The 57,671-nt window shown below is 52.8% G+C and carries 50 protein-coding genes and 1 pseudogene (1 of these 51 running past the window's edge); 15 read left to right on the forward strand and 36 right to left on the reverse strand.

Annotated features, from left to right (window positions below):
• Positions 1–524 precede the first annotated feature (524 nt).
• The 5 genes from CVU60_15655 (at position 525) to CVU60_15675 (ending at position 5,157) form a co-directional block, all read left to right on the forward strand.
• On the forward strand, positions 525–989 hold the full coding sequence (locus CVU60_15655; GenBank protein PKN40426.1) for an NUDIX hydrolase: 465 nt from the start codon (positions 525–527) through the stop codon (positions 987–989).
• Positions 986–2,467 carry a glycogen synthase GlgA gene (locus CVU60_15660; GenBank protein PKN40427.1) on the forward strand — a complete coding sequence of 494 codons (1,482 nt, stop codon included), beginning with the start codon at positions 986–988 and terminating at the stop codon, positions 2,465–2,467. Before CVU60_15655 ends, CVU60_15660 begins: the two co-directional genes overlap by 4 nt.
• A complete protein-coding gene (locus CVU60_15665; GenBank protein ID PKN40428.1) occupies positions 2,464–2,772 on the forward strand; it encodes a glycoside hydrolase in 309 nt (102 codons plus the stop codon). The genes CVU60_15660 and CVU60_15665 overlap by 4 nt, the downstream gene beginning before the upstream one ends.
• 110 nt (positions 2,773–2,882) lie before the next feature.
• Positions 2,883–3,443: a DNA-binding protein gene (locus CVU60_15670; protein ID PKN40429.1), complete on the forward strand. Its 561-nt coding sequence runs from the start codon at positions 2,883–2,885 to the stop codon at positions 3,441–3,443.
• A 73-nt stretch (positions 3,444–3,516) separates the two neighbouring features.
• The gene (locus CVU60_15675) at positions 3,517–5,157 is read left to right on the forward strand and encodes an acyl-CoA synthetase (GenBank protein PKN40430.1); all 1,641 of its coding nucleotides are present in this window, start codon (positions 3,517–3,519) and stop codon (positions 5,155–5,157) included.
• 188 nt (positions 5,158–5,345) lie between these two features.
• Here the strand turns inward: CVU60_15675 and CVU60_15680 are convergent, their stop codons facing one another.
• Positions 5,346–6,584 (reverse strand): glycosyltransferase family 2 protein, encoded by a 1,239-nt coding sequence (locus tag CVU60_15680; protein PKN40431.1) that lies wholly within the window; start codon positions 6,582–6,584, stop codon positions 5,346–5,348.
• A gap of 424 nt (positions 6,585–7,008) precedes the next feature.
• Between CVU60_15680 and CVU60_15685 the strand changes: the two genes are divergently transcribed.
• From CVU60_15685 to CVU60_15700, 4 genes are read left to right on the forward strand one after another with little or no spacing between them, the layout of a single operon-like run.
• Complete coding sequence (locus CVU60_15685; GenBank protein PKN40486.1) at positions 7,009–7,926, forward strand: glycosyltransferase; 918 nt, start codon at positions 7,009–7,011, stop codon at positions 7,924–7,926.
• Positions 7,923–8,651, forward strand: a complete 729-nt coding sequence (locus tag CVU60_15690) for a hypothetical protein (protein ID PKN40432.1) — start codon at positions 7,923–7,925, stop codon at positions 8,649–8,651. The genes CVU60_15685 and CVU60_15690 overlap by 4 nt, the downstream gene beginning before the upstream one ends.
• A 1-nt stretch (position 8,652) precedes the next feature.
• On the forward strand, positions 8,653–10,302 hold the full coding sequence (locus tag CVU60_15695) for a glycosyltransferase family 2 protein (protein PKN40433.1): 1,650 nt from the start codon (positions 8,653–8,655) through the stop codon (positions 10,300–10,302).
• Positions 10,299–11,633, forward strand: a complete 1,335-nt coding sequence (locus CVU60_15700) for an amine oxidase (protein PKN40434.1) — start codon at positions 10,299–10,301, stop codon at positions 11,631–11,633. The genes CVU60_15695 and CVU60_15700 overlap by 4 nt, the downstream gene beginning before the upstream one ends.
• Before the next feature lie 132 nt (positions 11,634–11,765).
• Here the strand turns inward: CVU60_15700 and CVU60_15705 are convergent, their stop codons facing one another.
• The 14 genes and pseudogenes from CVU60_15705 to CVU60_15770 form a co-directional block, all read right to left on the reverse strand.
• The gene (locus tag CVU60_15705) at positions 11,766–13,349 is read right to left on the reverse strand and encodes a glycosyltransferase family 2 protein (GenBank protein PKN40435.1); all 1,584 of its coding nucleotides are present in this window, start codon (positions 13,347–13,349) and stop codon (positions 11,766–11,768) included.
• On the reverse strand, positions 13,346–14,917 hold the full coding sequence (locus tag CVU60_15710) for a glycosyl transferase family 2 (GenBank protein PKN40436.1): 1,572 nt from the start codon (positions 14,915–14,917) through the stop codon (positions 13,346–13,348). The genes CVU60_15705 and CVU60_15710 overlap by 4 nt, the downstream gene beginning before the upstream one ends.
• Before the next feature lie 211 nt (positions 14,918–15,128).
• Positions 15,129–17,879: a hypothetical protein gene (locus CVU60_15715; GenBank protein PKN40437.1), complete on the reverse strand. Its 2,751-nt coding sequence runs from the start codon at positions 17,877–17,879 to the stop codon at positions 15,129–15,131.
• Between the two features lie 1,203 nt (positions 17,880–19,082).
• Positions 19,083–21,860, reverse strand: a complete 2,778-nt coding sequence (locus CVU60_15720) for a hypothetical protein (protein PKN40438.1) — start codon at positions 21,858–21,860, stop codon at positions 19,083–19,085.
• A 30-nt stretch (positions 21,861–21,890) separates the two neighbouring features.
• A complete protein-coding gene (locus tag CVU60_15725; GenBank protein ID PKN40439.1) occupies positions 21,891–22,145 on the reverse strand; it encodes a hypothetical protein in 255 nt (84 codons plus the stop codon).
• A 102-nt stretch (positions 22,146–22,247) separates the two neighbouring features.
• Positions 22,248–22,712 carry a hypothetical protein gene (locus CVU60_15730; protein ID PKN40440.1) on the reverse strand — a complete coding sequence of 155 codons (465 nt, stop codon included), beginning with the start codon at positions 22,710–22,712 and terminating at the stop codon, positions 22,248–22,250.
• Positions 22,532–27,859 (reverse strand): hypothetical protein, encoded by a 5,328-nt coding sequence (locus CVU60_15735; GenBank protein PKN40441.1) that lies wholly within the window; start codon positions 27,857–27,859, stop codon positions 22,532–22,534. The genes CVU60_15730 and CVU60_15735 overlap by 181 nt, the downstream gene beginning before the upstream one ends.
• Before the next feature lie 26 nt (positions 27,860–27,885).
• Positions 27,886–28,974, reverse strand: a complete 1,089-nt coding sequence (locus CVU60_15740; GenBank protein ID PKN40442.1) for a UDP-N-acetylglucosamine 2-epimerase (non-hydrolyzing) — start codon at positions 28,972–28,974, stop codon at positions 27,886–27,888.
• Positions 28,971–30,098 (reverse strand): transcriptional regulator, encoded by a 1,128-nt coding sequence (locus CVU60_15745; protein ID PKN40443.1) that lies wholly within the window; start codon positions 30,096–30,098, stop codon positions 28,971–28,973. Before CVU60_15745 ends, CVU60_15740 begins: the two co-directional genes overlap by 4 nt.
• Position 30,099: 1 nt before the next feature.
• Positions 30,100–30,750, reverse strand: a complete 651-nt coding sequence (locus CVU60_15750; GenBank protein ID PKN40444.1) for an N-acetyltransferase — start codon at positions 30,748–30,750, stop codon at positions 30,100–30,102.
• Positions 30,750–31,803: pseudogene (locus CVU60_15755) on the reverse strand (oxidoreductase). The gene CVU60_15750 and the pseudogene CVU60_15755 overlap by 1 nt, the downstream one beginning before the upstream one ends.
• Positions 31,804–31,858: 55 nt before the next feature.
• Entirely contained in the window at positions 31,859–32,989 is a 1,131-nt protein-coding gene (locus CVU60_15760) for a DegT/DnrJ/EryC1/StrS family aminotransferase (GenBank protein ID PKN40487.1), read from the reverse strand.
• An 11-nt stretch (positions 32,990–33,000) separates the two neighbouring features.
• The gene (locus CVU60_15765) at positions 33,001–33,951 is read right to left on the reverse strand and encodes an epimerase (GenBank protein PKN40445.1); all 951 of its coding nucleotides are present in this window, start codon (positions 33,949–33,951) and stop codon (positions 33,001–33,003) included.
• Between the two features lie 1,403 nt (positions 33,952–35,354).
• Positions 35,355–36,155, reverse strand: coding sequence for a hypothetical protein (locus CVU60_15770; GenBank protein ID PKN40446.1), 801 nt, complete (start codon positions 36,153–36,155; stop codon positions 35,355–35,357).
• Positions 36,156–36,282: 127 nt separating this feature from the next.
• On the opposite strand from CVU60_15770, the gene CVU60_15775 reads away from it, so the two are divergent.
• On the forward strand, positions 36,283–36,465 hold the full coding sequence (locus tag CVU60_15775) for a hypothetical protein (protein ID PKN40447.1): 183 nt from the start codon (positions 36,283–36,285) through the stop codon (positions 36,463–36,465).
• A 423-nt stretch (positions 36,466–36,888) separates the two neighbouring features.
• Here CVU60_15775 and CVU60_15780 read toward each other — a convergent pair whose 3' ends face one another.
• The 15 genes from CVU60_15780 to CVU60_15850 form a co-directional block, all read right to left on the reverse strand.
• Positions 36,889–38,055: a hypothetical protein gene (locus CVU60_15780; GenBank protein ID PKN40448.1), complete on the reverse strand. Its 1,167-nt coding sequence runs from the start codon at positions 38,053–38,055 to the stop codon at positions 36,889–36,891.
• A 13-nt stretch (positions 38,056–38,068) separates the two neighbouring features.
• Positions 38,069–39,394: a hypothetical protein gene (locus CVU60_15785; protein ID PKN40449.1), complete on the reverse strand. Its 1,326-nt coding sequence runs from the start codon at positions 39,392–39,394 to the stop codon at positions 38,069–38,071.
• Positions 39,391–40,494, reverse strand: a complete 1,104-nt coding sequence (locus CVU60_15790; GenBank protein PKN40450.1) for a carbamoyl phosphate synthase — start codon at positions 40,492–40,494, stop codon at positions 39,391–39,393. Before CVU60_15790 ends, CVU60_15785 begins: the two co-directional genes overlap by 4 nt.
• Positions 40,491–41,198, reverse strand: coding sequence for a hypothetical protein (locus CVU60_15795; GenBank protein PKN40451.1), 708 nt, complete (start codon positions 41,196–41,198; stop codon positions 40,491–40,493). The genes CVU60_15790 and CVU60_15795 overlap by 4 nt, the downstream gene beginning before the upstream one ends.
• 104 nt (positions 41,199–41,302) lie before the next feature.
• Positions 41,303–42,268 carry a UDP-glucose 4-epimerase GalE gene (galE, locus tag CVU60_15800; GenBank protein PKN40452.1) on the reverse strand — a complete coding sequence of 322 codons (966 nt, stop codon included), beginning with the start codon at positions 42,266–42,268 and terminating at the stop codon, positions 41,303–41,305.
• A gap of 4 nt (positions 42,269–42,272) precedes the next feature.
• The gene (locus tag CVU60_15805; GenBank protein PKN40453.1) at positions 42,273–43,238 is read right to left on the reverse strand and encodes an NAD-dependent dehydratase; all 966 of its coding nucleotides are present in this window, start codon (positions 43,236–43,238) and stop codon (positions 42,273–42,275) included.
• Positions 43,239–43,537: 299 nt separating this feature from the next.
• Entirely contained in the window at positions 43,538–44,287 is a 750-nt protein-coding gene (locus CVU60_15810; GenBank protein PKN40454.1) for a hypothetical protein, read from the reverse strand.
• Between the two features lie 140 nt (positions 44,288–44,427).
• Positions 44,428–44,853, reverse strand: coding sequence for a hypothetical protein (locus CVU60_15815; GenBank protein ID PKN40455.1), 426 nt, complete (start codon positions 44,851–44,853; stop codon positions 44,428–44,430).
• A complete protein-coding gene (locus CVU60_15820) occupies positions 44,826–45,164 on the reverse strand; it encodes a nucleotidyltransferase domain-containing protein (protein PKN40456.1) in 339 nt (112 codons plus the stop codon). The genes CVU60_15815 and CVU60_15820 overlap by 28 nt, the downstream gene beginning before the upstream one ends.
• Positions 45,165–45,173: 9 nt before the next feature.
• The gene (locus tag CVU60_15825) at positions 45,174–45,977 is read right to left on the reverse strand and encodes a hypothetical protein (protein PKN40457.1); all 804 of its coding nucleotides are present in this window, start codon (positions 45,975–45,977) and stop codon (positions 45,174–45,176) included.
• Positions 45,978–46,012: 35 nt separating this feature from the next.
• Positions 46,013–47,149: a carbamoyl phosphate synthase small subunit gene (locus CVU60_15830; protein PKN40458.1), complete on the reverse strand. Its 1,137-nt coding sequence runs from the start codon at positions 47,147–47,149 to the stop codon at positions 46,013–46,015.
• Positions 47,146–47,883 carry a 3-deoxy-manno-octulosonate cytidylyltransferase gene (gene kdsB, locus CVU60_15835; GenBank protein PKN40459.1) on the reverse strand — a complete coding sequence of 246 codons (738 nt, stop codon included), beginning with the start codon at positions 47,881–47,883 and terminating at the stop codon, positions 47,146–47,148. Before kdsB ends, CVU60_15830 begins: the two co-directional genes overlap by 4 nt.
• Entirely contained in the window at positions 47,876–49,126 is a 1,251-nt protein-coding gene (locus CVU60_15840) for a 3-deoxy-D-manno-octulosonic acid transferase (protein ID PKN40460.1), read from the reverse strand. The genes kdsB and CVU60_15840 overlap by 8 nt, the downstream gene beginning before the upstream one ends.
• Positions 49,126–50,034, reverse strand: coding sequence for a D-alanine--D-alanine ligase (locus CVU60_15845; protein ID PKN40461.1), 909 nt, complete (start codon positions 50,032–50,034; stop codon positions 49,126–49,128). The genes CVU60_15840 and CVU60_15845 overlap by 1 nt, the downstream gene beginning before the upstream one ends.
• Positions 49,997–50,626, reverse strand: coding sequence for a phosphohydrolase (locus CVU60_15850; protein PKN40462.1), 630 nt, complete (start codon positions 50,624–50,626; stop codon positions 49,997–49,999). The genes CVU60_15845 and CVU60_15850 overlap by 38 nt, the downstream gene beginning before the upstream one ends.
• Positions 50,627–50,730: 104 nt before the next feature.
• Here CVU60_15850 and hypC point away from each other — a divergent pair, with 104 nt between their 5' ends.
• Together hypC and CVU60_15860 are read left to right on the forward strand one after the other, a co-directional pair.
• Entirely contained in the window at positions 50,731–50,958 is a 228-nt protein-coding gene (gene hypC / locus CVU60_15855) for a HypC/HybG/HupF family hydrogenase formation chaperone (protein PKN40463.1), read from the forward strand.
• Positions 50,945–52,027, forward strand: coding sequence for a hydrogenase formation protein HypD (locus CVU60_15860; protein ID PKN40464.1), 1,083 nt, complete (start codon positions 50,945–50,947; stop codon positions 52,025–52,027). Before hypC ends, CVU60_15860 begins: the two co-directional genes overlap by 14 nt.
• A 226-nt stretch (positions 52,028–52,253) precedes the next feature.
• Here CVU60_15860 and CVU60_15865 read toward each other — a convergent pair whose 3' ends face one another.
• Entirely contained in the window at positions 52,254–52,541 is a 288-nt protein-coding gene (locus CVU60_15865; GenBank protein PKN40465.1) for a hypothetical protein, read from the reverse strand.
• A 150-nt stretch (positions 52,542–52,691) separates the two neighbouring features.
• Between CVU60_15865 and hypE the strand changes: the two genes are divergently transcribed.
• Genes hypE through CVU60_15880 form a run of 3 tightly spaced genes read left to right on the forward strand, consistent with a single transcriptional unit; the run spans position 52,692 to position 54,704 of the window.
• On the forward strand, positions 52,692–53,693 hold the full coding sequence (gene hypE / locus CVU60_15870; protein PKN40466.1) for a hydrogenase expression/formation protein HypE: 1,002 nt from the start codon (positions 52,692–52,694) through the stop codon (positions 53,691–53,693).
• Between the two features lies 1 nt (position 53,694).
• Positions 53,695–54,228, forward strand: coding sequence for an exonuclease (locus CVU60_15875; GenBank protein ID PKN40467.1), 534 nt, complete (start codon positions 53,695–53,697; stop codon positions 54,226–54,228).
• Positions 54,229–54,236: 8 nt separating this feature from the next.
• Positions 54,237–54,704, forward strand: coding sequence for a hypothetical protein (locus CVU60_15880; GenBank protein ID PKN40468.1), 468 nt, complete (start codon positions 54,237–54,239; stop codon positions 54,702–54,704).
• A 330-nt stretch (positions 54,705–55,034) separates the two neighbouring features.
• Here CVU60_15880 and CVU60_15885 read toward each other — a convergent pair whose 3' ends face one another.
• The 5 genes from CVU60_15885 to CVU60_15905 all read right to left on the reverse strand — a co-directional run.
• Entirely contained in the window at positions 55,035–55,955 is a 921-nt protein-coding gene (locus CVU60_15885; protein ID PKN40469.1) for a manganese-dependent inorganic pyrophosphatase, read from the reverse strand.
• 90 nt (positions 55,956–56,045) lie between these two features.
• On the reverse strand, positions 56,046–56,570 hold the full coding sequence (locus tag CVU60_15890) for a hypothetical protein (GenBank protein ID PKN40470.1): 525 nt from the start codon (positions 56,568–56,570) through the stop codon (positions 56,046–56,048).
• Between the two features lie 180 nt (positions 56,571–56,750).
• The gene (locus tag CVU60_15895) at positions 56,751–57,215 is read right to left on the reverse strand and encodes a PTS mannose/fructose/sorbose transporter subunit IIB (GenBank protein PKN40471.1); all 465 of its coding nucleotides are present in this window, start codon (positions 57,213–57,215) and stop codon (positions 56,751–56,753) included.
• Between the two features lie 2 nt (positions 57,216–57,217).
• Entirely contained in the window at positions 57,218–57,628 is a 411-nt protein-coding gene (locus tag CVU60_15900; GenBank protein PKN40472.1) for a PTS sugar transporter subunit IIA, read from the reverse strand.
• 12 nt (positions 57,629–57,640) lie between these two features.
• On the reverse strand, positions 57,641–57,671 hold the 3' portion of the coding sequence (locus CVU60_15905) for an RNase adapter RapZ (GenBank protein ID PKN40473.1). 857 nt of this gene lie beyond the right edge of the window; only the last 31 of its 888 coding nucleotides appear in the window; the start codon falls outside the window, past its right edge — the gene reads right to left on this strand; the stop codon is at positions 57,641–57,643.

Genomic DNA, 57,671 nt, shown 5'->3' on the forward strand with positions numbered 1-57,671 from the left:
CTGTACCGGGCTTTGAAGAAATCAGGGTTGAAAAAATTGAATTTTTTGAGCGGATTTGGGAGATGTGGCATTGAAATAAAGATGTTTAATTTCAGATATTTGTTGTTTTAATAGATAAAAATTGAAGCGAAAATTGTTTTGGCCCGCCCTTTGCTAATTAGAAAATAACTTCCTCTTTTTGCCAAAATCGGCCCCCGCACCTAACGGTCCGGGGGCCGATTTTGTTTGATCTCCGGAAAATGGCCCCCAGCCTCGATGAGCGGGCGGGTTCACGCAAATTTCCCCCCATAATTTTTTGTACCGACCGTTCATGGCCAACGCGTTGGAGGCTTGAATCCTTCGCGAAAAAGGGGACTTGCGCTTTTGCGCGCTGCCCTGGTCACAAATCCGGGCAGAGGATTTTCAAGGCGTCTTGATTTCTTTTGTAACGATTCTGCGTAGCCTAGTTTCCCCGCTTCAAGTCCCGGACAAATGGTGCTAGGCAAATTTGAAGAGAATTGGCATAAGAAAGGAACGAGGATGCCATGCACAAACCCCGGTCATTCACACGCGTCTGCACACATTGCGGTTCAACGGTTGCGCAGAGGAATCCTTTCCCCACGGTGGACATTGTTCTCCACCGCGACCCACAAGGGATCCTGCTCATCGAGCGGGGCAACCCTCCATATGGATGGGCCTTGCCCGGCGGGTTCATCGATTGCGGGGAAAGCGCCGAGCAGGCTGCCGTTCGCGAGGCGCAGGAGGAAACCGGACTTGCCGTGCGCCTGACCGGATTACTTGGTGTCTATTCCGATCCTGATCGCGACCCGCGTTTTCATACCCTGAGCGCGGCCTACACGGCGGAGTGCGACGATGACGCAATTCCTTGCGCCGGAGACGACGCCAAGAATGCCCGTTTTTTCCCCCTGGATGCATTGCCGGACGATATTGCCTTTGATCACCGCAGAATCATTACTGATTTTGCCAAGAAAATAAGCAGGAGCGCATGATCACACCGCCCCACGACATTGTTTTCCTGACTTCCGAAATTTATCCGTTCTCCAAGTCCGGAGGATTGGCCGACGTCATGGGCATTTTGCCCCTGACCCTGTCCCGCATGGGAGTGAACGTGGCCGTGATCACGCCCTTCTACGGCCGGCTGTCCACGGGTCAATACCCCGTGCACCTGGTGCAGGAGAACTGCCCGGTGGGCTATCCATGGGCCGACACCACGGCAGACATCTATCTGGCCGACTATCACGGCCTGCCCGTATATTTCATCGAGCGCGGCGAATATTTCGACCGCCGTCAGTATTACTGCACGCACAAGGGCGATTATTTCGACAACTGTGAGCGGTTCATCTTTTTCTGCCGCGCAGCCCTTTCCGCCATCAGGCATCTCGACATGGGTGCTCGCATCGTCCACGCCCAGGATTGGCACGCGGGCCTCGCCATGGCCTACCTGGCCTTCTGGCGGCGCACCGATCCCTTCTGGACGGGCGTGCGCACCGTCATGTCCATCCACAATCTGGCCTATCAGGGCCGTTTTTCCTACCGACTGTTCGAGCAGTCAGGCCTGCCTCTGGAAGCCTGGAACATGGAGGGCGTGGAGTTCTACAACAGTTTCAACCTGCTCAAGGCCGGGATCGCATACGCCGACAAGATCACCACGGTCAGCCCCAGCTATGCCGCCGAGATCATGACCCCGGAATTCGGGTGCGGCCTGGAGGGCATCCTGACCCGTCGCGCTGCCGATCTGGTCGGGATTTTGAACGGTGCGGATTATTCAATCTGGAGTCCCGAGAACGATCAGGTCCTGGAGTGCACCTATTCGGCTGACAAGCCTGAGGGCAAGGAAGACTGCAAAAAGCATCTCATGGGCATGCTGGGCCTGTCTCCCGAGTTGGCCGATAGGCCTTTGCTGGGTTTCATCGGACGCCTGCGCGGCCAGAAGGGCATCGACATCGTGCTCGACATCATTCCCAAACTCATGAAGCTAAATGTGGGGCTGGTGGTTTTGGGCGAGGGAAAGGCCGAGTTCGAGGCCAAACTCATGAGCATCATGGAGGACTACCCTGGCAGAATCGTGGGTGTCATCGGGTATACGGAGGAGATGTCGCATCTCATTCAGGCCGGGGCTGACATCTTTCTCATGCCGTCACGCTACGAGCCTTGCGGACTGACGCAGATGTACAGCCTGAGCTACGGCACTCCGCCCGTGGCCACCGCGGTGGGCGGCCTCAGGGACACCATAACCCCGTACCCCAGTTCCGGGGCCAACGGGTTCATTTTCGCCGATCCCACCCCGGAAGCGCTTTTGACCACTGTGCGCAAGGCGGTGCGGGTCTGGGAAGATCGGAGCGCCTGGAAAGAGGTTCAGGTCAGCGCCATGCAGACACGCTTTTCCTGGGAGAATTCCGCACGTAAGTATATGGATGTTTATGCATCTCTGCACGGAGATCTTTTAGAAACATGGAGGAAGACATGAGTATTGATAAAAAATACCTGAAAACAAAGGATATTTGCAAGGTCACATTTCATCTGCCAGCTGATGGCACGGGTGGGACCGCGACGGCTTTTCTGGTTGGGGAGTTCAATGACTGGGCCATGCACTCGCTGCCCATGAAAAAGCTCAAGGACGGCTCCTTCAAGCTGACCGTCGATCTGCCAATCGGAAACTCGTACCAGTTTCGCTACCTGCTCGACGACGACCGCTGGGAGAATGACTGGAGCGCGGATTCCTATTGCTACAGCGAATACGGCAATTGCGAAAACTCTGTTGTTGAAGTGTAGCTGATAAGCAGAAATCCTTACTCGATTATCGCTTGCGCATTGCTTTTTGAGCGCAAAGTCCGTAATTTCTGCCCCTGTTTTCATACATTTTTCAGTACAAGGAGCAGACTATGGATGCGCAACAACCCGCCTATAAGGATATTGCGCCCCGTTTGCGGGGGCTGCGGGACGCCATGGATTTGAGCGAGGAGGATATGGCCGCGCAAGTGGGCGTGACGTCCGCTGATGTCCTCGGGTACGAGTCCGGAGAGCAGGAAATTCCGGTCAGTTATCTTTTCAACGTGGCCCAGGCCTTTCAGGTCGACCTGACCGTGCTCATGTCCGGCAAGGAAGCCCATCTGCACACCGCGTCCCTGGTCAAGAAGGGCAAGGGCATGAGCGTGGAGCGGCGCAAGGACTATGACTACAAGAGCCTGGCCTACCGCTTCGTCGGCCGCAAGATGGAGCCCTTCGTCGTCACCGTCCCTGCCAAGGACAAACACGCCCTGACCTTCAACGAGCATCCCGGACAGGAATTCATCTATGTCCTCTCCGGCAAGCTCGAAATCACCCTCGGTTCCACGGTTCATGTCATGGAGCCCGGCGACAGCCTGTATTTCACCTCGCGTACTCCTCACGCCCTGCGTGGTATGGACGGCCAACCGGCCGAGTTTCTGGATGTGATTATCTAGGGTGCGGACCCCCACTGTTCGCACCCCGCAAGCCGTCATCCCGGAAAATCAATCCAACACCATCGGAGTACCCATGCATACAAAACTGCGTCCTTCGTCTTATGAAGAGTTTCAGGCATCCTTTTCCCTGACCATCCCGGACAAGTACAATTTCGCCTTCGACATGGTCGACGCCGCCGCAGCAGCAGACCCGGCGCGTCTGGCCATGGTCCATGTGGACGACGCCGATGTGCGCTGCGAATACACTTTCGGTTATTTTTCCGAGCAGTCGAGCCGCCTGGCTGGAGCGTTAAAAAGCCTCGGCATCGGTCGCGGCGACAAGGTCATGATCATCCTGCACCGCCGTGTCGAGTTCTGGACCGTCATGCTCGCCCTGCACAAGCTCGGGGCCCTTGGAGTGCCGTCACCGGCGCTGCTGACCGCCAAAGATATCACCTACCGGGTCAATTTCGCTTCCATCAAGGGCGCCATCGTCGACACCTCCGTGCGCGCCACCGTGGAGGCGGCCAAGCCCGATTGCCCGAGCCTGACCGTGCAGGTGCTGGCGGGCATTGCGCAGGCTGAAGGCGACTGGCACAGCTTTTCGCAAATCGTCGCCGACGCGGCGCCCACATTTCCCCGCCCGGCCGACGCGGCCTGCGGCGAGGACCCGGCGACCATCTTCTTTTCTTCCGGCACCACAGGGCACCCCAAGATGGTGCTGCACAATTTCAACTACCCCTTCGGGCACATCATGACCGGTTCCTACTGGCACGACATAGAGCCCGGCAACCTGCACCTGACCCTGGCCGACACGGGCTGGGCCAAGTCCACTTGGGGCAAGTTCTACGGGCAATGGCTGGCCGGGGGCGTGGTCTTTGTCTGGGATTTTAGGGGCAAGTTCGAACCGGCGAGGCTCCTTAAGGTCATCGCCGACCACAAGGTCACCAATTTCTGCGCGCCGCCCACGGTCTACCGGTTCCTTATCCGTGAGGATCTGGAAGCTTACGATCTTTCCGCGCTGCGCCATTGCACCACGGCGGGCGAGCTCTTGAACGACAGCGTGTTCGAGACCTGGGTGGAGAAAATGGGCATGCCCATCTACGAAGGCTACGGGCAGACCGAAACCACCCTGCAGATCGCCACCTTCCCGTTCATGAAACCCAAGGCCGGCTCCATCGGCAAGCCCTGCCCCGGCTGGGACATCCGCCTCCTGGACGAGAACGACGAACCCTGCCCCCCCGGCGTGGAAGGGGAGATCTGCATCCGCATCGACCCCGAGCGGCCCGTGGGCCTCTTCTCCTGTTACCTGCAGGACGAAGCCAAGACCGCAAGCGTCATGAACGGCGGCTTCTACCGCACCGGCGACAAGGCCTGGATGGACGAGGACGGCTACTTCTGGTTCCTGGGCCGCATCGATGACCTCATCAAAAGCTCCGGCTACCGCATCGGCCCCTTCGAGGTCGAAAGCGCCCTCATCACCCATCCCGCCGTGGTCGAAGCGGCCGTGACCGGCGTGCCCGACCCAGACCGCGGCCAGGCCGTCAAGGCCTCCATCACCCTGGCTGCAGGCTACGAGCCCTCGCCGGAACTGACCAAAGAGCTGCAGAACCACGTCAAGAAAGTGACTGCTCCCTACAAATACCCGCGTATCATCGACTACGTGAAGGAACTGCCCAAAACCATCAGCGGCAAGATCAAACGCGCTGAAATCCGGGCCAAGGACGAGAAGTAGAAGGGAGAGCGGGGCGCCGCCCCGCATCCCGCAAGGGGCTCGTCCCTTACACCGGGTAGGGGGATTTATTTTGAGGCCATGCGTGATGCGTGGCCTTTTTTAAGAGTATTAATGTCGAGTAAGCTCCGATTTATTTAGATATGTGTCTTTTTTTCAGGGCTGGCGAATTCCCTGCTGTTCGCAAATTTTCAGCGCCCTGCGGCAGTCCCGTGCTGTGAAAGCCAGTCCAGGTAGAGTTTTTCCCAAAACGGTTCGCCGGAAGATTTTGCCCATTGCACGCGACGAATGGCCTTGCGGTGCAGATCCTTGGATTCCGTTGCGATCTTTTCCAGCTTTTCCAGCGCATGCTGCGCCAGTTCAGGCTTGCCTGCTTTCTGGGCCGCCTTGAGCAGCTGTATGTAGCGCACCTGGCTCGGGTGATAATGCGCCGCCAGGGTTCGGATGTGCAGGGCTTCCTGAAAAGAGCGCTGCGCATCGAGCCATCCTGCCAGAAGATCGTAACCTTTCTCCCACAGGGGTTCGCGGTCGAGCATGTCCAGCCACAGGCGTGGATTGTCGCCATTGGCCTTGGCGTCAAGCGCTGTCGCACGCTCGGGAGACAGGCAGACGGAGGCGAGCAGCCATTCGTTGAGACGGATATCGTAGCCGTCGCCAAGCGCATGATGGTGGATGTCGGGGGTCAGATTCTGCCCGTGTCTCGACAGCAGCAGCGCGGAATTGGGCTGGTCGTTGTCGAAACGTCCCACGGTCTGACTGGTATGGTGGTAGACGGTGCTTTCCGGGACGCAGCGAAACCGGTAGCCCTTGGCGCCAAGGGTCAGACAAAGGTCAATATCTTCGCAGCCGTTTTTGTAGCCTTCGAAGAAACCGCCTGCGTCCATGAAGATTTTTTTGGGCATGCACAGCGCCGCCGCGGTGATGGCTTTGGGGTGTCTTGAGGCAAAGATCAGTGGGTGTACGGCGGGAAAATATTCGTAAAGGTGCTCCACCTGCGCTCCGGGCAGAAAGGCAATGCCCAGATGCTGGACCAGATTGCTGCCCGGATAAAGGAGCAACGGGCCGACACCGCCCAGGCTTGCATCCTCGTCCAGAGCTTCAAGCAACGGCGGAAGCCAGTTGGGAGTCAACTCCGTGTCGTTGTTCAGGAATAAGAGCGTTTGGGATGCGGCCGCATTCGCGCCGAGGTTGCAGGCATGGGCAAAGCCATGATTGAGGTCGCAATGGATTGCTCGGAAAGAATCGCCCCAAAGTGATGCCCCCAATGCGTCTAGCTCTTCTCGGGTTTGATCCGTCGACGCGTTGTCGACGACGATGATTTCGATATTCTCCGCTGTGTGCCTGCGTAACGAATGCAGGCACGTCGAAGTGAATTCCCATTGATTGAACACAGGGATTATGATGGATGCTCTGCTGGGTTGTGTTGGCATTATCAAAGGTGTCCGGAATTTGTGTAAGCGGTTCTGTTAAAGACTTTTCACCCTGTCTTTAAACGGGGCACTGAATCTGATCAACGCGGTCTTTCAATCTTGAATCAGCAAGGTCCACTTTCGACTGATGTTTTGTAAGGCCAGATAGAAGCGCTTGGCAAGAGCGTCATCGCTAGGGATCGATCTCCAATTTTTAGTGATCTTAAATTTCTCGGTGGGATCAGGAGCAGAGGGACGAGGTGAGAGTCTGGTTGATTCGGAGTGATTTGATGGATCCAAAGAAATGTCGTTTTGAGCCGTGGCCTTTATTTTGCTAACCGGACAGCATGACTTCAGTTTCAGTCAAATTTCAGTCCGGGAGGCAGGGGGGGGCATGAAAGTGTGGATTTTCTATCCGCCCCTGGGGGTCATGTCCGGCGGGTGCATGGTGCTCTTACAGATCGCCCGGCAGTTGCAGAACCTGGGCCGGCTCGGGGGTATTCTGTATTGGGAAAATCCTCCTGTCGGGATTGAATGCCAGGGCCTGCCGTGGGTCAGGGCGGGCGAGGCAGGCATGAAGGAAGGGGAATCCTACGTGGTCCCCGAGGGCTGGCCCAACGCCCTGGTGCTGGGTCTGAAGCGCGGATGCAGGACCCTGGTCTACTGCCAGAATTGGTCCTATCTCTTTCATGGCCTGGAGCCGGGAGTGCACTGGCGGGATTTGCCTGTGGAGTTTATAGCAGTGTCAGGCCCCGTGGCCTGGCACATGGAACAGGTGCTGGGCGAGCGCCCGCCGATCATTCGCCCGGCCTTGGACTCCGGGCTCTTCCACCCCCCTGAATCCAAGCCCGGCGGAACGCTCCGCATCGGCTTCATGCCGCGCAAGAACAAGGCTCTGGCCGAACAGATCCGGCGTATCTTCGAGGAGCGCAACCCCAAGGCCCAGGTGCAGTGGGTGCCCATCCACGGTCTGGACCGTCCCGGCGTGGCCGAGACGCTGCGTTCCTGCCATGTTTTTCTGGTTACGGGCTTCCCCGAAGGCTGCCCGCTCCCACCCTTGGAGGCCATGGCCTGCGGCTGCCTGTGCGTGGGTTTCACCGGCTTTGGCGGCTGGGATTACATGCGTCAGATCGAGATGCACGGCTATGCGCCGCATGGGTATGCGCTGCGTGATGTGCTCTGGACTGGCAACGGCTGGTGGTCGGCGGACGGGGACGTATTGGGCGCTGCGCTTGGATTGGAGCGGGCCATGGCCGTGAAGAGGACTGGAGGATTGGTGCTATCGGCAATTGGACAGAATGCTCAGCGTACAGTCGCGGCCTATGGGCAGGCAGATCAGTTGGGGGAGTTGGTCAAGCTATGACCGTCGAGAACGCAAGACTGTTGACGGTCATTCTGCACTATGGAGCGGTGCGGACTACGGCTCGTCTGCATGCGCAGCTTCAGACGCAGTTGGGCGGGAGAGATGTCCGCGTGCTTGATAACGCCGCCCCGGAACCCTATCCGCAGGCGTGGAAGCGGGTGGCCGGGAACACATACTGGGCCGGAGCGCTGGCGCATATGCTGGAGCAGGCCGCCTCCGAAGGTTTTTCGCATTTATGGTTTTTGAACAACGATATCGTGTTTTTGCGGAGCGGTCCCGTCGTGGGTTATGCTTGGCATCGATTGCAGCAGATTGAAAAGCGCATCGGCAGGGTGGCCGTGTATTCTCCTGCAGTAAACGTCAATCCGTATCACAGGCATATGGAGTGTCTGGCCGGAGGGGATTTTCGAACCGTGGCGTATATGGACGGCATCGCGCCGCTCATTTCCCTTGCATACTGGCGCGAGGCCGGACTCGACTGGTCGGACAACCCTCTGGGCTACGGAGTGGATGTGATGTTTTCTCTGCCTGCCCCGGGTCTGGGCTGGGGCCTGGCCGTGGACCATACCCTGGTCATGCGTCATCATTATCACGAAACCGCTCGTACCATACCCGGTTTTATGGACGAGGCCGCCCGGCAGGAGCATGCTTTCTTGTCCGCCCGGCTAGGGCCGGATCATCGGCAGATTTTTAACCGACTGAGCCTTGAATATTCGGAGTACTGAAATGGATGCATTCGCTGTCACGTGGAATCTTCTGCCCGAGTCCGTAAAACGGGGGCTGCTCGTCGGCAGCGAGGGCAAGTTGCATCTGATGCATCTGGCTCAGGAACTGCTTGTCGGGGCTCAGGCCCAGTCAGGCGGCACGCAAGGAATATTTCTGGACCTGGGACTTGATCTTTTGCAGGCCGCCTGGAGCAAGGATCCGCTTGACGGGCAGATTGCGGCCCAGCTTTTGAGCCTCGATGAGAAGTGGCCCCGCGTGAACGCCAGGAACAAGGCTTTGCTGCGACACGTGGCGGAGAGATGGCGCAAGCCCGATGACTTGCGTTACTATAGCCGTCTGGCTGAGAGTCGAGATACCGAGAAGATCAGGCGATTTCTGCTGACCCAGTTCGGCAAGGACCAGGGCAATCTGTACTGGTGGCAGCAGGCTCTTACGTTGGGAATGTTTGAGCAGGATCAGGAACTCCTTGGGTTCGTGCTGCGTCAGGACTGGTCCGGACTTGAACCCTGTCGCAAGCTCCTGGCCGGAGACGTAACCTGGATTTCCGGGCAACAGGACGCCGCCTGCGGATCCTATGGCAAGGCCTTGGGCTGGGACGCGTTCTGGCGGCGGGCGGAGCGGATGTGGGCCGGGGGGCGACAGGACGAGGCGCGCGCCCTGTGGCGCGACGCCCTGTCTCAAGCGCCCTGGATGGTTGGGGAAACGCTGCGCCTTTTCGATGTCAGGGAGAATTCAGGCAGCCGCCGGGAAAGATTGGATGGCAAGGTAGCCATCGCCCTCTACTCTTTCAACAAGGCCGCGGAGTTGGATGTGACATTGGAGAGCCTGTTCGCCTCGGACATTGGCGATAATCCCGTCTGGGTACTGGACAACGGAAGCACGGATGGCACCGCCGCTGTACTTGCCGCGTGGCAGGACAAGGCGGGGGCGCGGTTGCACCGCATTTCGCTGCACGTCAACATAGGGGCCCCGGCGGCCCGGAACTGGCTCATGAGCGTGCCTGAAATCCGCGAGTGCCGGTGGATGGTCTATCTGGATGACGACGTTGAGTTGCCCGGCGATTGGCTGGGCAGGCTTGGCGTGGCAGTGCAGGCCTATCCAGAGGCCGGGGTGTGGGGCTGCAAGGTGGTCGATCATGCCCAGCCCGGCGTGCTGCAGAGCGTGGATCTGCATCTGTTGCCGCCCCTTTTCGAAGAGGCGGAGCAAGGGAATCGGCGCTTCAAAGTTTCGGATTTGCAGCATCAGACCCTGGATTTCGGGCAGTTCGATTACATGCGGCCCTGCGCCTCGGTCACGGGCTGTTGCCATCTCTTCCGCATGGACCGGTTGCAGGAGAGCGGCGGGTTCGATCTGCGCTTTTCGCCTTCCCAATTTGATGACCTGGAACATGACATCCGCCTCAACATGAACGGCAGTTATGCCGTCTATCAGGGTTTCCTGAGTATCCGGCACAAGAAGCGGACAGGCAAAAGCTCGTACACGAGTACCCCGGAGTTCGGCAATGCGTTGGGTAACATGCACAAACTGCAGATGAAATACTCCGCAGAGGAATACGGCCGGATTATGGCCTGGGAGTCCGAGGTGTTGCTTCGGGATTTCATGAAGAAGCGCGACAGGGTCATGCGCTGGCTGACCGAGGGGGACGGATGAAATACGTGATCATCGGCGCTGGTCCTACGGGGCTCGGTGCGGCGCACAGGTTGCTTGAACTCGGCGAGAGGGATTTCGTGATCCTGGAAAGGGACGGCCATGCCGGCGGGTTGGCCGCGAGCTTCAGGGACTCCGCCGGCTTCACCTGGGACATCGGCGGGCATGTGGTGTTTTCGCGCTACGAGTACTTCAACAGCCTGCTCGACGACCTGCTCGGGGGCGAACGGCTCGAACATCAGCGCATCGCCCGGGTACGCATGGCCGACACGTGGGTGCCGTACCCGTTCCAGAACAACATTCGCCATCTTCCAAGGGAGCTGGTTTGGGAGTGTGTGCAGGGACTGCTCCGGGAGCGTTCTCCGCAACTCGCTAACTTTAGCGACTGGATCGACTACGTTTTCGGGGCAGGCATCGCGCGTCTTTTCATGCGGCCTTACAATTTCAAGGTCTGGGCTACTCCGCCGGAACTCATGCAGTATTCCTGGATCGGCGAGCGGGTGTCCGTGGTCGATCTGGAAGGGGTGCTCAAGAACCTCATTCTTGGTCTCGATGACGCGGGCTGGGGGCCGAACAACACGTTCCGCTTTCCTCTACACGGCGGCACGGGTGACATCTTCAACCGTCTGGCAGCCAGCGCGGGGGGGCATCTACGGCTGAACGCCCACGTTGTGCGGGTGGACCTTGAAGGGAAGACCGTGGAACTCGCCGGCGGGGAGCGGGTGGAATGGGAATATCTTCTGAACACCGGCCCTCTGGACAGGCTCGTTCAGGACTGGATCCGGCCCGAATCCGACGAGTTGCACCGCGCCGCAGCCGACCTGGAGCATAACAGCGTTTTCGTTTCCGGTGTGGGCGTGGACGGGTTGCGCCAAGATCCGACGTGCTGGATGTATTTTCCCGAGTCGAACTGTCCGTTTTACAGGGTGACGAATTTCCACAACTATTCGCCCAATAACGTCGCCATGCCGGGCAGCCAGATGGGCTTCATGAGCGAGGTTTCTTCGTCCAGGCGCAAACCCGAGAATCTGGGAGGGATGCAGGACAAGGTCATCGACGGCCTCAAGGAGACGACCCTTGTGCGGGCGGATGACGCCATCGTCTCCACGTGGGAGATGAACGTTGATTACGGCTATCCGGTGCCGACACTGGGCCGGGACCGGGCTCTTGGCGTGTTGCAGCCTTGGCTGGAAGAACGTCGGGTCTTTTCGCGCGGACGCTTCGGCGGCTGGAAGTACGAAGTGGCCAACATGGACCACTCCGTCATGCAGGGCGTGGAGTGGGTTGAACGGATGGTGCAGGGACGGGAGGAACGGACGTACCGGATTGGGTGAAGCCCGCCGCTGCTTTCTGCAGATGCCGATAGTTTTCGATGCTTGGAAAGAATTGACTGCGCTGGAACAATCCTTCCAGGGCCAGGGCGGCGTTTGCGAGCAGCCCTTACCCGTCTTCCGAAACGCGAAGGTTCATAGATTCTCCAAGTCCCGTGTCTTGGCCAAGAGGTCGTCCCAGAGCAGTTTGCGGTTAATGCACAGCAGTTCGGCTTTTTGTTCCGGGGTGTATTTGGAATTGAGCTTGAGCAGATTGCCCTGGATGTGACCCTGCTTGGCGTCGCTGTCGGCCTGGCTCAGGCTCGACCGCTGGCAGTGCCTGATGGCCGTCCGGCCGGCGTAGAAAGCGTGCCCGCTGCCCAGCGCGTTGCGCAGGTCCAGTTCGAAGTCGTCGAATTGCGAGGGATTGAAGCGCAGGTCGAATCCGCCCAGTTCCTCCGCACGTTCGCGGTCCAGCAGATGGCAGCACCCCGTCACGGACAGGCAGGGGCGGGTGTACTCGTGCAGGCCGAGATCCAGTTCGCCGCACCCGGCGTTGGCGATCAGGAATTCCCCGTCCGGATCGGGCGCGAGCAGGTTGACGTCAGCCACCTGCACGGTACGACGCGGCGACTGGTCCATGATGCGGCATCCGACGATGGTGCCGCGCGGCGAGCGTCGGGCGTGCGCCGCGAGTTCGCCGAGCCAGTCGGGCGGCAGGAGGACGTCGTCGTCCACGAAGGCGAGTCTGCGGAAACGGCTTGTTTCTGGATGCCGGAGCAGCCAGTTTCGAGCTCCCGGAGCGCCGATGTTCACCGGCAGGCGAAAACTCTTCAGACGCTCTGCGAACAGTTGTGCGGAGGCCTGCACGACGGTCGGCGTGTGGTCCGCAGACCCGTTGTCGAGGATCAGGACGGATGCCGCACCAAAGGAGCTCTCCGCCAGGCTTTGCAGGGTTTTTTCCAGCAGGTCGGCATTGTTCCAGGAGTAGATCAGAACCGCGGTGTCGGCATTGGGCGGGGCCGGGGCGGTTTTCGGCACAAGCAGGTCGTGGAGCTTGAGGGTCAGGTTGGGGTGCCAGGGAATCTCGCGCCAGAGCTTCTGCAGCAAAACTGTGCCGGCCCGGTCACCCAGTCTGAGCAGGCACTGCGCTTCCAGAAGGCTCCGTATCCAGCGGAACTCTTCGGGCAGGTTGCGGATTGTCAGGATTGCGGATTCCGGGAGAGCGTAGCAAAACGCAAGCAACGCCTGCAGGTGGAGACACACAGGGTGATTGTCGGGAAGAGTGGTCGTTTCGAGCACCATCCTTGCGCGAGCCTCGTCACCCAGTTGCATGAAAAAAAGGCAGGTTTCTCCCAGCCACGTGGAATGCCCCGAGGTTGCGCCGTGCTTCATCCACAGTTCGGCGACAGCATCTGCCCTCCCCTCCGCGATGGCCAGGATGGCCGGGACGAAGTGCTGATTGACGTGAGATTGTTCCAGAGTCCAGGCGGGGAGGGGGGACTGGGTGGACAGCTTTGCCAAGGCCGAGGCAGTGTCGATGGTTTGCCGGTCCCATGGAAGAAACTGCCAACGCCAGAATGCCAGATTGTGTCCCAGTGCAAGGAAATCCGCAGTCTGGGGAAGACCCAGAAGGCTGCCCATGTGACGAAGCATGAGCCTTCGCCCGGCCAGGCCCGTGGGCCATTCAGGGAGGAGGTCCTTGAGTCGAGTCAGGAGATTTGAGCCTGCTTCCCTCATTGCTCGCTTTGCTCCGCCCAGAACTTACGGCAGTTGTCGGGCAGTAGGTCCCACGCCTTGGCTAAGCAGTCCTGCCAGTGTTTCTCCTCCACGGCCCGGACCTTCTCGTCGATGTCCCGCAGTTCCCTGCCCGTGAACTTGAACTCCATCTTCATGTGGTTGCCCCAGACATGCCCCCAGGCAGCTTCCGTCTTGGGCGCCGTGCGTCCTGCGTCCTGCATGTGCACCACTTCCACGCGTCCGTCGTAAAGAACTTGTCCTCCGTGTTTCCAGATCTGGATGTCGCGTTCGAGGTCGTCGACTTGCGAGGGAGTGAAGCGCACGTCGAAATCCGGAACGCCCAAACGGGCGAGTTTGCGCCTGTCAAACATATGACAGCAGCCCATGACCGACAGGCAAGGGCGACGTCCGTCGTACTGGCCGAGGTCGAGATTCATGGGTGCGTTGTTGGTGAAGCGGATCTTGCGTTCGCCGGCTTCCTCGAAATAGCGCCAGATGTACTGGATCGTGCGGAAGGGATTGGGGTTCAGACCCTTTGGCCCTACGGCGCAGACCTCGGGGTGGTCGGCCATGTCCTGCAGGTACATGCGCAACCAGGAGGAAGGAAGCAGGACGTCGTCGTCCAGAAAGGCGACATAGTCGGCCTCCTGCACCTGCGGCAGCCGATACAGCCAGTTCCTGGCGGCCGGGGCGCCGATGTTGACCGGCAGGTGGATGAGTTCGACCGCGCGGCCCTGGGCCACACTGGCCACGGCGGCAGAAAATTCCTCCGGGTCGAAGGCCGTGGAGCCGTTGTTGAGCAGCGTGATTTTGGCGGGGCCTATGTCTGAGGCCAGAAGGCTGCGCAGGGTGGCGATGGTGGTTTCGAGCTTGTTGAAGCTGTAGAAGAGGATATGCACCCGGAAATCATTCGGGTCAGGCAGCGGACGGGTCAGAAGGTCCAGCTGGGCTATGCGCTCGACGAGATGCGGCAGGCTGGGTTCGAGTTCCAAGGCTCGCTGGAGGTGAAGCAGCGCTCTGTCCCCGTCCTGTCCTGCCAAATGAGCCTTGAGTGCCTCGCCCAAGAATGACGGAGGGCCGTTTTTGATAATGGCGGCATCGTCTTGTCCCAGAGCATGGAGTCCCCAGGCCAGCAACGGCAGACCTCGGTTGTCCGGGTCGTGCCCTGCAACAGCATGAACAAGCTCGGAATAACGGTCCGCAGAATTGCATGTGGCCCAGATCGACGCCAGTGCCATGTGGGTGAGGATGGGAGGAGTGTCCGTCTTTTCAGCCATGGCTATTAAAGCCTCGGGCGGTGATGCGTCGAGGATGGGCTGGATTTGTATCAAGGTCGGGCCTTGGACTGGTGCTGTTATCCATGGGGCAGCGGCTTGGTGGGATAAAGTCTGAGCCAGTCTGCTCAGGTCTGGATCGAAGGGACAGATTTCGAGCGCCTGGAGTAGAAAAGATTGCGCCAATCGGAGGCGCGCCCTGTTAGGCGTGCCGTCTAAGAGTCGTTGGGCTGCCCAGATGGCTGGTGCGGTTTCAAGAAGACTCATGACGCGTTGGAAGAAGTGGATATCCATGTGGTGCTGTATTTTTAAAGTTGAATGGCGATGATTTTTCAAAATCAATTTGTCTAGTTTTGTATTTTATTTTTTATTTTTTTTCAAATATATGATTTGATTTATTCGTGAAAGTTTATCTAAAATAATAGATGTAATTAAATTTTAATTTTTTTTATTAAATACGAAGAATAAATGATTATGTAACAATATACTTTTAGTTAATTAATAATTACTGTTCTATGATTATTGATTCAATAAATTTCTTCCATCGAGATGCATGAAGTTTTCTTTGAAATAACTCTTTGTATCGTTTTCCAGCATTACTTCCCATGCTGTGTGCTAGTTCGGTGTTATTGGCAAGAGTAATCATGTGGAGTGCCAATTCGTTTTGATTTTCTAATGAAAAAAGGAGGCCTGTAACTCCGTGTTGTACAAGCTCTGGAATACCATTAACATTTGATGCTATACAAGGTATGTTTAAGGCCATCGCTTCTAGTATAACCAAAGGCAAAGCTTCTTCTCTTGATGGTAAAACCAAGCAGTCGCAAGCTCGAATATATTCAAGGGCGTTACGTCGAACTCCTAAAAAACGCACTTGATTAAGATCAAAATGTTTACGCGAATATTTTACGATATCTTGCCCACTCCATTCTTCGTGAATTGGTCCTATGCAGAGTAATTGTGCATTTTTAACTTCAGAAATTACTGTTTTCATCTGTTCAAGAAGAATGTCGTGGCCTTTGCGTGTTTGAACACTGGCGAGGCATATGTATATCATCGAGTCATTTGAAAGGCCGAGTGAATTGCGAAGTGTGTTCTTGTCAATTTCTAAAAGTCGATTTGCTTCCTCTTCTGGCGCGCAGTTAGGGATGTGTGTCCATTTTTTTTGACTTAGGGCATCAATCTTTATCCAATCGTGTATTACGTTTCTCGAAACGCATACGTGATGATCATATTGGCTAAATGCGATTAGTCCTTCATCAAGTAAATTCTTGTATTCAAAGTCTCCAGTGTATTGTTGAGGTGAAGTGTGGTGAATAAATGCCTTGGGGCATGTCGGTATATTTGGTAAGTCATTTAGGAAGCGATGACCTTCCAAAAGAACTCCTTCCTCAATGATCAATTGTGGATTTTCTGAATAATGCCATCGAGGATTTTGGCTTGGTTCTTGTCCTTGTTCCAAGGTGATCCACAAGGGCCAGCGAAATCCATCGTCTCCGCAAACGTGCTCGGAAAACGTGGCAAATTCTGCAAGGGCCTCTGGAAGATCAGAATGCCACTTGGTTATTACAGTCACATGCGGTCCGTTAATGCCTCGGATAATGGAGGAGAGTGTCATGAATTTAGCTTGTGTTACTCCGTTGACGCCTCCGGCGCCAAATCCAAATATATCAGTTACGTACCAGATAGAAGGAGTATCAAAGTCTGTCGTAGTTGGTTTGTTACGAATCATTGCTAGCGCATGTCTTGCAGTTTCCGATTGGCCTTTTTCATTAGCGAGGGATGCGAATTCAGCCAATAATTCCTTTGTTCCCGGTGAGAGTATGCATGCCGCATCAAGCAGGGCCATGGCTCTGGCCGAGTTCGATGTAATCAGCGCGGATATTTTTAAAAGAGTTGCGGTGATTGTGCGAAGAGGGCGATCCGTTGGGAATAATGCCTGGTAGTGTTTGGCAAGGGAGTAGGCTTCTTGTATTTTTGAGCTTCGTGTGAGGATCTGTATAGTTAAGGTGGCCGCGGTGGTATTGGTGGGGAAGAGCGCTAAAAGGGATGCGGCGAATTCAATGGCTTTTTCAGGTTCGCCGCGTTCTAAAAATTCTTCTGATTTTTTGGATAATCTGGACGACAAGTCGTGGAAAACCGAAGGGTCGCCAGTGCCCGCTTCAGGCTTGGTGAATAACGCTTTCATGGACGGCAGCAGTTGTTCGAGTAGATTCAGAAGTATTTTTTCAGCTTGGAATTGTTGAATGTTTTTGATGGAGTTGCTTGAAATTTCTTTAATTCTAAAATCATTACGAATTAACGATGCTGGAATCCAATTCTGACGACACATCTCGTCTTTGACCTGGCTGAGCTTGGTGGTGTCGTATACGTCTGGATGTAATTTTACGATTTGTTCTTTTATGCGTATGTCTTTACTTTTAGCTCGCATTACAACTGAGTCTGTTTTTCTTCTATAAAAAAAAAGCGGCTCGGGTATTTGCGTTCCTACCCAACCGTTCTTTGTGGCTCTTATCCAAAATTCCCAATCCATATATCCATGGATCATTTTTTCATTATATCCGCCAATGTCTTTCCACATCGTTTTTCTGTAAAGTGTAGAATTTGTTTGTTGATTAGTTACGAATTGGTTGATCCAATTGAATGGTTCTGATGGCCATATACTGTTGACAGTGCCGAAAAAAAGGGCCTTGGTGCTGACATAGCCAAATTCAGGATGTTTAAGCAGTGTTGATACTGTTCTGTTTAAAAAATCAGGAGCAATGATGTCGTCAGCGTCCAGAGGGAGGATGAACTCGCCTCTGGCTAGCGTTACTCCACGATTTCGTGGTTGAACGATTCCGTGGCATTCTTGCGCGATGTAACGAATTGAGTGGTTTGGGTATTGCGTAATAAAATTTAAAGCGATTTCATGGGTGTTGTCGGTGCTCCCATCGTTGATAATTATTGCTTCCCAAGAGGTGTATGTTTGCACAAGTATGCTGTTTATACATTCTGTTAAATAGTGTCCGTAGTTGTGACATGGGATAATTATGCTTACAGTTGGTTTGCTTTTGTTTGGTTTTTGTATTGTAGCATTTGCTGTTAGATATTTAATTATCCATTCAGAGAGTATTGCGGACTCTCCTTTGTATGTAAGAAAATCTACCGCATCTTCGAAGATTTTATGTGGGTGCTTCGTTGACTCGAAGTTACGCGATACCGTGTCTTCTAGGCTTTTTTGGGGTGTTGGAGGTGCTGTTGTCATGCTGATTCTCATTATTTGTATTTGCTATGAATAAGTGATGCTTTTTTGATATTTAATTATTTCTGTCTGCGGTTATGTCGTACTCTCTGTTCGCGGGATGAACCCGGTGCAGGTGTTTTGACAGCAGGGATGCGGGTCTGATGTGAAAATATTGCATGATTTGTGCCGTTTCTGGCGATAGTGGGGGTGGCGGTGTCTCCCCTGGGAAATTTTTGGTCTGGTGCCCGTCAGTGCATGGTGTTGCTTGTTTGGGTGTTTTTACATGTGGTTCGTCGGTTGGTTGGTCGCAACGTTGGAATGCGGATTGTTGCGGTTTTATGGTGGGTTTTGTAATTGCCTTTGAATAAGGTAAGTTGAGTGCTACTTTGTAGATTTTTGAATTTTGTATTGTGACTGTTTTGTTGTCTATATAAAATATAATTTTTATTGTGCTGCGATTATTAAATCCTGAAATAGGTCGATGTTGCTGAGAAAAGTATTTTCGCACTATTCACCAAGTATATTTTTTTCAATTTTTAGTTCATAAGACGTAATCATGAAGTTAGAAAATCTTTTTTGTAATCAATTGCGTGGAGTGAATCTTCAATGTTGTAGTATTTTGTGTGTGAATTTAATTCAAATTTCATTGGATAGCTTAATGTCCCTTTTTTTCTCCGGTGATACTTGTTTTATTTTGCAAAAATGCGGTAAATAGCAATTTTCCCGTGTTTTTTTAATGTTGATTTGGCTTTTTTTTTATATCTAAACGGATATCTTCTTGGTGTATGTGTTTGAATGCACTGTAAGATGTCACAACGTCGACTTTTTGCATGTCTGAAAAGCCCAGGTCTCTGGCATGATATTTTCCGGATGGGTTGTATCGTGCGTTGTGAATGCCTATGTGTCTGAAATAAAATGGTCCGTGTGGACTCAGGGATTGTTTGCACCATGAAGCGTGTTCGGGCAAGATGTCTATTTCATAGTATGTTCCGGTTAAGGCTTTATTGCGTAAAAGTGTATGATCCAGTCTCCCGTGCCTGCATCTTATGTCGAGAACTGTGTTTATATCTTTTGATGAGAATGTATGTTGTGATATTATTGTGTTTATGTCTATGGTATTAATTTACTAATAGTCCATTTTTATGGATTGAAAGTTTTATGTAGAGTTAGTGCTTGTTATTTTGTGTTGTCGTGTTTATAATTTTGTTTTTATTTTATAATAAAAATTTTGTCTTGTTAGATTATATCAATTATTTTTTTAACTCTTGCTTCAAATGTTTCGTTTTTGCACATGTTACGGCTATGCGCTGCTATTTCTTTTCTCGAATTTTCATTATTAATATAATATTCAATTTTATGTCGTAAATCTATTGCATTATTGTATGTTACAACGCCAAGGTTGTCGATGCCTGGAACAGCGTTGCTGATCTGAAACAGTCCTAAGGCGCCAATGTCATACGTCCTGTTGTTTATGAATCCATCCCGCGCCATAGCGGGATGATGGTCATTCAGGTTGATACGTGCCATGGAGTAAAATCGTGGTAAGATCTCCTGAGGAACAAATTCTTCGAGCAGAATGGCGGCAGGGAGGTACCCTTTCCAGTCGCGGCCAATAACACGCAAGGACGCGCCTTGCCCTGCGTCCAATACGTCCTGCACGATTTGGCGTCTTCGATTTTCCTTGTAGGCATAGTTGTTGCCTACGAACAGCAAATCCAGTTGAGTTGCCGATGGTTGCCGTTTTTGCATCACAAAGCCGTGGTGCGCGGCCTGTGGCAGAAAATAACAAGGAGTTGAGGTGATCAGTTCGATCTGGGGTAGGAAGTAGGACGAAGCGCACAAGACCAGATCGTAGCTGTCCAGTTCATCTTTGGTAATCAGTTCGGGATGGCTGATGATCCAAAGAATGTTTTTGTCGCCAGATCGGGGATAATGGCGGTAGACACCGCGGAGGTGGATGGAAATGTCGTGCCCCCCATAGTCCCATTCGTTCTTGAACAACACTTCGGCATTGTGACCGATACGGGCAAAAGCCGCCGCCAACTCCTGACCAAAACTCGTATCGCCCCAACCTAGACTTTGTCTTGAGGGGGTGCAGATTCGCACCGCAATGCGGTTGGATCTTGACATTCTTTGCTTTGAGGAAAGGTATCTGGTGCGATATCGGTTCCACCACGCACTCACCTGTTCGCCGTATGTTTCGTCAGGAGCTAGATCGCCTCCGTCTCGAATACGGCGCGCGAGTCCTTCGGCAGGAATGACAATCCCGTCAATGTCGCAGATGTCCGGAGCAATCAGTCCTTCCCATCGGCTGCGCAACCGAGCGTTATTGGTGGTGATCGCTACAGTGCGTTCATGTCCGCTTTTGCCTTCATGATGCACGACCACGCTTGAAGGCTCATAGACAACTTTTTTGCCGAGCTGTGCCAGCTTGAAGCACAGGTCTACATCTTCGCAACCGTTCCAGTACGCATTGTCAAACCCCCCTACATCATCAAAATCTTCAGCTTTCACCAGCATGCAGGCAGCGGTCACCGCCTGCATGCTGGTGGCTTTTACGGGAGATGCCGCTGCTTGATTTTCTCCAATGAAGGGGTGTCTTGGTAACAATGATACAACTCCTCGGCGCTCAACTATGAGCACGCCGGCATGCTGTATGCTGTCATCTGGGAAAAGAAGTCGACTGCCTACCGCCCCCACAGTGGGACGTGCCGCCATGGCCAGTAGCGGGGGCAACCAACCGGGCTGTACTTCGGTGTCATTGTTGAGGAAAAGCAAAAGCGGCGCATGTGCTGCCTCGGCTCCACTGTTGCACGCACTGGCAAACCCTTGGTTCTGGGCATTGCGGATGACCCGGATTCTTCCTTCATACTGCTTTAGGAGAATGGTGGTGTCGTCGGTGGAGCCGTTATCGACAATGATGATTTCGTACGGTTCGGGGGTGTTGTTGAAGAGGGCATTCAGGCAGTTTTTCGTAAATTGTGCCTGATTATACACCGGAATGATTATGGAAACAATCGTAGATCGTTCCAGCGGGACTTTCACCGGCTTGGATGACGTTAATCTCTCGCCCTGCCGGGTTTGGGTTGTCTGGAGATGCGCGAGCAAAATTTTGGCCAGCTCTTGTGCCCGTATATCGTAAGTATGATCGGACAGGATGCTGTTTCTCAGTCCTTCCAGAACGCTCTGGTACAGGGTGGGGTTGTCGAGATAGCTTTTGAGGATATCGCGCAGTGATTCCGGAGAGTCGTACACCGGCAAATGCCCCTTGAACACCTCCGCGGATCCTGTGGCGCTGTTTGTGATCACCAGCGTACCTGAAGCAAGGGCGTCGAACACCCTGCTGTTTACCGATCCCCATTCTTTGGTGACGTTGTTGGCGTCATCTATCAGTATTCTGGATTGGTTATAGATCCTCGGCATGGCGTGATATGGAGCAAATCCTTTGGCATACGATTGAAACTGAGGATGGTGCTCCCAGTTTTTGCCGAACAAAGCAAAACGAAGTCCGATGGCCGCGGGGTCTATGAGTTCGATGTCTCTCGGTGCTCCCCAGTAACTTCCGGTGAAAACGTAGTCATACAGCTTTTCTTGGGGTCGTGGCTGGAACCGGATGTGATTGGTTGCGATGCGAAGTATGGCGGATGTGTGCCCGTATTGCTTCTGAATGTGGGCAGCTGCTTTCAGAGAGGAACACAGTCGGATGTCCCACATGCCAAAGTATGGCTTGCCGGCCCAACGGTCAAACCAGTTGCGCATCCAGCATATTTTGATCAAGTTTGCCGCGTTGGGGCCCAGAGAGCCCAGATCGTAATGATCTGTCATGGCAATCAGGACGTTGGCATCGCCTACATTATACCACTCAGCCTTTGGCAGCCATACCACCTCCCAGCGGAGAAGCTTGCGCAATGCGCTGCCTAGCTCCAGGGCGGTGAAGTAATCTCCAGCAGCCACCTTTTGGCCGACTTCCGTGACAGCAAAGGCTACCTTGAACGTTTTGGGATCATAACTCATGCACGGCGCTCCGTAGTTCAGGGTCGAAAATTATATGGTTGCGAAGGCGCAAGCATACTGTGTCTGTTGCTGAGATGCCAATTCCGCATCATAGACGAGCAGTTCCTCCAGCCTAGCCGCGTTCTCGACATCATCAAAATTGGCGATAATGTCCTTGAGGGCCAGATTGTAAACTACTCCGCCCGTCATGCGGATTTGTGCGCCAGGGAAAATCTGTCGTAGAGCTGGAAGGATATTGTCGCTATCCGCAGCTTCGGATGGATCTGTGGCGCGCATGCTGCCCAAGTCGGGTCGTGTCACGTGCGTCGGACATGTCCTTTGGGGCTGTGCACGGTCGAGCAACAATCGTTCCGGTAAAGACCGGCGTACACGGCTGGCAGTTTACAATTAGCTGTCCGGCCACTGAAAGCGCGTAGCGTCGACGTAATCGTCCATCACCAGCCAGCCGCCAGGGCGAAGCTTCTCTCGACTCCAGAGGAACGCCTGTCGCACGTCAAACATGTGGTGCAGTGCGTTGTTCCAGTAAACAAGGTCGTACTGATCGGCCTCGTCCCTGGCAAAGGCGTCCTGAACATGGAAGCTTGCGCGTTCCGCCACGCCGCCCTTGACGGCTGCAGCCCTGCCGTGTGCCACTCTTTCATGGCTGAGTTCGAACAGGTCAAAGCGCCCGACTATTCCTTTCCGTAGCAATTGCAGTTCTTTGGATGCGTTGCCGCAGCCAATGGATATGCCGCGTGAAAAGTAGCCTCCTTGAACCAATGCCTGCATCCGCATTTCAAGCCCTGGCCATGGACCATCCACGACATTGCCGCACACCAAGGCGTTGATGTGGCGCATAACGGGCGGATGCATTCACCAGCGAGTTCGGTTAACGGTTTTGTTCGAGGACCAGTGCCGGGCCGTAGCGCGTAGTTCCTTGGTAGTGCGCCGGAGTGCGGCCCCCCCCCCGTTTTGCGGGAGGTGTCTGGCCTGTGCGCGTCAGGATTTTTAACGCTGCCCGGCTTGCGGCAGAGAAAAATATGAACGCGGCCAAGATGCATTGTTGCAATGTCTTTTGCAGTGAACACGTTGGAGGTATCAATGGATTGCACCTCGAAGCCCACATCCTCAAGCCTGCCGACGATGTCCATACCGTAATATCTTACGTGATCTGCCTGGCCGTAGCGGCGGGTGCGTTCTTCAGGATCGGTGATGGTCAAGTCTTCCTCGGTGGTAGCGCCCCTGAGCGGAACCATGATGATGGCAAGGCCATTTTTGTCCAGCACCCGAAACAGTTCCTGCATTGCGGCATGGTCATCGGGCACATGCTCGAGTACGTGGGAGCAATATATGGCGTCAAAACTGGCATCAGGAAATTGCAGATTGGTGATGTCAGCCCGAACGTCGACCTTTGGATCCAGAAGGTCTGCCGTTACATAACGTTTGCCCATCACTTGTCTAAAACGACGCTCCAGGCATATTTCCGGTGCAAAGTGCAGCATCCTCAGATGTGAGGTGGAAAAGAATTCTGTGTGACGCTCTAAAAAAAGCCATAATGAGCGATGTCGTTCAAGGGAGGTGCAACCGGGGCACAGCGCATTAGGTCGTGGCGACTTGCCAAAGGCCCTAAATTGCGCAAAGTTGTTGCGGCAAATGGGGCAATAGGCTGCGTTTGGGTGGGGCTTCTTATCGGATGTACTGGTAGTGGAATCGTCTTTCTGCGCGTCTGTCCGTTCACGGCCAGAGGTGCGACGTAGAAGGTGTTCGACCAAATTGTCATTGAGCTTTGCCAAATCAAATTCCTTTAACACCCTCTGTCGAGCATTGAGAGAAAAGTCCTTTCGAATTGAAGGATTTTTGATCAGCACTCGCAAATATCCCGCAATTTCATCGATATTGCGTTCTTCAGCCAGAAATCCGCTTTCTTTGTGAGCAACCAGTTCCGGTATGCCCGCGTGCCAGGAACTTACAACGGGCAGACCTATGGCCTGGGCTTCGATAAGACTTACCGGCACGCCTTCCTGGTCGCCATTGGCCGCGGTCACGCTGGTCAAGACAAAGACGTCTGCAGCGGCCATTTCCTGACGTACGGATTCGTTGCTGAGTTGCCCGAGAAATACGACTTTGTCTGCCACGCCCAGAGATTTTGCCAGTGACTTGAGTTGAGGTTCCAGTTCGCCATAACCTACGAGGCGGTATTGCGCGTTCAGGCCGGTCTGAGCCTTGGCAAAGGCGGCGATGGAGTATTCAAGACCTTTCTTTTCGACGAACCTGGCCACGGTGAGCAGTTTTATCGGTTCGCTGCTCTCCTGACGGGGCGCCGGGGCGAATGAGGCAGTGTCCTTGCCGTAATGATGTACGGTGACCTTGTCGGGAGAACAGCCGAATTGAACCAGGGTGCTTTTCATGTACTCGCTGGGCGTGGTGATTTTGTTGGCTCGTGCAAACAGGCCCTTGTACACATCCGCCCCTTTGATCTTGAACGTGGCGGACCCGTCGTAACCATGGAACGATATCAATACGAACAGTTCAGGGTAGGCCGCGAACAAGGGTGCAAGTTTGTTGAAATTAGGTCCGAAATGAATCTGTACTGCCTCGACGTCGTCCAAGACGGCCAAGCCGTTTGATTTCAAGAACTGCGTCGTCCACCGTTTCGGATCGGTTCGCAGGGAGTCCGGGGGGAGGTTGATATACCGGGTTGAGTCCAATAGTCCATATTTTGACACGTTTTCATGAATCACGGGTTCAGTCATGCGCTGCAGAGACCAGTGCTCCACAGTGATGCCACGGTCGATGAGGCCCGTCATTTGATCCAGAATGAACGTCTGGGAGAGAATAGGAAACTGGTCGGTTACTATGACTACCCTTGGGCCATTTGAATTTTGTGCGATAGTCTGGCGACGGGCAGGAGCTTTCGCCGTGCCTGATAAGCCTGTGATCATGGGATTTTTATTGAAATCCGTTGGTTTCACATCCGTCTTGATCAACTGCTCGTAAAACGGGAACAAATCCGTTGTGGCCTGCTTGCGCGCAGCCTCGGACATGGGCGCACGCTTGAGCCAGAGGCCGATCATTTGAGCTAAGGAAGCGTTCCATCCTCCCATAGCCTCGGTGTGGATGTCTTCAAAGCCAGCGTCAGATAGAAACTTTTGCAGTGCGAATGGCGTGTATCTGTAGTGGTCGTGCGGGGCGTCATGAATTGGCCAGAGAAAGGGGACGGTAAAGAAGAAAGTCCCTGAAGGCCTGAGGACCCGGCGTATCTCTTTGAGAACAGTTAGTGGATCATGACAATGTTCAAGGACTTCCGTGGCCATGGCGCAGTCGATACTACCGTCGGCTAAGGGAATGGATGAACCGTTCCAAGTTATATCTGGCTGCCTGCGATCGGCATATTTTCCTTGGGCGAAGTCCAACCCTATGAATTGTTTAATAAGTGGTTGTGAGGCTAGTATGTGTTCCCGATAGGGCATTTGGCCGCATCCGATATCGAGCAGGGTGCCGTGGAAACTGGCAAGATGCTTGTCGAGGCTGTTTTTTATGGCGCTTCTGACTATGAATAGGTCAGCAAAATCAGGAGCCAGACGAGGATTCAAAAAATTATCGTTCTGTTCGGGTTGGAGCGTGTTCGTTGTCTGAACTCGAGGCATTCGCTTATCCTCTCGGCACATACCATTATCTGACTTTTTGACAGGAGGGAGGTGAATTTCGTGAAGTTCCGGGATTTTGATTTGTTGTTTTTCTCCGGCCTTGTTTATCAGCGTAAGCAAAAAGTCTGCCCATTTGTCGGCGCAGATATCAATTGAGTATTCATTTTTGATCGTGTTGCGAGCACCTTGCGACAGTCTCTCCCAGAGCCCTTTCTCGGTTTTCAGGCGACGCACTGCGTTAAGGAAGTCCTCGTCACGATTGTCAACCAGTAGGCCATTTACGTTGTGGCGGATGATTTCGGTCGCGCCGCTTTTTGTGCGCGTACAAATTGGTACCAATCCACACGCCATGGCCTCCATTAAGGAGATAGACATGCCTTCGTAGTCGGAAAGCAGCATGAATACGTGGTGTTTTACTAATTCAGGGAAAATTTCAGCGTATTTCAGTATTCCGCCATATGATATGTTATTATTCGGGCTGAGCTTATTAATTTCCCCAACTGCTCTTCCGCCTTCCCTATCTTCTCCAAAAAAAGAAATTTCTATGCCACCAATATGATTGAGTAACATTTTGCTAGAAGCAATGACATCGAAAATTCTTTTTTGCCGCTGAATTAAACGCCCTGTATAAATTATTTTTAGATTATCATTAGGCGGTGTGCTCGTTAATTCAGGGATTTCAACTCCATAAGGCCTGTGCAAGATGGTCGTGTTAAGGGAATCTTTATCACGGGCAAGGCTTTCGATGTGCCGTGAAACGCAGACAATTGCCGAGAGGCTGAATTGAGTTTTGGAGTCACCAAAAGTATCTATGATTTCGTGATGAAATGTATCGTCAGAGTGAATTATTCCTACGGTTGGGATGCCAGACTGTTTCGCCCACTTGGCAGCATAATATGCAGGGACGCTCAAATTTGGTATAAAGATATCAGTTTTTTCTGTTTCTAAAATTTTTAATATATCAACAATAATATGCTCAGTATATTTGCTCTTTAATATCTTTGTACACTTAATGCCCTGTGATTCAATGTTTTTAACTATGTTGCATGAATCGTTTGAATTCATCAAAAAAATAACATGAGGACTGAATCCTCTTTTTAGAAGCTTTGGGAGGATTCTTTGTAGCCATATATTTGGTCCATTAATCTGGTTTGGCCCATAAGCGACAAATGAAATTTTTGGAAATTGATGGCCTTTAGGGTTCATTACTGACTGAAAAGTATATGCATTTTGCATAAAAGTTGATTTTAGGGATTTAGTGGCAAAATCGGCAAGTTTTGGGATTTTAATGGACCAGTCTAGATGCGATTCGGCATATGTACGTATCTCAGAGCGCAATTCGGGTCTTTTGTTCATTGCTCTAGCAAATTCTAGGATAGAATCAATGCAAATTGGGGATTCATCAGAAGAAACTTTGTGTACCCATGGAAGATCGGTAGGTATGTCTGCGTCAAAATCGGAGTATACTATTGGAAGACCTTGTGAGAAATATAGTCTATGTTTTAACGAAGATCCTTCCGCCATGCCTATTCTGTGTCTGCCCAGTGTTCCAATCGCTATGCTGCATTGATTTGCAATTTTATGTATTTCGTGTTGTGGGATAAAGCCGTGGAATCGTATCCATTTTTCAACTCCGTACGTATACGCTTGCTTTTTGTAATCATCCAAGAATGGACCGTCTCCAATGAAATGGAAGATATAGGGTGCTCTTGTTTTAGATTTTTTAATACCTTCAATTATTCGTTCATATGCGTGCCAATTCTGAAATTTTGCAGCTACAAGAATTTCGAGGGGGGCACTTTTTGAAGGGTTGTCAAGTATTTTTATTTCATTAACACGAATTCCATTACCTAGAACAAGGCCACTTTTTTGGTAGCTGCTTTGCTGAATTTCATAATCAAGTATTTCTTTTGTTACAGCAGTCAGACCCAGAGCTCGTTGCCGCATTATGGGTCCAAATTGTAATTCGTTACGTAAAAGTGATATGGCATTTTGAGGTTTAATTTCTTCTAATTCTTTTGTGTGGTGTTCAAGTATTATATTTTTATTATTTTTTAAGAAGTCGATCCAATGAATATCTGTATGGTAAGAATATCTGAGTATTACAATATCAGGTTTTTTTTTGTTTATTGCTATTTGGAATATATCTGTAACTATTTTGCTATGCTCTGACTTTTCTGATGTTTTGTATAGTTTTTGTGAATCAAAAAGGCTTACGGCGCGTGGATTGCAAGCAATTTTGCTCCACCCTTCTCCAACTACAAGGCCGTCAGATTCCGGATAAAGTTCTCTGATTGAGAGAACTTGGTTGTCAACTTTATCAAAAAGCTGTCTGTTACTGCTTTTTATGTAAGCTAAAAAAAGTATTTTCATGCTGTCTTCATTTTATGTTATTGTTATCAGGTATGCTGTCTATTAATTATTATTTTTACAATGTTATATGCAGTTTTTCCCGTGATAAAAAATTTCTTTTCGAGTTTGGATGATTGGTGCTCTATCCATGCATTAATGATCGCTTCGCGGTTAGCCCCTGTGAGTACATTCCGCCTCATCTCTACCGTCTCCACCCACTCCGTCTCGTCCCGTAGTGTAATACAAGGCACACGGTGAAGAAACGCTTCTTTCTGTACGCCGCCGGAATCGGTCAGGATGACCCTCGCCGACATCTCAAGGCGCAGCATTTCCAGATAGGAGAGGGGTTCGAGCACGGTCAGGCCGCGTAAGGCTTCGGGTTGGCCCATGGCCTCTATGATCTTGCGGGTTCTGGGGTGCAGCGGCAGGAGTACAGGGACTTCTTCTGCGATTTCGCGCAATGCGGTCAGGATTCCCTGGAGACGCATCGCGTCATCCGTATTCTCCGCTCGATGCACTGTGCAGAGCGCGTAGCCCTTTTCGGTCACCCCCCATTTATCAAGGCAATTGCGCTTGGCGGCTAGTTCACGGTAGTGCAGGGTCACATCATTCATCACGTCGCCAACCAGATGCACACCGCTCCTTATGCCCTCGTTCCCCAGGTTGTTCACTGCCGTTTGAGTGGGGCAGAAAAGCAGGTTCGAGACATGATCGGTCAGGATGCGATTCACCTCTTCGGGCATGCGCTTGTTGAAGGAACGCAAACCCGCCTCTACGTGCGCCACGGGCAAATGTAGTTTGGCAGCAGCCAGCGCCCCGGCCAGAGTTGAATTGGTGTCGCCGTAAACCAGCATTATATCAGGTTTTTCCTCGAACAGCACGGACTCGATGGCCTCAAGCATGCGTCCGGTCATGGCCCCATGCCCAAGGCTTGCAATACCTAGATGATAATCAGGTTCAGGGATGGACAACTCCTCGAAAAATACCTTCGACATGTTGGCGTCGAAATGCTGGCCGGTGTGCACGATTACTTCGTGAAGGTTCGCGCCCTGGGCCTTCTCTGACAGGATCGCCCGTGATACGGCCGAAGCTTTGATGAATTGGGGGCGGGCGCCGACAACAGTGAGGATCTTCATTCTTGGTTGTTGGATTTAGATTGATTGTTGATGGTGGATACCACATATTCAATTTCGGCTTCGGAAAGTAACGGGTCGATGGGCAGGGCCAGGGACTTTGATGCGGCCTGTTCGGCATGAGGAAAATCTCCTGCTTGATGGCCAAGATAGGCAAAGCACTCCTGTAAATGCAATGGCAAGGGGTAATAGATTTCAGTGTCCACGCCGTGGCCTGCCAAGTGCTGTTTCAGACCATCACGATCCTGGTAGCGGATGACGAACTGGTTGTAGATGTGCCGGTCCATGATCTCTACCGGCAGCGCCAGCCCTCTTTCCAGCAGTCCGGACGTCTCGAACAGTCGTCGGTACATCTGTGCATGCTCCTGTCTGGCCGCTGTCCAGGCGTCGAGATGACGGAGCTTGGCCAGCACAACTGCGGCCTGGATCGTGTCCAATCGGAAATTACCGCCGATGAACTCGTGGAAATATTTGGGTTTGGAGCCGTGGTTGCGCAGAATCTTCAACCGCTCCGCCCGATTTGCATCCTGGCAGATTACTAGGCCGCCGTCCCCGGCTCCGCTGAGGTTCTTCGACGGGAAGAAGGAGAACGTCCCGTAATGGCCCAGGGAGCCCGCCTTGCATCCTTTGTACTCGGCACCGATTGCCTGTGCGGCATCTTCGATTACAATGAGTTCATGTCGATCGGCGATCTCCATGATCGGATCCATATCGGCCATCTGTCCGAAAAGATGTACGGGCATGATTGCCTTGGTGCGGGCGGTCACTGCCTGCTCGATCAAGTTTGGATCGATGTTGAAAGTCGAGTCCTCAATATCCACGAATACCGGCCTGGCACCGACCCTGGCGATGGCTCCGGCGGTGGCGAAAAAGGTGTACGGCGTCGTGATGACCTCATCCCCAGGACCGATCTCCTCAGCCATGAGGGCGATGAGCAGAGCGTCGCTGCCTGAGGACACTCCCACGCCATGAGCGCATCCGGAGTATTCGGCGACAGCCTTTTCGAGTTCGCCCACTTGCGGTCCGTTGATGAACTGTTGAGAAGCGAAAACTGCAGCCACCGCGGTATCGATTTCTTCCTTGATGAGCTCGTACTGAGCTTTGAGGTCAAGAAGAGGAATACGCATATCAGGCCTTCTTGTACTCATCGTATGTTTTTGCCCCGATCGAAAGAGGTGCAGTCATGGGCTGTTCCTCATCCAGAGTCAGGCACACGAGCGCGCCCTTTACAACCCGATAACGGAGCCCCGATTCCGGGCATACCATCACACCGTCACCATCCGGCTTGTCGAGCCTGTGTCCATGCTGGCTCATCCATCCCGTCTGCCGCCCAGGCACGCCCATGATCAGCGCGTAGTCTGGGGCATCCTTCGTGACGACACATCCCGCTGCGATAAAGGCATAGCGTCCGATGGTGACGCCGCAGACTACCGTTGCGTTGGCCCCGACGGTTGCGCCGCGGCGGATCAGCGTTGTCTCGTACAAGGCCTGTCTGTTCACTTGGGGCCGGGGGTTGGTCACATTTGTCAGCACGCAGGACGGCCCGAGGAAGACATCGTCCTCGACCGTCGTCCCCTGATAGACGGAAACGTTGTTCTGGATTTTTACGTTGCTTCCGATGCTGACTCCAGAGGCGATCATTACGTTCTGCCCCAGATTGCAGTTGGTTCCTATGCAGGCCCGTGGCATGACATGCGAAAAATGCCAGATGCGGGTCCCTTGACCGATTTGAGCGCCATCATCAACGTAACTCGATGGATGAACAAAAAAATCTGCCATCAGTACTCCAGTGGTAATGAGACAGTCTTGCCGTCCCGGGCGGAAAGGTATGCGGCGATGATGACTTCTAGACTTTTTAATCCCTCTCTGCCGTCGGATTCAGGCTCCGCATCGCCTCGTAGGGTATCTATGACATTCTTATAATAGAGCGGGTGCCCAAATCCGTAAACGGAGGTCGTCTCGTAGTTGGCCTTTTTGATCTGGTCGTCATAGTCACTTTGGTCTTTGAAATCCCAGTGCTGGATTTCATTTACTGCAACGCCCCCCAACCGGACGGTGCCCTTTTCTCCGAAAATGGTGAGCGAGCCTTCGTAATTTTTTGGATGGGTGAGCATGGTTACAGCCATGGAGCCTAATGCCCCGTTGCGCCAGCGTACGTTCATCACGCCGGTATCCTCAACCTCTATGTCGCGCGCAAGCGTTCCTGTCATGGCTTGTACGTCGGCGATGGGCCCTATCAGCCATTCGAATAGGTCGACATAATGGCTGGCCTGATTCATGAACGCACCTCCGTCAAGCTCCCAGGTGCCGCGCCATTTGGCTTGGTCGTAATAGGCCTGTGGCCTGGTCCAAAATACGTTCACGTGCGCCATATAGATTCTGCCAAAACGCTTTTCATCAATGGCCCGTTTGACCAGTTGCAAGGTTGTGTTGCGCCGATTTTGCTTGACGACAAAAAAAACGAACCCGAGCTTTATCGCAAGCTTTGACCATTGCAATTCCGTCAGCCCATCGTGTGGCCATGGGTTTTTCAGTCATGACGTGTTTTCCAGCTTTAGCGCAACGGATGACTTCGGAAGGGTGCAAGCCGCTGGGGGTGCAAATGCAGACAAGATCAGCATCTGACTGGGCCAAGAGCGTGTCTAGACGGTCAAAGGCTTGAATTCCGAGAGATCTCTCAGTCCGGGCCAAGACTTCTCGATCGCGATCGCATACAGCAACTAGCTGCAAATTCTGTTTGTGCTGATCAATGGCGTCAAAATGTTTGCCTGAAATTCGGCCACAGCCCACGACGGCAATTTTTATCCTGCGATCATGGATTGTTGGAAACATTGATTTGCCTTATGTTTAAGTGTTTCTGTCTGATTCAGTATGATAACTAACATTTTCATGAACTGAAAATAGTCAGCGCAATTTTTAAATTATTATAAACATAAAAAATATCTTCATCGCTCATATTGTGAAATAGAGGAACTGTTATCGTAGTATTTTCACATTCATTTGCTATTGGATAGTCGTTTTCATTGATATTGTACTTAGAAGAGTAGAAATTAAGACGATGTACAGCCATTGTTCCAGGTCTTGTTTGAATGCCATTGTCATGTAAATATTCTATGATATTATTTCGACGCGACACCCCGCCATCAATCAGTCGTACGACATATGATTGCCATGTATGTCGCGCATGCTCAGGCTCTATGGGTAATGCCAAGTCGGGGAGTTGTGCGAATAGTTCTGTGTAGCGACAGGCGATTCGTTTACGCTCTTTGAGAATATCGTCCATTTTGTTCAGTTGAGCAAGGCCTATCGAAGCCTGGATGTCAGAGAGCCTAAAGTTATGTCCGCAATTATCTATGTGTGGCATTTGCCAAGGGTTTTGCGCTGGGCTAGGGGTTATGCCGTGATTGCGAAGAATGCTGATGTGCTGGGCGATGCTGTCATCGTTTGTGGTGATCATGCCGCCTTCGCCGGTGGTGATGACCTTTCGGGGGTGGAAGGAGAAGCATCCCACGTCGCCAAATCCTCCGGCGTGCATCCCGCGATAACGCGACCCTGTAGCGCACGCAGCATCTTCGAGTACTGCAATTCCGTGCTTGCGTGCGATGGGTAGGATGCTATCCATGTCAGACATGAGTCCGAAGAGGTGCACTACAATGATGGCCTTTGTGCGGGGTGTGATGAGGGCCTCAATCCTTGCAGAGGCGATGTTGAAGTCGTCAAAGCTGATATCGGCAAAAATTGGGCAGGCACCCACATGCTCTACAACGTTAGCTGTAGAAACCCATGTGAACGCGGGGATAATGACTTCGTCCCCGAAAGTGACTCCAAGAGCTAAAAGGGCTGTATGCATAGCCGTAGTGCACGATGTGACAGCAAATGCATGGCGTGTGTTGTGAATAGAAGCAAATCGTTTCTCAAATTCAGCGACAAACGGTCCCTGCGTGACATGGCCAGATTCAAGGCAGCGACGAAGATATTCAAGCTCTGAATCATCAAATACTGGGCGTATGATGGGTATTTTAATCATGGTTACATAATGTTTCGGTAGTACGCAGCCGTTCTGAGAATTCCTTCCTCAAGATCGACCATGGATTCAAATCCAAGGACATTCTTGGCCTTTTCAACACAAGGAATCCGCAATTCGATGTCGACGCTGTTTGCCGGGGCAAACTCTATCTTAGATTTTGAATTGAGCACCCGGATAACAGTGTTTGCAAGCCCATAGATGGTCTGAATGCTGCGGGCATTTCCGATATTGAACGATTCGCCAATGGCTGCATCATTTTCGAGGCAATGAAGGGTTCCATCCACCATGTCGTCAACATAACACCATGCCCGAATCTGAGTGCCAAGACCGAAGATTGTAATAGGTTCATTTGCGAGAGCTTGTTGGATGAATACTTTAAGCGCGCCCTCGCCAACTTGTCCTGGGCCATAAATGTTGAATGGCCTGACTATGCACGTGGGAATGCCTTGCTCGCGGTGGTAGGCGAAAGCAAGATGTTCTTCAGCAAGTTTGCTAACTGCGTATGTCCACCGGGCCTGACCAGCTGCTCCAATCACAGTTTGATCGCTCTCCTTGGATGTTAGTGCGCACGATCCGAATACTTCGCTAGTAGAAAAGCAGACGAGTCGTTCACACATTATGTCAGCTGCAGCTTTTAAAATATTTACTGAGCCAATTATGTTAACTTCTAATGTTTCAGTTGGTCTTTTGCAAACAGTGCTTATGCCTGCTATTCCAGCGCAATGAACTATATGAGTTGCTCCTTCGCAAGAACGACGGATCTCATTATAATTCAAGACATCTCCCTTAATTGTTGTTAAGTTTTTATGATTTACAAAATTTTGTGATGCAAGAGAATTTCTTGAAAAGTTATCAAAAATAATAACTTTATTGTTTTGAAGTAGCTTTCCAGCAAGAGTAGAGCCGATAAATCCAGCACCGCCGGTGATAAAAATTTTTTTTCCTTCCAGCATAATAATCCTCTTTTTGTGTGAGTTGCTATTGAAACCCATGTCCAGCAGTTGGTCCAATAGTTACCCATGGTCCAATAGATTTAAGTTGTTTTCTGTCCCAGAATAAATCAGGCTTATATGTCGGGCTTGAAGCGATATGTCCAGCTTGTAAGAGGTTGACGAACGTTTCTTGGTTGTAAACTCCAAATTTTTCAATAATATTAAGTGTTATATTTTTTATGTATTCAGGTATGTCATGTTCTGTTAATGAAGATACATTTTCTGAAAATAAGGTTGGGTAAATATCATATTCATTAGAATTTGACCTTTTAATAGCATTAATGAGATAGTTAGCGATATTTTCAGGGCTTCCAAAGCCTTTATTAATAAAGTCACGACCTTTCTCTGCCATTTCTATTCGAAATGAAAGATCATTAACAGCGTTAGTAATTCGCTCTTTAATATTATTTTTTGTAATTGTGTAAATGGGCCTATTGAATGGGAGTGGAGATTCTGCTCCTGTGTGGCCACCTAAAACGATACATCCACTTGCCATACCTTCATACGCGAGTACTCCAGCGCCACAAGACAATTCGTCTATTAGTATGTCTGCGTTTGCAAGACGCTGTAATACTATTTCATGCGGAACATTTGTAATAAAATCAACATCAAATTTGAGCCCATTGTCGCTAAGTTCATGTAGTGAATTTAAAATTATGTCTGTTTGTTTGTAAAGCGTGCTAGATGGCGCGTGAAGTATGACTGGTTTTTTCCTTTTAGGGATATTGAATATGCATTGACTGGGATTGAATATCGGGCCAGACTGCATATATGGGCGGATTCCGAGAGTTTGGCTTGGTGGTCCGCTAGTGATTACATCGGCGTAGAGTTCGCTAATTCTTGTATTATGAAGTTTGTTTGCTAATGATGGATTGTACGGGCTAAGTTCTAAGACATCGAGTTCTGATTTTATAATTTCTTTTTTAGAGCTTTTGTCTCTATTATAAAAAGGGTACGTGCGACCGTGCTTTGCCCAGAATAAATTTGCTAGATCGTAGTCACGAACTTCAGTGCCGCATTGTCTACATATTATTGTTTTTCCCATAGCTTTGATGATGGGCACGTCTATCATTCTCGGTAGTAATGATGTTCCAGCGACAAATATGAATACATCATATCTATCTATAAATTTTAAAAATTGAGAAGATGGAGTTACTTTGACTCTGCCGTCAACTGTTGCTGAAATTGAACAGGAATTAAAAAAATTTATGTCTGTGTAAGTGTATGTGTTAGAGTATAATTTATTTGGAGTAGTGCAAAAACTATCTGCGTGAAATCCTAAACGACGAAATCCATTTGTAAGATTAGTAATCGTGTTTGCTATATCTGAAGAGGATATTAGTATTTTCATATTTATTTAAAATTTATTTTTGTAAAATAATTTCATGGCAACAGGGTAGTTCCATATATTTTCCTTTAAAAAAAGGAGTCGGTGTATTTTTTCCGTGTGTTAAATTTATAGTCCCCTCTTCTCCTTGAGCGACTACTTTAAATCCGATTCTTTCTGAATATTCGGCGAGTTCTTTGGGTGCTATTATGATTTGTCCAACATTTATTTTGAGACCTGTTTTTTCGTATTCTAATGTATTTGCGAAAGCTTTTGAAACAAACTCTCTGGGATCAAAATATTGCTTTTCATTAGGTCTTTCGCACCATAAGTATGCTTGGTAACCGATCGCATTCGCAGTGAGATAGACTTTGCCTTCATGTTTTGTAACCCGGTATATCTCTTTTAAGCTCTCTTTCCATGGAGTGCAAAAAATAGAACCATAGCAAAAAACGAAGTCAAATGAATTATTTTTGTATGGCATGTTGTCAAGATGCGCAATTTCAGTATTAATATTGTAAATATTTAACTTGTTAGCGATATATTTTAGAGTGCTAATGCGTTCTGGAAGAACGTCAAACGACGTAATTTTAAAGTTCAAAAGTGCAAGAGCGATGCTCCACTGGCCAAATCCAGCACATGCATCGAGAACATGTCCTTTAGTAAAATTAATTGATTTTATTCTTGAAATGTATTGTGAAATTGGAGTTGAATACACTCTTAATGCAAAATCTTTATCTTTTGAATTTAATATATTATTAGAGTTTAAAAACTCTGTGGCACATTTGTTAATTATTTTATCAGTATTGATTTTGTTGTTGTTTCTCATAATATTCATGGCTATTTCCTTGAGAATAAATTGTATATATATCTGCAATTGTTCTAATTTTTTTATGAGATAGTATATCTAAAATTGCTTTGAATATATTTCGTATGCCAGCGCTATTACTTCTGTATGATCTAGCTTGTTCTTCATCGATCTCATTATTATATATTTTTTGCGCAATTTTTTTATAATCAAAATTATTGTTAGAGTTGAGAAAAATATTTATTGGGTGAAATATGAGTATTTTAACGCCATTGTGGTGATTTATTTTTTTTTTGACAACTTCTTCATCATGCCTGCTTTTTATATGGAATCCATCTGACCACCATACCGGAATTCTAAATAGCCCGAAATAGTTAAATGGTAATATTTCTTGAAATGGAAGCATTATGCTTGAATCATATAATATCTTGTTGTTAATCAATGTGTCTGTTAGGCCTGCGTGCCAATATAGTCTATGTGATCTGGTTCCTATGGCGTTTGGAAATATTTTTTTTAATCCAATTATGCACTCATTGTCATTATGTCCATGTGTTGAGCCTGGCATATAATTCGGATGAAGTGCTATTTCTATATCTTTAAAATTGCTTGTGTCGTAAAAGTTTGTGCAAAATAGTGTGCATTTAATTTTATGCTCGTTAATAATTTTTAATGTGTCATTAATCACGTATTGTGGAGCCCAATCTGTGTCAAATGCTATAGAGTAGTGCATATTTTCTATAAGTTAGATTTTTATTAATGAAGACTAAATGCTTGGTGTATGAATTGTAGCGCTAAAAATAGACATTTTTTTATGCACTATATCCCAGTAAAGTGGGCTGATTGCAAGAGCTATATCTGTTACACCAAAATCTGCCATTTTATTTGGTCCTACTATTGGGATATCGTCCACTTCATGTCCCCATACGTAGGGATTTTCATCCACAAAACAAGCAATATCATCCTTACAGGAAAGCATAAGGTGCGCCATAGAGCCGATTGGGGATGTCCCGAATACAGCAGCTTTGCCGCCTTTGATTTGAGCTTGTCGTACAGCTGTTTCGACGCTGGCTATAGTGCGTTGAGCGATGTGTTCGCATTGACGGGCAATAGGCATGTTTTCTTCAAAGCAACTCTTTAGCGATGGAGGCGTTGTTGCGGTGTTGCGAAATGTAGCGTAGTACATAAGAGTTGAGGAGTCTTCTGCGTCAAGGACAAATCCAGCATGTCGGCATAAGGCGAGCATAGAGGGGATGGTCAGCTTGTTGATATGGTCCGCACAGAAGAGATCGCCAGGAAGAAACTCGAAGTTCGGGTGCTGCGTCAAAAGTTTGCCTCCCGGCTTCAGTCGGGCATGTATCCAGCGAAGGGCACTGAGAGGGTCGGGTGTGTGCTCTAGGACGGAGGTAACTATTACCGCGTCAAACAACTCATTCACGGGGGCGTTGTAGTAAGGAAGGTTATGAGCAGCTTCAAGGCGGATTTTTTCGGTGAGTGCGGAAAACCCTCCTCCCGGTTCAATGGCGGTAATCCGCCAGTCTGGATATGCTATTTGAAAACATTCGAGAAAAGCTCCCGTGCCTGCGCCAAAGTCGAGCACGTGTCCCTGGGTTGGAAGTTTCACAAGGCGGTTGAAAATGCTGAACGCCCGTTGATGACTTGTCATCTTTGAACTGGCCGCGGTAAATGACATGATTTGCGGTTTTGGTTTCCAGACTTCGCTATTGTAAACGCTTTCCTCGATGCCGCGTACACCGCGGGCATTAAAGATGAATCCGCACCCCGCGCAGCATCTGTTGTCGAGGGTGATGTTATTGCAGAAAAACAACTGTGACGTGATGCAGCGCCCAGAATATGCAGGATAGAGTTTTTTGTGCTCAGTAGTTCCGCAAATAGGACAAGATGTTGAATATTTTTCAATGCATGCTTGCATAGTTGCGTGGCTCTTATGACTCTTCAATTTTTGTGGAGTTGCTATAATCAATCCAGCTGTCTTGCATGTCTTCTATATTGCTGTATATAGACCAACAACGCATGCATCCGTAGTAAGCGCCATACTCACGAAGTTTTGCGCGCTGTTCGCGCATTTCTTCTCCATTCCAAATATCCAGCAAAGATTGTTTGTGGACGTTCCCAGTTGGCGCTAAAATGCACTGAGGGAGCGGTTTGATAAAACCTTCCGGATTGATGAAGAGTGTATGCCAGTGTGTTTCGCAGTGGCTTTTTGGATATACTCCAGAAGCGTCTGAAAGGCAAAATTCAAGATTTTCTGGTGTAAAATTTGGACGAAAGTTTATTCTAGCGCCTTTAGAAATGTATTTGTCTTCAATATATTTTTTTTGCTCGAGGATGACTGATGGGTTTATTTTTGACAAATTTACGTACTGCGCACTAGTTTCTTCAACAGTTACTCCAGATGACAATGCGTGCTCTGCATTGTGCTTTTTTACCATGTCTTTAGATATGTAGTTAAACATATAGAAGCCAATAAAAATTTCGTTTAAGAGCCCATTATCGTGCATGTCGTCAATAAAAGCGCTCATCGAATCAAAATTTTTGTCGTTTACAGTAAAATAGCATCCTAGTTGGATATCGAGGCCGCGTTTATTCCTCTGCTCGACCATCATGCGCAGGCCTTTGATGATTTGAGCATGGGCCCCGTTGACGCCGCAAAGCGAATTGTGAACTTCGGCGGGGCCATCTAGGGATACTCTCAGCGCATTCACTTCAAGGGCAGCTAATCGGTCAGCAAATTTGGGAAGCAGCAATCCATTTGTCAGCATGGAAAAAGGAAGACCTTTTGTCTTGGTGTACTCAATGAAGGGAATAAGCTGAGAATAGAGAAGTGATTCCATCCACGGTATGCGGATGGTGGGATGATACCATGCCGATTCGTCGATGATGCGTTTGCAGAGGTCCAGTGGGAGTTCAAATTTGGTGTGAGGGTCGATGACATTATGCAGCACCTTGGTGTTCTTGCTGCCTTCTTCTTCAGCTCTGCCGTGGCTAAGGTCGCAATATGAGCAGCGAAGGTTGCACCTATTGTTGACGCAAAAATTGATAGTATGCGGAGGCAGGCTGTATCCCTCTGCATTAGTTTTATATTGCAGTGATTGTAAAAGATGCAAAGCTCGGCTTACTCTGTAAAGAGGTATTGGTAAAGAATTTATATATTTTGTAAACTTTGCATAAGAATTGCGTGCTGTTAGCCCGTCTTTGGTTAGCCCTGAGTCGGTTAGCCAGTCTTGCGGTGAAGCGGTGTGGTTGATCATAATATTCTCCTAGACGAGGCATGTGCGCCCGGGCAGGGGGCCTCGTCGCCCGTGTCCGTAAAATGTTCCTGAAGTCCTCTGGTGACAACGCCGGTGCGGTAAGCAAAGCGTGGTTCGACAGACTGTTTCAATATATGCCGTCTAATGAGAACGTCTGGTTCGTTGAATCCTGCCATCGCCCGAAGTGATGTGGTGCCTGAAAATCGGGGGTTGATTTCAAATACGCAAATTTTTCCGTTAACGAATCGACACTGGATGTTGATTGCGCCGTGTGGTTGCAGTATTTTTGCCAGTTCTTCGCTTGGTTTCGTTATCTCAGGAAAGGAACCGATTGTTCCCTGTGAGATGCCGCTGCTGATAACAAGAAATGGTCCCAATTCGTGGCGGTCGGTCTTGTTGGGTACTCGAATCCTGCGGCTAAGGGCTGAATCGAGCGAACGGTGGACTGCGATTGAGTTGATGAACCTGCCATTGAGGTCGTTGAGGATGCCAACCGTGTACTCGTCTTCCGGAGTCCCAACATATTCCTGGGCGATGAATTCTGGATATGATTCAAGCAAAAAGCGTGCAAATAGTTGCGCTTCCGCTTCGTTTTGAACAATGACGGTGTCTGCTGACCCTCCAGATCCTTTGGAGGGTTTGAAAACAATTGGAAAAATTGGAAAACTTGAGGCATCTTCCAAGGACCCTATGCGTCGAAACCAAGGTGCTTGAAATCCATATTTATGGAGCATGTCGAACGTGGCGAGTTTGTCCATACATACGTCGATTAGGCTGGCCGGATTGATGGGTAGCAATATTCCGTTGGCGGAAATGGTTTCTCTGTGTTCGCTCATGACTTTGAGTTCTATCTCCGAACCAGGGAAGAGCGTCTGTATACTGTGCTCATGGCATAGTGCAAGCAGCCCTTGTAAATACTCTGGTGCTGTCGCGCGAGGTAATATTGCTGTTGTGTCTACTAGGGCAAACCCTGAGCTGTATGGGTTAGTATCTGTTCCAACTATGTGGTATGGTGTAGATGCGAGGCGTAATGCCTTGACAATCTGTTCACCAAGCGCTCCTCCGCCAACTCCAGTAACGCAAACCCGTATGTCATTCATGAGCAACATTCCTTTGCTGCCGCAATTATATGAGATTCATTTCGATCAAAGCACTTCCGTACGAGTGGATGCACTGCTTGCAAGAGTTTAGGCGATGGCGTAAACGGTAGTCTGATAATTTTTGCTTTCATTTCTGGGAATTCTAAAATAGCAAATGAAAGTAATCTGCCGCTGTCACGAGGCATACCGCATGACCCTGGGTTAAGTAGCAACGTTCCGTCCCGGATTGTCAAATGCGGACGATGCGTGTGCGCCGTCAAAACGCAGTCGATTCCATCAGGCACGTGTATTGCGTCTGGATTGTGGCCATACCCGGAGAGAGGGTCCTGTGGCGTGCCGTGGCAGAGTAGAAGACGACGGCCTCCAACGTCTAGATGAAGCATGGGGCCGTTTGCTTCAACTGACCGCAACCAAGCTGAGGGGAGGGCGGTTCGTAATCTCTTTAGGCCGTATACAGCGTCTTTTTCAGGAGAAATCGGTTGCAGATTGAAAAGCATTGCTTCATGGTTGCCCATTATAGAAATTGCGTTGTTTTGCAAAAGCATATTGCATACTTCATTCCCGTGAGGCATGTATCCAACTGCATCGCCAAGATGGATTAATGTATGCACCCCGTGATTCAGTAGATATTTGATGCATATATTCAGTCCAGCTGCGTTGCCGTGTGTGTCTCCCAGGATTCCGATGCGAAAATGCACAATCATTCTCCTGATTTATTTGTGAATATGTATGATTTTTGATCTGTTATCTTTGTTTTTTTGGCGAAGCATATTGTTGAATATTGCTGCTTTATATAACGAACTATCCGCTATCGAGAGTGCCAAACCCAAGAGGAATGCAAAATATGTTCAAGAGATGAATTGAGTGCCTGCCATTTCAGAGTTTTCTCTGCGCTCATTGGATCTGCAACTAAACATGCGGGATCCCCTTCTCTCCGTGGAGAGATGATGAGCGGGATCGTTTTATTTGTGATTTGTGCCGCTGATGTGGTGATTTCACGAATTGAGAAGCCATGCCCTGTTCCCAGATTCACTGCTTGGTTTTCTCCTCCGCGTTGGATAGCCATGATCGCCCGCACATGCGCATCCGCCAAATCCGTCACATGAACATAATCCCGAATACACGTCCCATCCGGCGTCGGGTAATCATCTCCAAAAATTTCCAGGGCCGGTATCAGTCCCATTGCCGCCATCAGCGCCCTTGGTATCAAATGGGTCTCAGGCTCATGCCATTCCCCTGTTTCCCCATCCGGGTCGCACCCGGCAGCGTTAAAATATCTTAGCGACATCCACTTTATGCCATGCGCCTTTTCATAATCGGCCAGCATGCGCTCCATGAACAGTTTGCTGGCCCCGTAGGGGTTGATGGGGTTGGTGGGAGTGTTTTCGGTGATGGGCATTTGTTCTGGCGATCCGTAGACCGCGCAGGTGCCCGAGACCACTATGTACGGCACGCCTTCGTCACGCATGGCGTCGAGGATGCTGAGCGTGCCGCATACGTTGTTGCGAAAATATTTGCCCGGATCAATAACCGATTCTCCGACATAGGCGCTGGCTGCGAAGTGGATGATGCCTTCGATCCGGTGCTGTCTGATGCAGGCCCGCAGACGTTGCGTGTCCAGAATGTCACCGTAAACAAAGTCGCCCCAGCGGACCAGTTCCCTGTGTCCCGTGGACAGGTTGTCATAGACGATAACCGTGTGCCCCTGGTGCGCCAGGGCTTTGCAGGTGTGGCTTCCGATGTAGCCGGCTCCGCCTGTGACGAGGATTCGCATTTTTCTATCCTTCCCTTAACTCGCCGTTCGTCAGAAGTTCTTCAAAATAAGCAATCGTCTGCACAAGTCCCTCGCGCAAGCGGATCTGCGGCTCCCAGCCATAACGATCCTTGGCCAGCGTTATGTCGGGCTTTCTTTGCTTCGGATCGTCAGTGGGCAGCGGTTCAAGGGAAATCTCTGATGAACTTCCCGTCATTTCAACAATCTGCTGTGCCAGTTCCAGAATCGTGAATTCCCCAGGATTCCCCATGTTCAACGGGCCGCAGAACTCATGATCATTGCGCATGAACCGCAGCATCAGTTCCACCAGATCGTCCACGTAGCAGAACGATCGCGTCTGCGAGCCATCACCGTAAATGGTGATGGGTTTGCCTTGCAGGGCCTGCATGATGAAATTTGAGACGACTCGTCCGTCGTTGGGATGCATTCGCGGGCCGTATGTGTTGAACAGTCTTCCCACCTTGATGGGCAGTCCGTGCTGGCGGTGGTATGCGAAGAAGAGAGATTCCGCGCAGCGTTTTCCTTCATCATAGCACGACCGGTATCCGATCGGATTCACGTGGCCCCAGTACGACTCTGGCTGAGGGTGTATTTCCGGGTCTCCGTAAACCTCCGAAGTGGACGCCTGGAAGATCGGGATGCGCAGGCGTTTGGCCAGGCCCAGCATGTTGATGGCCCCATGCACGCAGGTCTTGATGGTCTGCACCGGGTCGTGCTGGTAGTGGATGGGCGAGGCCGGACAGGCCAGGTTGTAGATCTCGTCGACTTCCAGGTAGAGCGGAAAGGTCACGTCGTGGCGGATGAGCTCGAATCTGGGATTGGGCAGCAGGTGCTCGATGTTCTGACGCGAGCTGGTGAAGAAGTTGTCCACGCAGATGACTTCGCAGCCTTCCAGCAGCAGACGTTCGCAGAGGTGTGATCCCAGAAAGCCGGAACCGCCCGTGACAAGGACTCGTTTTCGTAAGTGCATATGTTTCCCGCCATCCTGGCAAGAGGTGTCAAAATCCTTTCAGCCCTGGCAGGCCGCCCCAAAAAGGCAATCTGCTGCGTCAGCGATAAAATCCAGACCGCTTATGTATACCTAATACACCGCGCGTCCTGGATTTTTTCGCTTCCTTGCATCTCACCATTTTTGAACGACCTGTGAATTTTTCAATAGTCACCTAGTGGGCTGCCTAAAAAACAATTTGCACTTGGCGTGCCAAGGCGCGGTTGAATGTGTCCGGGGTGGCCGCTCGGGTGGCTTGCGGCTGATTTGGGAAGAAGTTTTTATACGGCCAGGGCCTTCAGGGTCAGCCACTCTCTGATTGTTTCATCCGGGACGGCTTCATTCATGAAATCAACCTGTTCAGTCATATCCACATCGTCGAAATAGCAAAGTTGCTCCAGGAAAAGCTTGGCGTTGAAGGCCCCCCGGAAAAGCGTCTTGGTGCGGTGGATGAGGTCCGGCAGGGTGACGTGGTCACGGAGCAGGAAATAGAGGTCCACGTAATCCTTCCACTTGCTTCTTCTGCCCAGCGCATAGGCTTTCATGGATCCGATGACCGGTATTTCCGGCAGTCGGATTCCTGCGCGCGGCCACGACACGGTGGGGCGGATGGGGAATGGAAAGGAGAAGAAGGTCAGTTTGACGCCTTGGACGATGATGGTCAGTTCATCGGCTGTGGCGGTCAGCGTATGCTCCGGGAAGTGCCCTTTGGCTTGGAGAGTGCGAAGGATCGATTCCGGCCGGATTTCTTCGGGCGTGGCCAGGTCGAAATCGATGGATTTCCGGTGCCCGATCTGTAGGGCTAGGGCGGTTCCACCGCAGAGATAGAATTTCGGGAAACTGGGTAAAATCGTTTCGGCCAGGGTCAGTTGGGCTTGGCTCAGAATCTCTTCATGCATGATGGGCAAAATAGAGTGAAAAGTAGTTGATGGTCGGCGGGCGGTAATTGCAGCGTTCTTTTCGGATCTGTTGTTCAAAGATTTCGCGGACCTTTGGGGTGCCAATTTCCTCAAGCAATTGCCTGACGTCATCAAGATCGCCCTTGGTCAGGATGCCCTCGACCACGCTTTCAAGGGACAGCATGCGTTTGTCCGCGACATCCCACCACAGATATTCGCGGGGGACCACGAGGGTGTTGAACTGGTCTTCAGTTAGCATGGCGTGCATGATTTTACTCTTTCCCAAGCCACTTCTCACGCATGATTGAAGCAAAATGTTTTGCAAGCTTTTCGTATTCAGGAAGTCTGCTCCAGATGGATTCTGCCATCTCCTGAAGGTAGATATGGCTGAGCTGATTTCTGTCATTGATAGCCTGGATGAAAAGTTCGTACATCGGATAATCACAGTAGCCAGCTTCCACGAATTCTTTTGCGACAGATTTGGGAGTCACGACATCAACGCCGTCCACCTCGTACAGAAATGCCTGGATTGTTTTCCACAGTAGCTCTATTGTAAACTCAAATTTTTGTATTTGGCCTGACTTGATATTGTCTGCAACAAGTTCTTGAAATAATGTTGGCTCGAGGGTCAGTGCATCGCTGAAATTTGAGAGCGCGTCATCCAGGTTGTTCAATTTGCGCGCGAGCTTTGTTTCCATACGACAACCTCTTGCATGGCGATGTTCTTGAATTCTGGGGGTGCGGTGTCCATGTTCACGAGATCCACCCGGTGGGGAATGATGCTTTCTTCCAGCTCGGTCAGAAGGCGGTCACGGGTTTTGAGAAAGGTTTTCTCATCCAGTCCGCTGAAACCAATGTCGATGTCGGAACTGCGCCGCTCAGTCTTCCGTGCCCGCGAGCCAAACAGGAAAATGGTGCAATCGAGACCCTTGGTGACCTTGAGCGCCAGCATTCGCATTTGGTTCAGGTATTTATCCTGATATGAATGGGACGGAAGCGTGGTCTTCATTCCTTCCCCTCATCCCTCCATCTGCCTGGCCGCGAACATTTTCATCTTCTTGGCTTCGACAAACTCGGCATTGACGGCCAGGGCGCGGTCGGCGGCGGCGATGGCGTTTTTCCAGCGTTTCATGTCCAGGTAGACCCGGCCGAGGTTGAAGTAGATGACCTCGTCATGAGACTGGCGCTCAAGGGCCTGGATGTAGAATTTCTCGGCTTCTTCGAGTCGGCCGGATTTGCGCAGGGCCATGCCCAGCTTGTTGAAGATGTGGGCCGAGTCCGGGTTGTCCGCGTAGGCGGCCTTCAGGTATTCCAGAGCTTCGTCGTACTTGCCGAACTCCAGAAAAATGTCGGCCACGGTGATTTTGAGTTCCGTGTCGGTTTTGGCCGCTTCGATGAGGCGTCCGCAGACCTGCTGGGCCTTGGCGGTTTCGTCGGTCTGCAGCAGCTTTTTTGCCAGTTCCAGTTGCTTGCGCCGGTATTCTTCCAGTGCGGCCAGGTGCGAGTTGGCTTCGTCGGCAAGATTTTCCTGCAGAAAGGTCAAGAGCGCGTAGAGGCTGGAAAGAAGTTCCCGTTCTTCGCCGGGCTTGTAGCTGATCTGGAGAGGGTAGATTTTCTTGAGTTCGCGGTCGTTGGCGAGGTGGTAGGCGGCCTTGTCCAGGGACTCGGTGAAGGACTGCATCTCGTGCTTCATGAGTTCGGCCTTGAGGATGAATCCGACCGCTTCGTGCAGATTGGCCACGGCGGCAAGGAGCTTGCCCTGTTTGAGCAGCATGTTGACTTCTCCAAGCTGTTTCTTTGCCTTGAGAATCTCTGCTGACATGGGCGCTCCTTGCGCGGCGTGCGCGAATTAGATGTTTATTGAACCTGACCGGTTTCGACCATGCGCCTGAAGCGAGCGAAAAAGTACTGGCTGTCGTGCGGTCCGGGGCCGGCTTCAGGGTGATGCTGCACGCTGAAGATGGGCCTGGTCTTGTGCCTGAAACCTTCCAGGGTCTGATCGTTCAGATTGAGGTGGGTCTGCTCCAGGAAGTCCAAGTTGGAAATGTCTACGCAAAAACCGTGGTTTTGTGAAGAAATTTCGATCTTTCGGGTAATATCGTCACGCACCGGATGATTGATCCCGTGATGGCCGAATTTGAGCTTGAAGCTGGTTCCGCCAAGGGCGATTCCGAGGAGCTGGTGCCCAAGGCAGATGCCGCCCACGGGATAGAGTTCGCAGAGCTCTTTTATGATGGCGATGGCCTCGGTCAGCGTGGCCGGATCGCCGGGGCCGTTGGAAAGGAAGACGCCGTTCGGTGCCAATTTCTTGACGAGTTCTGTTGGAAAGGTCGGCGGCACGGCCAGGATGGTCAGGTTCTGCCCTGCCAGCAGGCGTAGGATGTTCCACTTGATGCCGTAATCATAAACGATCACCCGCAGGCTGCCTTCGGAATTCTCGGGCCACAGGGGCAGGTCCCCGTCCATTTTTGCGGGCACAGGTCCTGTCCCATCCCAATAATAGGGTTCTTTTGGAGCCACGAAATCGACCAGATTGGCACCTTCCATGGAGGGCAGGGCCGCCGCCTTGGCGGCAAGTTCCTCCGGTGTCAGATCTTCAGTGGAGATGATGCCGCGCATGGCGCCATGGATGCGCAGATGGCGGGTCAGCGCGCGGGTGTCGATCCCTTCGAGGCCCATGATGCCGTGGCGTTTCAGATAGTCCGGAAGGCTCTCCTTGGAACGCCAGTTCGAAGGCTCCTTGCAGCACTCCTTGACGATGAGCGCCGGACAATGGATGCGCGAGGATTCCACGTCTTCGAGGTTGACGCCGTAGTTGCCTATGAGCGGGTAGGTCATGCAGACCATCTGCCCGTAATAGGACGGATCGGTCAGGATTTCCTGATAGCCGGACATGCCGGTGTTGAAGATGACTTCGCCGCCGGCTTCGCCGGGGCCGGTGAAGGACTGACCCGCAAACCAGGTGCCGTCCTCAAGGGCCAGAATTGCTTTCATGTATGATTTTCTCCTCGCATGAGTTCTGTGACTGTTGGCAGATCTTCTGGGCGGTCCACGCCGTGGCTCTTGTGCCGCGTCAGGGACACGTGGATGGGGATGCCGGCTTCGAGCAGGCGCAGCTGTTCCAGTTTCTCCAGTTTCTCCAAATGACTCTCGCCCAAAGCGCTGAATTTTTCAAGGATGTGCATGCGCAGTCCGTAAATGCCGATATGTCCTATATATTCCGGCTGGTTGTCGCGTCCAAAGGGGACCTGTGCGCGGGAGAAATAGAGTGCCCGGCCGTCTGCCGCGCGCACTATCTTGACCCGGTCGGCGGATGCGGCCTCCTTGGCGCTTATGATGTGCCCAAGGGTGGTGACCAGCACGAGCGGGTCATCGAAGGGTTTGATCAGTTCGGTCAGCATTTCGGGGTTAAGTGCAGGTTCGTCGCCCTGGACATTGACGATGACGCTGTTCGGGGCCGCGTCCAGGAGGCGCGCTGCCTCAAGTACCCGGTCCGTGCCGCTGGCGTGGTCCGGGCTGGTCATGAGCGCGGTCATCCCCAGTTTTCGGGCGGCGGTAAGAATGCGCTCGTCGTCCGTGGCCAGCGCCACGGTGTCTATCTGCGGGCACTGGCTCGCGCGCTGCATGACGTGCCAGAACATGGGTTTGCCGTGGATGATGGCCAGGGGCTTGCCCGGAAATCGGGAGCTTTCGTACCTGGCCGGGATGATTGCGATAACCTCAGGCATGGGGACTCCGGTGGAGATAGGGGCGGATGAGTTCGATCGACGCGGCCGTGGCGCCCTGTCTGGTACGCACGTAGGTCTGGGCCGCCTCCCGCACCTCGCTGCGCGGCGGCGCGGGAGAGAGAAGGAAGCGGACGATTTCGGGGATGGACGCGCATTTGAAAACTAGGCTGTCGAATATTTCTTCGCCCACCCAGTCGAAATTGCGGGTGTGCAGACCGACGCACGGCAACACGCCCTGGGCCAGGGGTTCGAGAAAGTTCTGCCCCCCAAGCCGCGCCAGGCTGCCGCCAACGAAGGCGCGCCGCGCCAGGGCATAGGCCGGGTTCATTTCGCCGAACTTGTCCCAGAGCACGACGCTGCCGGGCGTTGCCGGGCCGTCCAGTGCGCTGCGGAGCACGAAGGGAATGCCCTGGCGGGCCAGCAGACCCTGCCAGGCCGGTATGCGGTGCATGTGTCGCGGAAAAAGGCCGATGACGCACCGCAGATCGCCATCGCGCAGCTGACGGATCAGCTCCAGTACCAGCGCTTCTTCCTGTTCGCGCACGGAGCCGAGCATGACGAAATTGTGTTCCCGGGGGATGAGCCCGGCCAGGGGATTGTCTTTGCGCTCCAGGAGCGGTGTGCTCATGGAGCGGTCGAACTTGATGTTGCCGGTGACCGTGGTCCTTTGTGCTCCAAAAATCAGCCCGAAGCGCTGTGCGTCGGTCGGGGCCATGGCCCCGATGCGCTGTGGCGCCCAGCGGCGCAGCAGGGGGGCAAGGAACAGGTAGCCGGCCAGGGATTTTGCCGTCATGCGCGCGTTGACCACCACCACGGGTACGGCCTTGGCCGCGCAGGCCATGAGCAGACCCGGCCAGATTTCCGTTTCCAGCAGCACCACCACCCTCGGCCTTGCCCTGTCCAGCATTCGGCCCATGAGCAGCGGCAGGTCGAGGGGCAGCATGCGGGTTTGCAGGTTCGGCGAGCCCATCTTGTCCAGGACTTCAAGCCCCTGGCTGGTGCAGGTCGTGGCCAGGACCGGGACGTCCTGCAGGTGTTCAAGCAGGCCGGCCACCAGGGCGCATTCCCCGGCCGAGGCCCCCTGAATCCAGATTTCGCAGGGAGCGGGTTTGCCCATCCCGAGCCGCTGCCTCCACCCCTGACGCATTCTGGGCGACAAAAAGCTGAGCGGCCCGGCCAGGCACCAGAGCAGGCTGTAGAGCGTCCCAAAGAGCAGGCAGACCCCCGTGGCAATGCGTGGCATCACGGTTTTTTGCGCAGCCCAAGCTCAATGAGCCGGGTCAGAAGTTTCTCGAACGACAGGCCCACAGCCATGGCTTCCTGGGGCAGGAGGCTGGTGGCGGTCATGCCGGGCAGAGTGTTGACTTCCAGCAGGTACGGCGTGCCGTCCGCCCCGACCATGAAATCCGAGCGGCTGTAATCGGCAAGCCCGAGGGCGTCGTGGGCGGCGCGGGCCATGGACTGCAACCTGTCGGTCAATTCCACGGGGATCGGAGCTGGGCAGACCTCTTCCGTGGCGCCGGCCACGTACTTGCTCTCGTAGTCGAAGAATTCTCCGCTCCTGGGGCGGATGAGGATGGGCGGCAGAGCGTAGCCTTCAAGCACCCCGCAGGTCAGTTCCTGGCCGCGGATCAGCGCCTCGGCCAAAAGGTCCTGCCCGGCGATTTCAGGCTGGGCCAGATAGGCTTCGAGCTCTTCCTCGGACTCGACGATTCCGACGCCAAGGCTTGAGCCGCCGGTGTTCGGCTTGACCACCAGCGGAAAAGGCAAAAGGGGGCGCCACTCGATCACATGGCTCGCGGGTACGAACTCCCAGGCAGGGGTGGACAGTCCGGCGGCCTCGAAGAGCTGCTTGGACACGGCCTTGTTCAGGGCCAGGAGCGAGGCGCGGGAGTCCGACCCCTGGTAGGGCATGCCGATGCGCTCCAGCAGGCACTGGACCAGGCCGTCTTCGCCGGGAGAGCCGTGCAGGTTGATGAATGCGAATTCCTGGCCTTCCGTCGCCGCGTAAAGGGCGCGCAGGTCGCGGGCGGGATCGAAAAGGGTGACGTTGTGTCCCAGCGCCAGCAGGCCTTTTTCGATCTGCCTGGCACCGCTCAATGCGACTTCGCGTTCACCGGACCAGCCTCCGGCTATCAAAAGGATATTCATGTATATTTTCTCCCAGAAAGGTGCTGAATAATTGTTCGAGCTCGCGCCCCTGACTGAAGGCGCGGGTGATCCATTCCCGGCTGCGATCGGTGTGCCCGTAGCGGTCGAAGAGGTCTGCGAAGCGTTCATCCATGCCGACGATGGTGTCATGTTTGACCCGCTTGTCCGCGTAAATGATGGCCAGGGGCAGAAAATGTCTTTCAAGGTCGAGAGTGCCCGGCCAGTAGACATGGTGCATGACTCCCTGGGCGATGCGCGGGTTGCGGATCAGGTCCATGACCCAGGACGCGCCGATCTGGCTGTGATTGCCGCTGTGTTCAATGGTGTAGGTCTTGCCCAGATCGTGCAGGAGACCCGCCGCGCGCACCGATTGCACGAAGTCGTCTTGGCCGAGTCCTTCCGGATTGCCAAGTCCCTTTCTTGCCGCGAGCTGGGCCAGGGTCGTGGCCACGTCCGCCACCAGACTGCTGTGGACTTTTATGTGCTCCAGCATGGCGTAAGTATTCCACCATTCCCGGCAGTCTTCGTCACTCGGGATGCGTCCCTGCGATGCGGTCGGGATGAGGGTCAAGGGGATATCAAGTTGGTTCATTTTAAGGCCTTTGGGACGTGTCGGCGCGGGAAGAGTTCATTGACACAAAACATCCAGGGATTTAGCAACAGCGTTGACAAAAAGCAAAGCGGGAGATGTGTGCCATGTGCCTAGCGATTCCAATGGAAGTGCTCAAGATCGAGGGACAAAATGCCGAAGTGCAGGTTGGCGGGACGCGGCATAATGTTCGTCTGGATGTAATTTCCGAATTTCCGGAAGTGGGCGACTACGTCATCGTCCATGCCGGCTTCGCCCTGACCCGTCTGGACCGGGAGGAAGCCATCGCCACCCTGAAACTTTTCGAGGAAGGGCTGAACATTGAACTTGTTTGACAATTTCAAGGATCCCCAGCTGTGCAAGACCCTGCTGGCTCGAATCCACGCCGAACTGGACGGGGAACTCAGGTTCATGGAGGTGTGCGGAACGCATACGGTTTCCATTTTTCGCAGCGGGGTGCGTTCCCTGCTCTCCGACAAGGTCGTGCACCTCTCCGGTCCCGGCTGTCCGGTCTGCGTGACCCATGACAGCGAAGTGGCGGCCTTTCTCGAACTGGCAGGCAAGAACGCCATCATCGCCACTTTTGGCGATCTGATGCGCGTGCCCGGGCCGGAAAAGAAAACTTTGAAGAGCGCCCAGGCCGAAGGGGCCCGCGTCAAGATCGTCTATTCCCCCTTCGACGCCCTGAAGATCGCCCAGGACAACCCGCATGACAAGGTCGTTTTCCTGGGCGTTGGTTTCGAGACCACGGCTCCGGCCATCGCCGCCACGGTCAAGGTGGCCCGCGAGCAGGGTATCTCCAATTTTTCCGTACTCTGTTTTCACAAGCTCGTTCCCCCGGCCCTGGACGCCCTGGTCGGGGACCCGGAGCTTCAGGTGCAGGCTTTTTTGCTGCCGGGGCACGTCTCGGCCATCATCGGCGTCGAGCCCTATCGCTTCCTGGCCGCAAAGCACGGCCTTCCCGCAGTGGTGGCCGGGTTCGAGCCCGTCGACATCCTGCAGGCCCTGTACATGTTCGTGACCATGCGCAACGAAGGCAAGATTGACGTCGTCAACGCCTACACGCGGGTGGTCTCCGACGAGGGCAACCCCAAGGCCATGTCCGTCATGAACGAGATTTTTTCGTCCTGCGACGCCCTGTGGCGAGGCATCGGCCTCATTCCCGGCAGCGGCCTCGAGATTCGTGACGAATTCGCGGATTACGACGCCATGCGTGTTTTCGACATGCAGCTGCACGACGTGCCCGAGATCAAGGGCTGCCGTTGCGGTGACGTACTCAAGGGCAAGATGTCGCCGGACAAGTGTCCTCTTTTCGGCACGGCCTGCACTCCCGCCTCGCCGGTGGGGCCATGCATGGTTTCCACCGAAGGGTCGTGTGCGGCATATTTCAAATACAGAATTTGAGAGAGCGCCGAAAATTGATTCTGGACTGCGTTGCTCACCGATTTTGAAGGGCTCATGTAGTCGGCTACACATCGCCCTTCAAAATCGGCTCGTGCCTTGCCAGAATCAATTTTCGACGCTCTCCGGGGATTAAATTGATTCTGGACTGCGCTGTTCGTCGGGTTTGAAGGGCTCATGTAGTCGGCTACACAATCGCCCTTCAAAATCGGCTCGTGCCTTGCCAGAATCAATTTTCGACGCTCTCTGGGGATTTAAAGGCATTTATCCCCTTTTTCGAGGGGATGGCTTGGCGAGAAGCGTAAAAAATCATCCGCCGGTACCTCAAGGTCTTTTTTGGCATGGTCCTCGGCCTCGTCGGCTGTTTGACTGAGCCGGGCATCGTTTGTTGAATCGTTGCCCGGCGGGCTGTCCTGATTTGTCGCCTGGCACGCAACGATTCAACACTACGAGGCCAGCGAAGGAGTTCCGGCGGGGTCGCGAGGGCCATGTCGACAAAGGGCCGTGTGCCGCACATGTCGAAACTCCAGAGGACGATGAGTGCCCCGCCATCGCGGGAATGACTCGGTCTTTTGCTTCGGGGCCGCGTGCCCCATATTTTGGGTTCGTTAGTTGTTTTCGTATTCGGATCAGCTGGTTACAAAGATGTCACGCAAGGGGGAAGCGAGTGGAAAGGGTTCTTCTTGATTACGGCAGCGGCGGCAAGGCTTCACACCGGCTCATCGGTGAGCTTTTTCTCAAATATCTGGGAAACGAGATTCTTGACCGCCTCGATGATGCGGCCTTTCTGCATGTCAGCAGCCCCATCTCCATGAGCACCGACACCTTTACCGTGGACCCCATCTTTTTTCCCGGTGGCGACATCGGGTCCCTGGCCGTGCACGGAACTGTCAATGACGTGGCCATGCTCGGCGCGCGGCCGAAATACATGACCTGCGGATTCATCATCGAAGAGGGGCTGCCCATGGCCGATCTGGAGCGCATCGTCGAGTCCATGGGGAATGCAGCCCGCGAGGCTGGAATTCTCGTGGTCTCGGGCGACACCAAGGTCGTGCCCAAGGGCACGGTGGACAAGATTTTCATCAACACCACGGGCATCGGCGAGATCTTCGTGACCGAGGCCCCGAGCGGGCACAGAGCCGCGCCCGGGGATGCGATCCTGATCAGCGGCTTCATGGGTGATCATGGCCTGGCCATCCTGTCCAAACGCGAGGGTTTGACCTTCGAGGCTCCCGTGCTTTCGGACTGCGCCTCGCTCAATCACATCATCGTGCGTCTGCTTGAGGCCATCCCCGAAGTGCATGTACTGCGCGATCCGACCCGGGGCGGTCTGGCCACGACCCTCAACGAAATCGCCGGGCAGTCGGGAGTCGAGTGCCGGATTTTCGAGTCGAAGATTCCGGTCCGTCCCGAAGTCAGCGGCGGGTGTTCCTTTTTGGGCCTTGATCCTCTGTATCTGGCCAATGAGGGCAAGTTCATCTGCATCCTGCCCCAGGAGCACGCCGAGGCGGCCCTGGCCATCATGCGCTCCGACCCGCTTGGCGTGGACGCGGTGCAGATCGGCAATGTCCGTGATGAACACCCCGGCAAGGTCGTGCTGGAAACGCCCCTCGGCGGAACCCGGCTCATGGATATGCTCGAAGGCGAACAGTTGCCGCGCATCTGCTGAGATGACCTCTTCTCCCGCCTACGTGGCCATCGACTTCGAAACCGCGGACTCGCACCGCGACAGCGCCTGCGCCGTGGGCCTGACCAAGGTTCGCGACGGCGAGATCGTGGACAGGCTCTATGGCCTGATCCGCCCGCCGCGTTCGCGCTTCTCGCCTTTTTGCGTGAACGTGCACGGCATCCACTGGTCCGACGTCAAGGACGCTCCGCCCTTCCGGGAATTCTGGATCGAACATGCCCAGTTTCTGGAGGATGCGGATTTTCTGGCCGCGCACAACGCCAAGTTCGACCGCTCGGTGCTTGGCGCGTGTTGCACCATGGCTGGCCTGCCTGCTCCGTCCATGCCTTTCGTTTGCACTGTGGATCTGGCCCGCAACCAGTGGAACCTGCGTCCGACCAAGTTGCCGGACGTGTGCCGCTATCTTGGCCTTGATCTCAATCACCACCATGCCGGGTCCGACGCCGAAGCCTGCGCCCGCATCGTCATGGCCGCCGTGGCGCAGAACCCCCGCTGTCTGGCTCCTTTCGGATTATAGGAGAACACATGTCTTTGTCCCAGGCCCAGATGCGGGCCCATATCTTCCTGGTCATCCTCGATAAATTCTCCGGCAGCGCCGAACGCCGTCAGGAGGCCCTGGCCGAGTATTTCATGGTGACCATGCCCAATGTCCCGGAAGACGCCGCCCGCCGTCTGGCCGAACTCATCCCTGACCTCATGCCCGAACTGTACTCCAAATGGATCGGCGAGTTTGCAGAGCGCCTTTTTGAGACGGTCCCTGACGAGCAATTGCAACACTTGTGCGAAGGCAGCGTGGAAAACAACGCCGCCCTGGGGCTGGTCTTTCTGATGTTCATGGAGTCCGAACGCATGGAGAAGCAGACCGAGGAAGACCTGCGCCGATACGCGCGGGAACATTCGGGAAGCGATGACATGGGCGATCTGGTGGCGGCGTATCTGCGCGGCAAGGTTGATGCCCTGCGGGCGGATGTGGGTGGGGAGAAGGTGCAATAGCGCGTGGACGGTGTGTGGCGGTTGGCCCGGACAGGGGGCGCCGAAACTCCTTCGCAGGTCTCGTAGAGTTGAATCATCGCCCCTGTCGAACATGCCCCGGAATTTCAGGCGGCAGGCGATGATTCAACAAACGATGCCACGCTCAGTCAGACAGTCGACGGCACCTGTCCGGGCCAACCGCTACACACCGCAGTGACTTTCACAGTATTTTAGGGTGAGAATATTTCTGGTGAAGCAGGTGCCCCTGGTCAAAGGAAGGAACCTGATGGAAATCAAAAAGCCCGCCCAGGCGAACCTGGGCGGGCTTTTTTGCATTCAACGAGCCAAGACTTAGGCGAAAGCCTTTTCGAACTTGGGCACAACGTCCTTTTTGCGGGACATGACCTTGGGCAGCCATGCCTTTCCGTCCACGGGCTTGACGCCGAAAGCCTTCTCGACAACGCCGGCGTCGTCGGAGGCGATGAGGATCTCGGAGCCTTCCTTCATGATGTCGGTCAGCAGCAGGAACACGGAGTGGTTGCCCTTCTCGGCCTTCAGCGCGGCGATGTCGGCGGCCAGGTCGCCCTTGACGGCGTCGAGGATGGACAGGTCGACAACTTCCAGCTGGCCGATGCCAACCTTGGTGCCGTTCATGTTGAAGTCCTTGTAGTCGCGCAGAACCAGCTCGCGGGCCGGGGTGCCTTCAACAGCGGACTTGACCTTGAACATTTCCATGCCCAGGGCGGCCAGGTCGGCGATGCCGGCGATCTTGCCCAGTTCGGCAGCGGCTTCCTTGTCGGCCGGGGTGCAGGTCGGGGACTTGAAGATGACGGTGTCGCTCAGAATGGCGCAGAGCATGATGCCAGCGATGTTCTTGGGAACTTCAATGCCGTGGAACTTGTACATGGCGGTCAGGACGGTGGCGGTACAGCCAACGGGCCAGATCCAGCATTCCAGGGGGGTGGAAGTGGTCAGATCGCCCAGCTTGTGGTGATCGACGATGCCCAGAACTTCAGCCTGCTTGATGTCGTCGGGCAGCTGAGCCAGGTCGGAGGTATCGACCAGAAAAACTTTTTCACCGGCATATTCGGTCTTCACGGCAGGAGCGGCTACGCCGAACTTGTCGAGGATGAACTTGGTCTCGGGGGCCAGTTCGCCCTGAGCGGTCGGGGTGCAGGCTACACCGAGCTTGCTCTTCAGGTCGGCCAGCGCGATGGCGCTGCAAACGGTATCGGAATCGGGATTCTTGTGACCAAAAACATAAACGGACATGGTATTCCTCCTACAAGGGTTTATTGGCGAACAAAGACATTGTGCTAAATATCACAATTATTCGCGACTGCCAAGAGAGAACATTGGAGGTCACAGGCCGAGGATGACGCCGAGGACCACGCTGACGGCGGCCAGAGCGTAGGCCTTGCGTACGCGCAGAGCGAGAACGGCTCCTGCGCAGGCTGCGATCCAGAGCATGGTCCAGGTCGGTTGCGGGCCTCCTGAAATCCAGGGTTGAATCGCTTTCAGGCCGACCAGCAGCGGTGCCAGGCAGAGCGCGAAAACAGAAAAATTGAGCAGAAAGATCTCGATCAGGGCCCTGGCGGTGAGGCGGTGTGGCGCGAAGACGTTTATGTTGCCCTTGCGGTTCCAGGTCAGAAGTTGGTTGTAACTGGAATTTTGCCGTTTGCGGTAAAGCTGGTCGATCCATGCGCCAAGGTAGGCCAGGGGCAGGGTCGCGATGACGACAAGCACGGTGGAGCGCATGTCGGCATCCGGCAGGCAGGCCAGAATGGTCAGGGTGGCGATCAGGGAAAGCAGCGCCTGAGGCGGAATGTAGGTTCCGGCCGGGAACAGGTCGAGCCAGAGCAGTTCGAAAAAAATGCCCGCACTCAAGGCCGGCTCAAGTCTGAAGGTCAGTCCTGCCCAGAGCAGGGCGGCGAAAAGCGGACGATGAACGAAGCCGATGTCAATGGCGACCCGGGTCAGGGCCAGGAGGGCAAAAAAAAACTTCCTCCGGCCAGCAGGATGAGGTCGTGAGTGCTTATCATGCCGATTTGAGTTGAGAAGTTTTCATCACAGGGTAATTTTGGTCTTTGCTGAAGGTACGCAGCGGAAGTCGATCTCCACGCCGTGTTCCTTGAAATATTTCAAACAGGTGCGATCTTCCGCTCCAAGGGCAATGTGCTCGCAGACCTGCTCTTTTCCTGGCCCGTAATGCAGATTGCCGATGTTGACCAGAGAAAAGGTCAACCCGGTCATGTGCGCGGCCTTGGCGTCGGCGCAATCGGAGAAGAGGATCAGGACATGCTGGTCCGGATCGCTCTTGCGCACGTTGCGCAGCGTCGGGGCGACTTCCGCCACCGGACAGCACATGAAGGAGATGCCGCTGGGCACGGCCAGACTCATGATTTCCTGTCGCAGTTCGTCGGACGCGAGGTCGTCGTTGGCGACCAGGAGGGTCTTGGCCCTGATGTGCGGAAGCCAGGCCTCGATGATCTGGCCGTGGACAAGACGGTTGTCGATGCGGAACCAGAGCACGGTCAGACCTCGGTGATTTTGCGGGTCAAGACTTCACCGGCGACAACGATGCCCTGAATGGCCGCGTTTTTGGCCTCCGTGGCCAGTTGGGACAGGTCCTGGGTGCGCATGCCCAGAATCCGGAGCAGCATGGGCAGGTTCGCTCCGGTCAGGACATCGACCTTGCCCGGCTGCAAGAGGGACAGGCTGATGTTGGACGGGGTGCCGCCGAACATGTCGGTCAGGATGATTACGCCGTCACCCGTTTCCATCTGCTTGACGGTGTATTTGAGGTCCGTGAGCAGGGCGCTCATTTCAACGGTTCCTTCCACGGCTATGTGGGCGCACTGTTCCTGCGGTCCCAGAATCGTCTGGGCCGCCTCAAGCAGATATTTGCCAAACTGGCCATGGGTCACCACGATCACTCCAACCATTACTCCTCCAGATTATCCAAGACTGAAATGCCGATGTTCAACA

The organism is Deltaproteobacteria bacterium HGW-Deltaproteobacteria-18 (assembly GCA_002841885.1).
Lineage (GTDB): Bacteria > Desulfobacterota > Desulfovibrionia > Desulfovibrionales > Desulfomicrobiaceae > Desulfomicrobium.

Coding starts and splice junctions, on each gene's coding strand:
- CVU60_15825 (PKN40457.1), bottom strand. CDS start 45,977: ATGTCAGCAGAGATTCTCAAGGCAAAGAAACAGCTTGGAGAAGTCAAC.
- CVU60_15850 (PKN40462.1), bottom strand. CDS start 50,626: ATGAACCAACTTGATATCCCCTTGACCCTCATCCCGACCGCATCGCAG.
- kdsB (PKN40459.1), bottom strand. CDS start 47,883: ATGCCTGAGGTTATCGCAATCATCCCGGCCAGGTACGAAAGCTCCCGA.
- CVU60_15735 (PKN40441.1), bottom strand. CDS start 27,859: ATGAAAATACTTTTTTTAGCTTACATAAAAAGCAGTAACAGACAGCTT.
- CVU60_15710 (PKN40436.1), bottom strand. CDS start 14,917: ATGGATATCCACTTCTTCCAACGCGTCATGAGTCTTCTTGAAACCGCA.
- CVU60_15750 (PKN40444.1), bottom strand. CDS start 30,750: ATGGCAGATTTTTTTGTTCATCCATCGAGTTACGTTGATGATGGCGCT.
- CVU60_15900 (PKN40472.1), bottom strand. CDS start 57,628: ATGGTTGGAGTGATCGTGGTGACCCATGGCCAGTTTGGCAAATATCTG.
- CVU60_15840 (PKN40460.1), bottom strand. CDS start 49,126: ATGCCACGCATTGCCACGGGGGTCTGCCTGCTCTTTGGGACGCTCTAC.
- CVU60_15740 (PKN40442.1), bottom strand. CDS start 28,974: ATGAAGATCCTCACTGTTGTCGGCGCCCGCCCCCAATTCATCAAAGCT.
- galE (PKN40452.1), bottom strand. CDS start 42,268: ATGCGAATCCTCGTCACAGGCGGAGCCGGCTACATCGGAAGCCACACC.
- CVU60_15700 (PKN40434.1), top strand. CDS start 10,299: ATGAAATACGTGATCATCGGCGCTGGTCCTACGGGGCTCGGTGCGGCG.
- CVU60_15655 (PKN40426.1), top strand. CDS start 525: ATGCACAAACCCCGGTCATTCACACGCGTCTGCACACATTGCGGTTCA.
- CVU60_15680 (PKN40431.1), bottom strand. CDS start 6,584: ATGCCAACACAACCCAGCAGAGCATCCATCATAATCCCTGTGTTCAAT.
- CVU60_15880 (PKN40468.1), top strand. CDS start 54,237: ATGTCTTTGTCCCAGGCCCAGATGCGGGCCCATATCTTCCTGGTCATC.
- CVU60_15675 (PKN40430.1), top strand. CDS start 3,517: ATGCATACAAAACTGCGTCCTTCGTCTTATGAAGAGTTTCAGGCATCC.
- CVU60_15885 (PKN40469.1), bottom strand. CDS start 55,955: ATGTCCGTTTATGTTTTTGGTCACAAGAATCCCGATTCCGATACCGTT.
- CVU60_15845 (PKN40461.1), bottom strand. CDS start 50,034: ATGAATATCCTTTTGATAGCCGGAGGCTGGTCCGGTGAACGCGAAGTC.
- CVU60_15730 (PKN40440.1), bottom strand. CDS start 22,712: ATGCATCCGCCCGTTATGCGCCACATCAACGCCTTGGTGTGCGGCAAT.
- CVU60_15670 (PKN40429.1), top strand. CDS start 2,883: ATGGATGCGCAACAACCCGCCTATAAGGATATTGCGCCCCGTTTGCGG.
- CVU60_15720 (PKN40438.1), bottom strand. CDS start 21,860: ATGAGTTATGATCCCAAAACGTTCAAGGTAGCCTTTGCTGTCACGGAA.
- CVU60_15790 (PKN40450.1), bottom strand. CDS start 40,494: ATGAATGACATACGGGTTTGCGTTACTGGAGTTGGCGGAGGAGCGCTT.
- CVU60_15705 (PKN40435.1), bottom strand. CDS start 13,349: ATGAGGGAAGCAGGCTCAAATCTCCTGACTCGACTCAAGGACCTCCTC.
- CVU60_15765 (PKN40445.1), bottom strand. CDS start 33,951: ATGCTGGAAGGAAAAAAAATTTTTATCACCGGCGGTGCTGGATTTATC.
- CVU60_15865 (PKN40465.1), bottom strand. CDS start 52,541: ATGTGCGGCACACGGCCCTTTGTCGACATGGCCCTCGCGACCCCGCCG.
- CVU60_15785 (PKN40449.1), bottom strand. CDS start 39,394: ATGATCAACCACACCGCTTCACCGCAAGACTGGCTAACCGACTCAGGG.
- CVU60_15795 (PKN40451.1), bottom strand. CDS start 41,198: ATGATTGTGCATTTTCGCATCGGAATCCTGGGAGACACACACGGCAAC.
- CVU60_15830 (PKN40458.1), bottom strand. CDS start 47,149: ATGAAAGCAATTCTGGCCCTTGAGGACGGCACCTGGTTTGCGGGTCAG.
- CVU60_15810 (PKN40454.1), bottom strand. CDS start 44,287: ATGACGTCAGGCAATTGCTTGAGGAAATTGGCACCCCAAAGGTCCGCG.
- CVU60_15745 (PKN40443.1), bottom strand. CDS start 30,098: ATGCGTATTCCTCTTCTTGACCTCAAAGCTCAGTACGAGCTCATCAAG.
- hypC (PKN40463.1), top strand. CDS start 50,731: ATGTGCCTAGCGATTCCAATGGAAGTGCTCAAGATCGAGGGACAAAAT.
- CVU60_15665 (PKN40428.1), top strand. CDS start 2,464: ATGAGTATTGATAAAAAATACCTGAAAACAAAGGATATTTGCAAGGTC.
- CVU60_15685 (PKN40486.1), top strand. CDS start 7,009: ATGGTGCTCTTACAGATCGCCCGGCAGTTGCAGAACCTGGGCCGGCTC.
- CVU60_15695 (PKN40433.1), top strand. CDS start 8,653: ATGGATGCATTCGCTGTCACGTGGAATCTTCTGCCCGAGTCCGTAAAA.
- CVU60_15660 (PKN40427.1), top strand. CDS start 986: ATGATCACACCGCCCCACGACATTGTTTTCCTGACTTCCGAAATTTAT.
- CVU60_15805 (PKN40453.1), bottom strand. CDS start 43,238: ATGCACTTACGAAAACGAGTCCTTGTCACGGGCGGTTCCGGCTTTCTG.
- CVU60_15820 (PKN40456.1), bottom strand. CDS start 45,164: ATGAAGACCACGCTTCCGTCCCATTCATATCAGGATAAATACCTGAAC.
- CVU60_15715 (PKN40437.1), bottom strand. CDS start 17,879: ATGAGAATCAGCATGACAACAGCACCTCCAACACCCCAAAAAAGCCTA.
- CVU60_15690 (PKN40432.1), top strand. CDS start 7,923: ATGACCGTCGAGAACGCAAGACTGTTGACGGTCATTCTGCACTATGGA.
- CVU60_15815 (PKN40455.1), bottom strand. CDS start 44,853: ATGGAAACAAAGCTCGCGCGCAAATTGAACAACCTGGATGACGCGCTC.
- CVU60_15780 (PKN40448.1), bottom strand. CDS start 38,055: ATGCAAGCATGCATTGAAAAATATTCAACATCTTGTCCTATTTGCGGA.
- CVU60_15875 (PKN40467.1), top strand. CDS start 53,695: ATGACCTCTTCTCCCGCCTACGTGGCCATCGACTTCGAAACCGCGGAC.
- CVU60_15770 (PKN40446.1), bottom strand. CDS start 36,155: ATGAATATTATGAGAAACAACAACAAAATCAATACTGATAAAATAATT.